46 protein-coding genes and 1 tRNA gene (1 of these 47 only partly in view) are annotated in these 53,149 nt (G+C 54.2%); 31 read left to right on the top strand and 16 right to left on the bottom strand.

The window, feature by feature from the left end; translation table 11 throughout:
- From RID21_RS12820 to RID21_RS12810, 3 genes are all read left to right on the top strand, one after another.
- On the top strand, nucleotides 1–286 hold a 286-nt coding region (locus tag RID21_RS12820; protein ID WP_350189384.1), incomplete at its 5' end, for a matrixin family metalloprotease.
- Nucleotides 287–405: 119 nt separating this feature from the next.
- Entirely contained in the window at nucleotides 406–1,398 is a 993-nt protein-coding gene (locus RID21_RS12815; RefSeq protein ID WP_350189382.1) for a beta-propeller domain-containing protein, read from the top strand.
- A gap of 52 nt (nucleotides 1,399–1,450) precedes the next feature.
- The gene (locus RID21_RS12810) at nucleotides 1,451–2,950 is read left to right on the top strand and encodes a sulfatase (RefSeq protein WP_350189388.1); all 1,500 of its coding nucleotides are present in this window, start codon (nucleotides 1,451–1,453) and stop codon (nucleotides 2,948–2,950) included.
- Nucleotides 2,951–3,022: 72 nt separating this feature from the next.
- On the opposite strand, the gene RID21_RS12805 is transcribed toward RID21_RS12810, so the two are convergent.
- From RID21_RS12805 to RID21_RS12785, 5 genes are all read right to left on the bottom strand, one after another.
- Complete coding sequence (locus tag RID21_RS12805; RefSeq protein ID WP_350189380.1) at nucleotides 3,023–3,604, bottom strand: hypothetical protein; 582 nt, start codon at nucleotides 3,602–3,604, stop codon at nucleotides 3,023–3,025.
- Complete coding sequence (locus RID21_RS12800) at nucleotides 3,597–3,827, bottom strand: hypothetical protein (RefSeq protein WP_350189378.1); 231 nt, start codon at nucleotides 3,825–3,827, stop codon at nucleotides 3,597–3,599. The genes RID21_RS12805 and RID21_RS12800 overlap by 8 nt, the downstream gene beginning before the upstream one ends.
- 274 nt (nucleotides 3,828–4,101) lie before the next feature.
- Nucleotides 4,102–5,322 (bottom strand): right-handed parallel beta-helix repeat-containing protein, encoded by a 1,221-nt coding sequence (locus RID21_RS12795; protein WP_350189376.1) that lies wholly within the window; start codon nucleotides 5,320–5,322, stop codon nucleotides 4,102–4,104.
- 249 nt (nucleotides 5,323–5,571) lie between these two features.
- Nucleotides 5,572–5,645 (bottom strand) — tRNA-Met (locus tag RID21_RS12790).
- 229 nt (nucleotides 5,646–5,874) lie between these two features.
- The gene (locus RID21_RS12785) at nucleotides 5,875–7,350 is read right to left on the bottom strand and encodes a sulfatase family protein (protein WP_350189374.1); all 1,476 of its coding nucleotides are present in this window, start codon (nucleotides 7,348–7,350) and stop codon (nucleotides 5,875–5,877) included.
- A 267-nt stretch (nucleotides 7,351–7,617) separates the two neighbouring features.
- On the opposite strand from RID21_RS12785, the gene RID21_RS12780 reads away from it, so the two are divergent.
- The 3 genes from RID21_RS12780 to RID21_RS12770 all read left to right on the top strand — a co-directional run bounded on the left by RID21_RS12780 (nucleotide 7,618) and on the right by RID21_RS12770 (nucleotide 9,700).
- Entirely contained in the window at nucleotides 7,618–8,319 is a 702-nt protein-coding gene (locus tag RID21_RS12780) for a 3-keto-disaccharide hydrolase (RefSeq protein WP_350189372.1), read from the top strand.
- 101 nt (nucleotides 8,320–8,420) lie between these two features.
- Nucleotides 8,421–9,326 carry a DUF58 domain-containing protein gene (locus RID21_RS12775; RefSeq protein ID WP_228030203.1) on the top strand — a complete coding sequence of 302 codons (906 nt, stop codon included), beginning with the start codon at nucleotides 8,421–8,423 and terminating at the stop codon, nucleotides 9,324–9,326.
- Nucleotides 9,327–9,337: 11 nt separating this feature from the next.
- Nucleotides 9,338–9,700: a hypothetical protein gene (locus RID21_RS12770; protein ID WP_145443098.1), complete on the top strand. Its 363-nt coding sequence runs from the start codon at nucleotides 9,338–9,340 to the stop codon at nucleotides 9,698–9,700.
- A 21-nt stretch (nucleotides 9,701–9,721) separates the two neighbouring features.
- On the opposite strand, the gene RID21_RS12765 is transcribed toward RID21_RS12770, so the two are convergent.
- Together RID21_RS12765 and RID21_RS12760 are read right to left on the bottom strand one after the other, a co-directional pair.
- Nucleotides 9,722–10,834, bottom strand: a complete 1,113-nt coding sequence (locus RID21_RS12765; protein WP_155365006.1) for a hypothetical protein — start codon at nucleotides 10,832–10,834, stop codon at nucleotides 9,722–9,724.
- Nucleotides 10,835–10,914: 80 nt separating this feature from the next.
- Nucleotides 10,915–11,355 (bottom strand): hypothetical protein, encoded by a 441-nt coding sequence (locus tag RID21_RS12760; protein ID WP_145192642.1) that lies wholly within the window; start codon nucleotides 11,353–11,355, stop codon nucleotides 10,915–10,917.
- 361 nt (nucleotides 11,356–11,716) lie between these two features.
- Between RID21_RS12760 and RID21_RS12755 the strand changes: the two genes are divergently transcribed.
- Nucleotides 11,717–12,967: an FG-GAP repeat domain-containing protein gene (locus tag RID21_RS12755; protein ID WP_350189370.1), complete on the top strand. Its 1,251-nt coding sequence runs from the start codon at nucleotides 11,717–11,719 to the stop codon at nucleotides 12,965–12,967.
- 10 nt (nucleotides 12,968–12,977) lie between these two features.
- On the opposite strand, the gene RID21_RS12750 is transcribed toward RID21_RS12755, so the two are convergent.
- Nucleotides 12,978–15,041, bottom strand: coding sequence for an efflux RND transporter periplasmic adaptor subunit (locus RID21_RS12750; RefSeq protein WP_350189368.1), 2,064 nt, complete (start codon nucleotides 15,039–15,041; stop codon nucleotides 12,978–12,980).
- 401 nt (nucleotides 15,042–15,442) lie between these two features.
- On the opposite strand from RID21_RS12750, the gene RID21_RS12745 reads away from it, so the two are divergent.
- Nucleotides 15,443–17,974 carry a TolC family protein gene (locus RID21_RS12745; protein WP_350189366.1) on the top strand — a complete coding sequence of 844 codons (2,532 nt, stop codon included), beginning with the start codon at nucleotides 15,443–15,445 and terminating at the stop codon, nucleotides 17,972–17,974.
- Nucleotides 17,975–18,259: 285 nt separating this feature from the next.
- The gene (infC, locus tag RID21_RS12740; protein WP_261343289.1) at nucleotides 18,260–18,793 is read left to right on the top strand and encodes a translation initiation factor IF-3; all 534 of its coding nucleotides are present in this window, start codon (nucleotides 18,260–18,262) and stop codon (nucleotides 18,791–18,793) included.
- Nucleotides 18,794–18,935: 142 nt separating this feature from the next.
- On the opposite strand, the gene RID21_RS12735 is transcribed toward infC, so the two are convergent.
- Entirely contained in the window at nucleotides 18,936–19,928 is a 993-nt protein-coding gene (locus tag RID21_RS12735; RefSeq protein WP_350189386.1) for a Gfo/Idh/MocA family protein, read from the bottom strand.
- 625 nt (nucleotides 19,929–20,553) lie between these two features.
- On the opposite strand from RID21_RS12735, the gene RID21_RS12730 reads away from it, so the two are divergent.
- The 15 genes from RID21_RS12730 (at nucleotide 20,554) to lptB (ending at nucleotide 40,029) form a co-directional block, all read left to right on the top strand.
- Nucleotides 20,554–21,237, top strand: coding sequence for a cytochrome c3 family protein (locus RID21_RS12730; protein ID WP_145192633.1), 684 nt, complete (start codon nucleotides 20,554–20,556; stop codon nucleotides 21,235–21,237).
- A gap of 11 nt (nucleotides 21,238–21,248) precedes the next feature.
- The gene (locus tag RID21_RS12725) at nucleotides 21,249–24,341 is read left to right on the top strand and encodes a TAT-variant-translocated molybdopterin oxidoreductase (protein WP_350189364.1); all 3,093 of its coding nucleotides are present in this window, start codon (nucleotides 21,249–21,251) and stop codon (nucleotides 24,339–24,341) included.
- 90 nt (nucleotides 24,342–24,431) lie between these two features.
- A complete protein-coding gene (nrfD, locus tag RID21_RS12720; protein WP_350189362.1) occupies nucleotides 24,432–25,844 on the top strand; it encodes an NrfD/PsrC family molybdoenzyme membrane anchor subunit in 1,413 nt (470 codons plus the stop codon).
- Nucleotides 25,845–25,891: 47 nt separating this feature from the next.
- The gene (locus RID21_RS12715) at nucleotides 25,892–27,289 is read left to right on the top strand and encodes a quinol:electron acceptor oxidoreductase subunit ActD (protein WP_350189360.1); all 1,398 of its coding nucleotides are present in this window, start codon (nucleotides 25,892–25,894) and stop codon (nucleotides 27,287–27,289) included.
- 57 nt (nucleotides 27,290–27,346) lie between these two features.
- Nucleotides 27,347–28,588: a quinol:cytochrome C oxidoreductase gene (locus tag RID21_RS12710; RefSeq protein WP_145192624.1), complete on the top strand. Its 1,242-nt coding sequence runs from the start codon at nucleotides 27,347–27,349 to the stop codon at nucleotides 28,586–28,588.
- A gap of 50 nt (nucleotides 28,589–28,638) precedes the next feature.
- Nucleotides 28,639–28,968, top strand: coding sequence for a hypothetical protein (locus RID21_RS12705; protein WP_145192622.1), 330 nt, complete (start codon nucleotides 28,639–28,641; stop codon nucleotides 28,966–28,968).
- Nucleotides 28,965–29,846, top strand: a complete 882-nt coding sequence (locus RID21_RS12700; protein WP_350189358.1) for an SCO family protein — start codon at nucleotides 28,965–28,967, stop codon at nucleotides 29,844–29,846. The genes RID21_RS12705 and RID21_RS12700 overlap by 4 nt, the downstream gene beginning before the upstream one ends.
- Before the next feature lie 75 nt (nucleotides 29,847–29,921).
- Nucleotides 29,922–30,890, top strand: coding sequence for a cytochrome c oxidase subunit II (gene coxB / locus RID21_RS12695; RefSeq protein WP_350189356.1), 969 nt, complete (start codon nucleotides 29,922–29,924; stop codon nucleotides 30,888–30,890).
- A 111-nt stretch (nucleotides 30,891–31,001) separates the two neighbouring features.
- Nucleotides 31,002–32,720, top strand: a complete 1,719-nt coding sequence (locus RID21_RS12690; protein ID WP_350189354.1) for a cytochrome c oxidase subunit I — start codon at nucleotides 31,002–31,004, stop codon at nucleotides 32,718–32,720.
- The gene (locus tag RID21_RS12685) at nucleotides 32,720–33,823 is read left to right on the top strand and encodes a cytochrome c oxidase subunit 3 (protein ID WP_350189352.1); all 1,104 of its coding nucleotides are present in this window, start codon (nucleotides 32,720–32,722) and stop codon (nucleotides 33,821–33,823) included. Before RID21_RS12690 ends, RID21_RS12685 begins: the two co-directional genes overlap by 1 nt.
- Nucleotides 33,824–33,905: 82 nt before the next feature.
- Entirely contained in the window at nucleotides 33,906–34,442 is a 537-nt protein-coding gene (locus tag RID21_RS12680; protein WP_350189350.1) for a cytochrome C oxidase subunit IV family protein, read from the top strand.
- A gap of 148 nt (nucleotides 34,443–34,590) precedes the next feature.
- On the top strand, nucleotides 34,591–35,193 hold the full coding sequence (locus tag RID21_RS12675) for a cytochrome c oxidase subunit 3 (RefSeq protein WP_350189348.1): 603 nt from the start codon (nucleotides 34,591–34,593) through the stop codon (nucleotides 35,191–35,193).
- 228 nt (nucleotides 35,194–35,421) lie between these two features.
- A complete protein-coding gene (gene lepB, locus RID21_RS12670; RefSeq protein ID WP_350189346.1) occupies nucleotides 35,422–37,128 on the top strand; it encodes a signal peptidase I in 1,707 nt (568 codons plus the stop codon).
- 142 nt (nucleotides 37,129–37,270) lie between these two features.
- Nucleotides 37,271–39,139 (top strand): signal peptidase I, encoded by a 1,869-nt coding sequence (gene lepB, locus RID21_RS12665; RefSeq protein WP_350189344.1) that lies wholly within the window; start codon nucleotides 37,271–37,273, stop codon nucleotides 39,137–39,139.
- 107 nt (nucleotides 39,140–39,246) lie between these two features.
- Nucleotides 39,247–40,029 carry an LPS export ABC transporter ATP-binding protein gene (gene lptB / locus RID21_RS12660; protein WP_145045079.1) on the top strand — a complete coding sequence of 261 codons (783 nt, stop codon included), beginning with the start codon at nucleotides 39,247–39,249 and terminating at the stop codon, nucleotides 40,027–40,029.
- An 18-nt stretch (nucleotides 40,030–40,047) separates the two neighbouring features.
- On the opposite strand, the gene RID21_RS12655 is transcribed toward lptB, so the two are convergent.
- The 5 genes from RID21_RS12655 to RID21_RS12635 all read right to left on the bottom strand — a co-directional run bounded on the left by RID21_RS12655 (nucleotide 40,048) and on the right by RID21_RS12635 (nucleotide 44,194).
- A complete protein-coding gene (locus tag RID21_RS12655; protein ID WP_350189342.1) occupies nucleotides 40,048–41,151 on the bottom strand; it encodes a hypothetical protein in 1,104 nt (367 codons plus the stop codon).
- Between the two features lie 180 nt (nucleotides 41,152–41,331).
- Entirely contained in the window at nucleotides 41,332–41,538 is a 207-nt protein-coding gene (locus tag RID21_RS12650; RefSeq protein WP_145115004.1) for a hypothetical protein, read from the bottom strand.
- 56 nt (nucleotides 41,539–41,594) lie between these two features.
- Nucleotides 41,595–42,485: a DUF6677 family protein gene (locus RID21_RS12645; protein WP_350189340.1), complete on the bottom strand. Its 891-nt coding sequence runs from the start codon at nucleotides 42,483–42,485 to the stop codon at nucleotides 41,595–41,597.
- A gap of 253 nt (nucleotides 42,486–42,738) precedes the next feature.
- Nucleotides 42,739–43,521 (bottom strand): SDR family NAD(P)-dependent oxidoreductase, encoded by a 783-nt coding sequence (locus RID21_RS12640; protein ID WP_350189338.1) that lies wholly within the window; start codon nucleotides 43,519–43,521, stop codon nucleotides 42,739–42,741.
- Between the two features lie 334 nt (nucleotides 43,522–43,855).
- Nucleotides 43,856–44,194 (bottom strand): HesB/IscA family protein, encoded by a 339-nt coding sequence (locus RID21_RS12635; protein WP_145045069.1) that lies wholly within the window; start codon nucleotides 44,192–44,194, stop codon nucleotides 43,856–43,858.
- Nucleotides 44,195–44,620: 426 nt separating this feature from the next.
- Between RID21_RS12635 and RID21_RS12630 the strand changes: the two genes are divergently transcribed.
- From RID21_RS12630 to RID21_RS12605, 6 genes are all read left to right on the top strand, one after another.
- Nucleotides 44,621–45,640, top strand: coding sequence for a 3'-5' exoribonuclease YhaM family protein (locus RID21_RS12630; protein ID WP_350189336.1), 1,020 nt, complete (start codon nucleotides 44,621–44,623; stop codon nucleotides 45,638–45,640).
- A gap of 89 nt (nucleotides 45,641–45,729) precedes the next feature.
- The gene (dapF, locus tag RID21_RS12625; protein ID WP_350189334.1) at nucleotides 45,730–46,569 is read left to right on the top strand and encodes a diaminopimelate epimerase; all 840 of its coding nucleotides are present in this window, start codon (nucleotides 45,730–45,732) and stop codon (nucleotides 46,567–46,569) included.
- A 95-nt stretch (nucleotides 46,570–46,664) separates the two neighbouring features.
- Nucleotides 46,665–47,156: a DUF2752 domain-containing protein gene (locus RID21_RS12620; protein ID WP_350189332.1), complete on the top strand. Its 492-nt coding sequence runs from the start codon at nucleotides 46,665–46,667 to the stop codon at nucleotides 47,154–47,156.
- Nucleotides 47,157–47,245: 89 nt separating this feature from the next.
- Nucleotides 47,246–47,944, top strand: coding sequence for a hypothetical protein (locus RID21_RS12615; RefSeq protein ID WP_145192577.1), 699 nt, complete (start codon nucleotides 47,246–47,248; stop codon nucleotides 47,942–47,944).
- Between the two features lie 68 nt (nucleotides 47,945–48,012).
- Complete coding sequence (locus RID21_RS12610; RefSeq protein WP_350189330.1) at nucleotides 48,013–48,708, top strand: hypothetical protein; 696 nt, start codon at nucleotides 48,013–48,015, stop codon at nucleotides 48,706–48,708.
- Between the two features lie 119 nt (nucleotides 48,709–48,827).
- Nucleotides 48,828–49,178, top strand: coding sequence for an amidohydrolase (locus tag RID21_RS12605; protein WP_350189328.1), 351 nt, complete (start codon nucleotides 48,828–48,830; stop codon nucleotides 49,176–49,178).
- 16 nt (nucleotides 49,179–49,194) lie between these two features.
- On the opposite strand, the gene lepA is transcribed toward RID21_RS12605, so the two are convergent.
- Nucleotides 49,195–51,003 carry a translation elongation factor 4 gene (gene lepA / locus RID21_RS12600; protein WP_145192571.1) on the bottom strand — a complete coding sequence of 603 codons (1,809 nt, stop codon included), beginning with the start codon at nucleotides 51,001–51,003 and terminating at the stop codon, nucleotides 49,195–49,197.
- 65 nt (nucleotides 51,004–51,068) lie between these two features.
- The gene (locus RID21_RS12595; protein WP_350189326.1) at nucleotides 51,069–52,082 is read right to left on the bottom strand and encodes an ROK family protein; all 1,014 of its coding nucleotides are present in this window, start codon (nucleotides 52,080–52,082) and stop codon (nucleotides 51,069–51,071) included.
- 379 nt (nucleotides 52,083–52,461) lie between these two features.
- Between RID21_RS12595 and RID21_RS12590 the strand changes: the two genes are divergently transcribed.
- On the top strand, nucleotides 52,462–53,149 hold the start of the coding sequence (locus RID21_RS12590; RefSeq protein ID WP_350189324.1) for a sulfatase family protein. It continues 788 nt past the right edge of the window; only the first 688 of its 1,476 coding nucleotides appear in the window; its start codon is at nucleotides 52,462–52,464; the stop codon falls past the right edge of the window.

Genomic DNA, 53,149 nt, shown 5'->3' with positions numbered 1-53,149 from the left:
CGGGTATGGCTGGTTCATCGATACCACTCCCGCAGAGCACAGCGAGTTCTCTCCAGCCAGCGACCTGACGTTGATTGCACTCCCTGACAGTGAAGCCGCCAGTCTGATCGATCTCCGCACCGTGATCCTGCATGAACTCGGCCATCTGCTGGGGTATGAACATGACACCAACGGTCTGATGCAGGAAACGCTGTCTCCCGGCGTTCGCTACCTTGCCGACTGGGAATCCGACACTGATGAGTTCTTCGGCTCCCTGACCGACGAAACAGCTCCCAGCATTTTCTAAAGATCGTTTCCTTTGAATTCCGGGGCCACCTCTGTGGAATGAATCGCCTGCAGGTCTGATTTGCGTTAGAATCAGGGTTCACCTTTGGCCGTTCATTTATCCCGAGGAGTTCAAAACCCATGCAACTACGGAACCGCGCTCACTCCGAACCTGGCATCGCTTTCTCTCAATTCAACCACTTCTGGCTGCTACTGCTGATGGTGGTCTGTTGTTTCACGGGCGGAATTCCTGTGGACGCCGGCGAGGAAGATTCCATCCGGCATTCATTTCTGGGAGTGGGCAAGGCAAACCGGGCGGTCATTATTGGAGAGGACGGGGCCGTAGAATGGAAGTTCGACATGCCCGCCAGCGATGGCTGGGTCCTGCCCAACGGCAATGTGTTGCTGGCCCTGTATGGGACTAAAGAATTTCCCCATGGCGGCGTCGTTGAAGTCGACCGGAAAACAAAACAGATCCTGTTTCAGTACCAGGGTCAGCAGAAAGAAATCAGTACGGTACAACCTTTAGCCGACGGTACATTCCTCGTTGCTGAACTCGGTCCCGAGCCGCGGGCCATTGTGATCAATCGCCAGGGAAAGATTGTAAAAACGACGCCCCTGCAGTGCCAGAAGAATAATACCCATATGCAGACCCGCATGCTGCGTGTTCTGCCCAACGGCCATTACATCGCCCCGCATCTGCTGGACTTTGCCGTCAAAGAATACGACCCGCAAAGCGGTGCAGTGCTGCAGGTCATCGCGACCGACGATCGGGGCCGCGAGAAACGTGACTGGCCATTTACCGCGATCCGTCTTAAGAATGGCAACACGCTCATCGCCTGCACGAACGGGAACCGCATCATTGAAACCAATCCCCAGGGCAAAATTATCTGGAGTATGACGAATGCCGATCTGGGAGAAAATCTGTTTTCCGATGCCTGTGGTGCCCAGCGATTACCCAACGGAAATACCGTGATTGCCAGCTATCGCGCCAAAGGGGACCAGGTCAAATTGTTCGAAGTGACTCCGGACAAAAAAGTAGTCTGGCGTTATGCGGGCATGAAATCCGGCTTTCACCACTTCCAGATCCTGACGACCAACGGCAAACCGGTCAAAGAGAATACCTGGAAATAATCACGAAGGGAGACGGAAGATGAATTCTCTGCGCCGCGTGCATTTCATCTTGATGACATGCTTGATTCTTATGCTGAGCGGGAATGCCTCGGCTGCCGAGCGTCCCAATGTGCTGCTGATCCTCGTCGATGACCTGAAGCCCGCACTGGGCTGTTACGGCGATCCGATCGCACAGACTCCCAATATCGATGCCCTCGCCGCACGCGGCATGCGCTTCGAGCGGGCCTACTGTAACCAGGCTGTCTGCGCACCCTCGCGGTTCACCCTGATGCTCGGCGCACATTCCACATCGACCGGCTTATACGGGCTGGGCAGTCAGCTGCGTGAGATCGTTCCCGATGCCGTCACCCTGCCGCAATACTTCGCGCAGCACGGCGGTTACCGCACCGAGTCACTCGGCAAAGTCTTTCACATCGGTCACGGCAACCATGGAGATCCTGCTTCCTTCAGCGTGCCGCATTTCCATGACAAGGTGATCGAATACCTCGACCCCGCCAGCACGCAGGGGGGAAAGCTCACCCGCGAAGAGGCCTACTTCACCAATCAGCACCTCGATCGCATTAAATCGCTCCCCCGCGGCGCCGCCTTTGAAGCACCGGATGTGGCCGACATCAAATACGCCGATGGTCGCGTCGCCGCCGAAACGGTCAAGCGACTCCAGGCCGCTCAGGATCGAGGCAAGCAGGAGGGGACGCCGTTCTTCATCGTCGCCGGCTTTGCCCGTCCGCATCTGCCCTTCAGCGCACCAAAAAAATACTGGGACCTCTACGATCCGTCCAAACTGCCGCTGCCCGAAAATGAAGAACTCCCCGCGAACGCCCCGAAAGTGGCCGGCAAGCGGGGCGGCGAGATTACCAATTACAGCCCCGTGCCAACCGACAGGAATGCCAGGTTCAGCGAAGACCTCAAACGCCAGTTGATTCACGGCTATTACGCGAGCACCAGTTTCGTCGACGCCCAGATCGGCAAGGTGCTCGACGAACTCAACCGTCTGGGACTGGCCGAGAACACGATCGTCGTCTTGTGGGGCGATCACGGTTTTCACCTGGGCGACCTGGGCATCTGGACCAAGCACACGAACTACGAACAGGCCAACCGCATCCCGATTCTCATCGCAGCTCCCGGAGTCACACAGCCCGGCTCCGCTACACAGCAGCTCGCCGAAAGCGTGGATCTCTTTCCCACCCTGGCCGAACTCGCCGGCCTCCCTGCTCTCAAAGTGCCTCAGCCCCTCGACGGCGTCAGCCTGGTCCCGGTCCTGAAGAATCCACAGGCTCGCGTGAGGAACCACGCTTATCACGCGTATCCCAAACAGAAACTGGGCCGCGCCATCCGCACCGAGCGCTACCGCCTGGTGGAGTGGAAGCCTTACAGGAATTCCAATGCCCCCGCCGAGTACGAACTCTACGACTACCAGACCGACCCGTTAGAAACACGCAACCTGGCCCAGGAGCAACCGGCGGTAGTGGAGTCACTCAAACAGATCCTCGCCAACTACCCCGAGCCCCTCCCACGCAATGGCAAACCTCTAAACAAGAAAGCAATTCCGTAGTGCAGGTGCTGTCTGTTTCACTTGCCGAACTCGTGGCCAGAAAGATTGCAGAGTGGAATTTAACGTATGTTGCTATTCCCGTTCTTCCTCTACACGGTCAACCACAATTTTCAATTCCCCAGTTATTCCCAGCTTTTCTGACCAGTTGCGGAGATATTCTTGATCTATTTCAGATCCTTGAACCAACAGGATACTTGCACAGTCACGTAAATGCTTGTCAGAACCACCTCTCTGGAAGAAAATCAGTTTCTTCAGGATAACATTTTCAGGTGAGGCAAACAGGGCGTCGAAGAATCCTTGACTTGAGATACGTTGCCCCTGACTGATATCCAACCGACCAAATTCGGTATCAGTGGTTAAAATGAGATCAGCTTTAAATCCGGAGGGAAGATGTATGATATTAAACTGTTTTCTTGCAACAATCGCCTCGCGAGCGGCCTCGGGAGATACATAATAGTCTGGTGGAGAAAACTGCTGGCAAAGCGGGTCAATCTTACTTTCAGGAAAATCAACGAGTATGTCGACATCATTCGTAAAACGAGGTTCGCCATAGATAATACTGGCCATGGAACCGACGATCCGGTATGGAACAGATTCCCTTTCCAGAAAATCGACCACTGACTGCATCAGCTCATATGGTTTGAACTCATTCATAGAGTGATCTGATGTCGCGATGACACATGCGTCTGGCGATTTCCCGGTCGAGTCTGTCTTCGCTCCATTCCGGGTGTTGCCGGATGAGTGTTCCCCGCAGCATAACACGTGCTGTTTCCCACATACCGGCAGCGATCAGCAAGCGTTGTTGCGGAGTCTGTTTTCTGAGAGCATCCACCTGTACTGGGTCGATGACTTCTACGACCGGTGGCCTGATACTCATGTTGATCACTCTCCTTAAGCTCGAGAAACATAGGAAGATTCATGCTGCCGAAAATGATAGTAGCCCAGTCTTATGTACTGATCAATAAAATAACCCCAAACGAAATATTCTAATAGGAACCTTCGAGTGATCTAGTCATTGATTACTGGCTGCCACGGGACTACCGGACTGTCGATCCGGAGATTACCGGAGCTTTTGAGTCTGTAGTGTTGCGGCATCTTTATACTAACGATTCGGTATCGCAAAAGAAAACCCCGATGCGGCGACAATGCCTCTACATCGGCGCTTCTATGTGTCGAGGCCCTGCATTCTTCACAGGACTGTCTGTCTGAAGCGAGAAATCACCACCACGAAGGTTCTTGAACTTCGGGGCCTGGCCATACGATCCGCCGGTTTCCTGTGTGGGCAACCGTATCAGTTGGCGTGTGCGCTTGGGGCGGTCCAGGCAGTACCACCAGTTGTCTGCGAACTCGAATGTTTCCGGGGCGGTCTGGGAGCCAATGTTGACGACTTCACCGATTTCGTTCGAACGCAGCACAATCAGGTTGTTGGTGAAACGGCCCTTGCGCGAAGGGACGAATGAACTCTGCCTGTTTTCCTGCAGGATTCGCAAAACCCATTTGGTCGGTCGATAAATGGTATTGTGATGCACGTGAGCTCCGTCCACACCGACAAAGGCAATCGCCGCCATGGAACCAATGAACGTACAGTCCGCGACGGTGATATCGCGGGCTTCAAATCCCGCAGGCTCAGGACGAAAGAATTCCAGACCCGTGCTGCCCCCAATGTTAATCGACCGGCCGCCCGCATTGTCAAAGCGACAACGGCTCACGGTGATGTCGCGACTGCCCCCTTTCATCTGCACCCCGTTTCCGTAGATTTTGTCTCCTTCAAGAAACGTGCACCCGGAAACCGTTCCCCGCTGACAACCCACCATGTCGATGCCGGAGCCTTTTTGTCCCCAGCGTTTTACAGTGCAGTTCTGAATCTTAAAATCAGCCAGGCCCGACAGCTTGATCCCGTCCTGGTTGCCGTTCGAGCCGATATTCTGGACGGTCAGGTTACGCAGCACAATGTGCTGTGCCGGTTTGTCTTTGGAGCCGCCATCGTCAATGTTCAGACCATTGCCGCGGGCTCCCTGGAGAATGAGATTACGCAGCTCTACATGCTCTGGTTGAATGAGATGCAGGCAGGTGTTCCCGCCCGCGATCACCGGAGGCTGACGAGCGTCTGCTGCCGAAATTACTATCGGTTGCTTCGCCGAACCCCGTAACCTCTGAAAACTCAAGCCGCCTCGATATTGACCAGGAGCGAGGAGAATTGTGCTCCCCGGTTTCGCGTTAGCGACAGCGCGTCGCAATTCATCATCGTCCGTCACACGGACTTCAATGCCAACAGCTGATGTAGCAGACACAGAATGAATCGGAATGAATGCCAGTAAAGCCGTCAGGAAGTAAGGGACCAGAGTCAGTTCAGCAGACTTCAATCGATTCATGGCGGCCTCATGATGGGTCAGCGAGATCGTTTATAAATTGAAAATGCTATGCAGATTGCAGGCAATCTCCAGACAGGTATAGGTCGGATTGAGTATATGCTGACGTAACATGTTGTCAAACAAATTGTCAGTAGCGATCAGAGCCGGCTCAATTCAACAGTGACATCCAGATTTGGAACGGCCCGCAGGTGATCAGCGCAAAAGAAAACCCCGATGCGGCGACAATGTCACTGCATCGGGGTATCTAAGTGGCGGGGACAGGATTCGAACCTGCGACCTCGAGGTTATGAGCCTCGCGAGCTACCGGGCTGCTCCACCCCGCGTTATGGGTCCTGTAAAGGACTGAAATTGCTTATTTGAGAGCAGATGAACAGACTGACTTCGCTGGTTTTCAACGGCGTCTGTCCAGTTATAAGCCCTAACTACAGTAACGGAATATCGTTACCGAGTGAGGGCATTATAGACACATCGTCTGCTGACGTCGAGTAACTTTGTTCATTTTCACAAAAAACGATGGGAAGTCCGTGAAAATCCCCGGTTTTGGCCCGGAAATTACTCGTATTCCCACTTCAATACCCAGGGATCCTTCGTCTTTTCCTGCCAGGCTTTCAGCTTTTTCTGCAGTTTTTCCAGCGTTTCCTGGTGTTCCGGCTCGAAGGCCAGGTTCTTGCCTTCGTAGGGATCGGCGACCAGATCGTACAGTTCGTGGCGGGGGCGGTTCAGGTAAGCGTAGACCGTCCGCTGCCCGTACATCTTGTCACCCCGCTTGAGCACGCCCTGCCACGTGGGGGACCGATATAAATCGGAGGCGAACGGGTAGGGCAGTTCGTGTGCGATGTTGAAGATGTACTTGTACTTGCCGCTGATGATGACCCGCATCGGGTAATACATCGTGATCTCATGGAACGTGTGTGAAGCGTAATGTTCGTCGTAGTCGGGCGCGTGTTCTTTGCTCAACGCACTGCGGAACGAGCGACCGTGGAATTTGTAAGGCACGGGTTTGCCACGACCTGTGGTCCGCTTGCCGTTGTTTTCGGTGGGACGGATCGGGGGAACCGGCTTGGGAGTGACTTCACAGTAATCCAGAATCGTCGGCACGAGGTCGGCCCAGGTGACGAGGGCATCGGTAGTGATGCCCTTTTTTTCCTGTGTCGGATCCCGCACGATCAGTGGCAGGTTCATGCCCGGCTGATAAAGGTTCGTCTTTGCGCCGGGGAACGGAGGTCCGTTATCGCTGAGGAACATGACCAGCGTGTCTTCCCAGTGGCCGGTCTCTTTGAGCGTATTGATCAGCGAGACTACGCCCTGGTCGAGACGGGAAATCGCCTGGTAGTACTCGGCCAGTTCCTCTTTGACTTCCTGGTGATTGGGCAGCCACGGTGGTACGACAATCTGTTCGGGCTTGTATGTGATCGGCGTCACGCCGGGGTAGTGATCGGGATCGTCATTGAAGTTGGAGTAACCATCGGGGCCGCCGCCACGGTGGGGATCGCTGCTGCAATAGTAGAGGAAGAAAGGACGGTCGTCGTCTTCGGTGATCCACTCTTTCGCGTTCGCGGCCATCTTTGCGGAGTTGCGATTCCCCTGGATGCCTTGGTTACGATACTCCTGGAAATGATAAACGTATTCGGGAGCCAGATGATATTTTCCGATTGAGCAGGTCCGGTAGCCGGCTTCTTCCAGAATGATGGGCAGCGACTTCACCGTAGTGTAAGTGCTGAAGTGGTTGTAGCTGTGAGCGTGTCCGTAGTGACCGGTCGCGTGGTTATACAGGCCCGTCATGATCACGGAACGACTGGCGGAACAACTGGCGGTCGTGCAGTGGGCCCGGGTGAAGCGGGTTCCTGATTCGGCCAGCATGTCGATGCCCGGCGTTTTGATGACTTTATTACCGTAACAGCCGGCCTGAAAACCCTGGTCGTCGACCACGATTACAAGCACGTTTTTCTGTTGCGGAGCAGCGGACGCTGGTGTGACTGAAACACAGACCAGCAGCAGGCAGAGCATTGCGTAAAGACAGCGATTCATGATGTTCTTTCTTCTGAGAGCGGGAAAGGCGGGAATCGGATGATTGATGTCTGGTTAGAATTCCATTTATTCTAATGGCGGTGCAGACCAATCGCAAATCGACAATTGTCCCCGCAGGGAGTTTATGCGAATGCAACGAAATCGGGGAGGACTGGCTTGCGAGCGGGGAAGTTCCTTTCGATAATTAAGAAATTCACGATTCATACCACCGGTCCTGTTCCCATATAGGACTCCCCCCTGGTTAACAACAGAATGAAGGTTACGACTATGATCACCTGGAAACGCACCACATTGCTGCTGGCTCTGCTGCTGGCCGTGACTTCGCTCAACCTGGCGGAAGCCGAAGAAGCTAAACTGAATCAGCCTCCGGAAGGTTTCAAGCAACTCTTCAATGGCAAAGACCTGACCGGCTGGAAAGGCCTGGTGGGCAACCCCAAAACTCGGGCCAAGATGAGCCCTGAAGAACTGGCCGAAGCACAGAAAAAAGCTGACGAGAGCATGAACGAGCACTGGAAGGTCGTGGATGGCATCATCGTCTTCGACGGTAAAGGCCAGAGCCTGTGCACCGCCAAAGATTACGGCGACTTTGAAATGCTGGTCGACTGGAAGATCAAGAAAGACGGCGACAGCGGTATCTACCTGCGTGGTTCGCCACAGGTGCAGATCTGGGATCCGGCTGTGAAAGCCGCAGGCGGCGTCGGTTCCGGCGGACTCTACAACAACAAAGAAAATCCCAGCAAACCACTGCTGACCGCAGATAACCCTGTGGGCGAATGGAACACCTTCCGCATTAAAATGGTCGGTGAAAAAGTCAGCGTCTGGCTCAACGGCAAACTGGTCGTCGACGACACTCCGCTGGAAAACTACTGGGAGCGGGACAAGCCGATCTACGAAACCGGTCAGATCGAGTTGCAGAACCACGGCAACACACTTTATTTTCGCAATGTGTTTATCAAAGAACTGGATTAGTGATCTGAGAGATTAATCCTGATACCATAGGAAAGCGCAGGGAGCATGCTCTCTGTGCTTTCTGTCTTCCTGCGGATTACTTTGTTACGAAACTTCACGATATGCTGTCAAAGGACGCGCCACTTTCAGACCCCACCGCGCTGGCCCGGTTTGGCAAACTCGATGTTGTCACCCGGCTCGTCGTGGAAGGTTTCATGATGGGACAGCACAAAAGTCCCTTCAAAGGAGCCAGCGTTGAATTCGTGGAGCATCGGCAGTATTACCCGGGCGACGAAATCCGTCACATCGACTGGCGGGCCTACGGCAAGACCGGGAAGTATTACGTCAAGGAATTCGAGGAAGAGACGAACCTCCGCTGTTACCTGCTGCTCGACTGTTCGGGCAGCATGGCTTATGCGGGTAAGACGCTCAGCAAGTTCGACTATGCGAAACAACTTGCGGCAGCACTGGGTTACCTGCTGCTCAGTCAGCGCGACGCGGTGGGCTTGATCACCTTCGACAGCAAACGCCGGGACTTCATTCAGCCTTCAGCCAATCCGAAGAACTTCGGTCAGATGCTGGAGATCCTGGAGAATGCGAAACCGCGACACGAAACCGCGATCTCGACCGTCCTGTCCGAAGTGCAGCCGCTGATCAAACGCCGCAGTCTGGTCGTATTGATCTCCGACTGTTTCGATGAACCCGAGGCACTGACCACCACCCTCAAACAGCTCCGCCACGATCGGCATGAAGTACTGCTCTTCCAGGTTGTTGCACCGGAAGAGGAAGAGTTCCCCTTCAGCAAGCCGACCCAGTTCCGCAGCCTCGAATTGCGGGGACATCATCAACTGGTCGACCCGCATCAGCTGCGGGCCCGCTACCTGGAGCAGTACCAGGAATTCTGTGCGACACTGGCCCGGCAGTGCGGCTCGGTGCACGTGGATTATCTCAAGTTTCGCACGACCGACCCCTATCATCTGGCGCTGGGGGCATTCCTCAATCAGCGCACCCGCCCCGGACGCAAGTAGACGAGTATTGTATGGCTGGTGAAAAAATTCCGATCAACCGCACCCTCGTAGGCATTATCGCTCTGGCCTGCCTGGGAGTCGCCGGCTACCTCTACTGGTTCGCCGCGCAGGACCTGTTTGCGCAACAGGATATTGTCACGGGCGCCTTCATGCGGGTGGGGCTGCTGATGCTGGCCTTCTGGCTGGCACTGCCGACCAGGAATCGCGATGCGGCCTGGGCGAATGTGCCTCCGTGGCTGTTCGTGGCGGTAGCGGTGACCATCGTCTTGTTCGCGACCAGGCCCAAAGTCGCGATTCCGCTGGTGCTGTTCTTCGGCATCATAGGTTTTGTACTCAGGCCCCGTAATAAAAAAAGACGTCCTCCGCGGTATTAAACACGCGGAGGACATGCTGATTTAATTCGGGCTTTGAGCTCGACTGATCGGCTGAACCTGCAGGTCGCTGGACAGCTTGCGTGGTGCCTGACCGCTGGTCTGTGAGACTGGATCGATCGGCTGTGGTCGCTGCAGACGCCGCCGCAGTGCTTCGGGGTTCTCCCGCTGTTTACCATCGATGTAGACCCGGGCTGCTACTTTGAGCAACTGCGGACGACGGATGGGCAGGACCCCTTCCAGGTTACCCGCCAGGCGTTCGACCCAGCCGGGCTGGCGTTCCATGGCCAGCGTCATCATGTGCAGGAAGATGGAGACTTCCTTGAAGTTGCGGTCCAGAATCGCATTACTGACCGGGGCCAGAATTTTGGCGGCAACTTCCACTGTTTGTGAAGGAAACGAAACATACATCGTCACCTGATGTGAGATGGAATCCCGCTTTTCATCCTTGCCCGGATAATATTCGGTCTGCAGATGGAGCAGGGCTCTGGCTGAAATTGGTTTGGCAAGCAACGGACTTTTATAGACTCCCGAGCAGACTACGATCGACTCGGCAGGGGTCTGATAAATGACATCCAGCGTACCCACTGTGCCATCGCCGGCATCGACTTCATACGAATACGGGCCGGTTTGCCACATCTTGAATTCGGAAAGCTGCATCTGTCGCCAGATACTTACGACCACATCGGGGTGGGCGATGAAATACGCGTACGCCGAGTGGTTCACGTCCAGGTGGATCTTAGGCAGTGTGCGAAACATGCTGATGTCTTTCAGCACGTATTCGGCATTTGTACGGTTGGCGGGCGTCATCTTATCCAGGGGCAGACTGGCCAGGCAGGCTTTCCGGGCACTGCGGGTCGAGGATCCCTTGGCTAATTCTTGAATCAGTTCTTCTTCGCTGGGAATGGGCAGAGGTTCGTCCTGTCTGCGGTTTTCCCGTTCGAATTCAGTCAGCTGCCGATCATCGTCCTTTAACAGATATTGATCGGCAGCTGACTTCGTCAGGGCCGGGCTCTGGCCATCGCGTTGGTTGGCGGGTGTATCCTGGGCGGAGACAAATGCAGCAGGAACTGTGATGCTGGTTGTTACGGTCAGTACCAGAATCGTCAGTCGCTGTATGAATTGTGTCTTGTCCATTTTGATCATAGTGTGACCTGTCTCTTTCCGCTGTCCGCTGATTATGGGTCTGGTTTTGCGCTGGATTCAGACTGAACATGTCAGTCAACGGGCGCACTTGCGGCGGGGGCTAACTCGGGGCCATCCTCTGCCACGGGCGTGCTGTCGATTCCATTGGGGTAGGGATCGGGGGGCACAAACGTGGCTGGCTCAGGAAGAGGGACCAGGTCATCGACCGATTCGTCACTGATGTCCTGCTGAGGACGGCTGTATTCCGTGCGGGCCTCAGCAGAGTAGTAGTATTCCGGTCGGCAGTCAGAGCAGCATTTGCACCACCAGCGGTTGAATCGCGAGCGACACCAGTCTGGCTTGCCGATGCGAGTCAGGTCCCAGGTGGGACGGTAGAATCGATCCGCATACAGCTGCGTGTCACTGACATCGTCGATCAGGTTATAATAGAGATTGCTGGCCCTGAAACACTGACAACCTGAGCAAAACAGGATTGGCTGTGCCAGGACGATGCAGACAAATGCTGCGCGCATTCGTGGTATCCTCCCCCCATTAAAGCGTGACCATCCATGGTCACCACCATTCTGATGAAGCTGTTCATCAGTCGTACAATCGCCTGTACCTAAGGATGATCGGCTGGGGCAGACGCGAAACTTTATCGATTGTTCGGAATGATTCGGTTATCGCGGTATTGCAGGTGCGCTCCGGCAGAGACTGCCTGAATGGGCAGGAAACACTGTAATAATAGAGGGAAATGCAACAAAACTGAGCAGTTTTTTCGGAGAACTCCTTGCCATACGAAGCAATCTTGAGATTTGAGCCCGCAGGCAGGATACTGGAGTGACGGTGCACCTTAATGTCGCAGTTCAACCGGAATCAAAAGGGAGAATGTACATGTACCCGCTGATACAAAAACACGCGAACCTGATCTGTCTGCTGGGTTTCTGGATTCTGGGGTATCCATTACAGGCGGAGGAGCCGGACCGCGGTACTCCCTGGCAGATCCATATCATAGACGACTCTTCCCGCGGTGCGGACGGCGTCAAACTCCATGATATCGACGGCGATGGTCTATTGGACCTGACCACCGGTTGGGAAGAGGGGGGCATCACTCGCCTCTACCGCAATCCGGGACCTGATAAGGTGAAAGCGACCTGGCCTGCGTTGACCGTCGGTAAAACACCCCAGGTGGAAGACGCTGCCTGGATCGATCTCGAACACAAAGGCACCAGCCGGGCGATCGTCAGTTGTTGTGAAGGGAAATCGCGGTCTGTCTTCGTGCATTGGACGCCTGAAGATAAACCGTTTGAGAACTCCTGGGAGCAGGCTGTGATCCCCGCCTCGAAAAATCGCATGATGTGGATGTTCGCCATTCCCGCGAAACTCAGCCAGGATGCAAGCGGAGGGGAAGTCCTGGTCGCAGCCGGTAAAGGACCGGGAGCCGAGATTGGCTGGTTTGAATGTACCGGCCAACCGCGGGATCTCTCGTCCTATCAATGGCATCCACTTTCCCCGGCGGGCTGGATCATGTCTCTCTATGCCGTCGACATGGACGGCGATGGTGACCAGGACCTGTTAACCACGGATCGCAAAGGGAAGCACCGCGGATGCCGCTGGCTCGAGAATCCAGGTTCCGACAGTTCTAAAGGGAAGCCGTGGAAAAATCACTGGGTCGGCGGTCAGGATCGCGAAGTGATGTTTGCCCATCTGGCGGACCTCGACCAGGATGGCCTGCAGGATATTCTGTTGGTTTCGCGGGCTCCCGATGAAGTGCACTGGTACCGTCGCCTGGATCAGAGTGGCCTGAAATGGGATCACCGCGTTATTCCTTATCCCAAAAACACGGGAGGCGGAAAGGGAGTTGCCGCGGGGGATCTGGACAGGGACGGTCAACTGGACCTGGTCCTCAGCTGTGAACATTCAGAGCCGCCGAAGTCCGGGATGTTCTGGCTCCGCGGTTCTCGCGACGGAGATCAGTTCAACTGGGAGCCACGGGAAATCAGTGGTCCCCAAGGAATTAAGTATGACCGCATCGAACTGTTGGACCTCGACGCCGACGGCGATCTGGATGTGCTCTGCTGTGAAGAACGTCACAAGAAACGCGGGCTCGGTTTGTTCTGGTATGAAAACCCGGGCCAGAAATAAGGAACGCAACTCAGAACAGGAAGGCTTCCCGCTGAACGGTTTCCCATAACCGCCTGAGCCAGACATAGCCCAATGTACGTTGACCGCAGTCGATCTGGGGAAGTACCGATGCCCCCGGCCGCAGCCCTTTGATGGTTTCACGATCCAGCTTGACCGTGATCTGCACGGCGGGGGTACCTTCCTGGTCAGGTTCCGCAGTGGCTGCGATGGACTGAATAGTGCCGGTATAAGTCTGGTCCGGATCTGTCAGTAATAAGAAGGAGACATTGAGGGGCGTCTCGCTTTGATGTTGCGCTTCCAGAACGTGTCCTATTTCAGAGTCAGGCACCTGCATTTTCAGTTCCCAGGGGCCGGCCAGGTGGGCCACGGTGAGCAGTCGCTGTCCCCGTTGGACCGGGCGGGCCAGCAGTTTCTCCTGCAGATCCCAGGTCAGGACCTCTCCGGCGATAGGGCTTTTGAGCAGCAGGGCATCCTGTTGATTCTTCAGCAGTGTCCGCTGTTCGGTCAGACTTTTGAGTCGTTCGTTGAGTTCTTCCTGTTCCGCAGTCAGACGGTTGGCCCGTTGCAGGGCATCGGCGTCGGTCGGATTGAGTTCGAGGCGTGCCGCCTGAATTACGGCGAGACGTTTCTGGACCGTCTGGATCTCGCCTCGCACGCGGCTGGATTCGAGTTCCAGTTCCGAGTCACGCAGCGTGAGCAGTGTCTGATCTTGAGTGACTTCGTCTCCCTGTTGAACGAGGATCTGATCGACGATGCCATCTGCGGTCGCGAAGATGTTCTGTTGATCGACGGGTTGTAGAGTGCCGGTTCCTTCAATCGTGAAGTCAGCAGGGATCAGGATCAGCAGGGCCGCGATCACGGCTAGTACCACGCCGGCGGTCGCCAGTTTTCGCCAGGTCAATTGTCGTTTGCGGACCGGCGAATGCGACCAGAATTTAAGTACGGGAAAGAAAGGAAAGCTTTCATACTGTAGCGCATTATAGAGGGCCGTTCCCCCGTGCCTCGCCACCGCCAGGGAACGATCGAGAGAGGTCTGGCTGGCGTTCGCTTCGTGAAACTGCTCAACAACGATCGCGCCAATCGTCTGTTCCGCGGGGCTGCTCTGGTCATGCAGTCGGGTGTTATTAACCGGTTCTGTTGATTCCTGGGTGATGTGTTTCAACGGGAAAATCATCAGCGAACGGGACGCCGCCAGGTCAAGATAAGCGTGCAGCGGTTCGGTGATCTGCGGAGGATAGTTCTGATCCGCTTCCCAGTTCCAGTAAGGTCGATTCAAAGCCTGAATACGATTGACAAGGGTTTCCAGTCGCTGTACCGATTCGGAACGGCGTTCAATACTCTCAACTCCACTGGCGGCCAGCAGGCGATAGGCAGAACCACTCCGTTGCAGTACCGAGACCCGGTCACAGTTGATGAGCAGCCGCCCTTCATTGGCAATGATGTAGGCCGTCTGCTGTGTATCCAGGTGCAGATGCACGTGTTCGGAGAAACGTTCGAATTCTTCCCAGAGGGTTTCCAGTTCCTGCAGTTTGAGCAACTGCTGATGCTGACAGAAGTCTTCTGAGATTTCACACAGCGCGCTGATGAACCGCAGGTAACCTTCCTGCGCCTCGTAAGAGCGGGGCGCGGAATGGATGATTTCCAGGATTCCGATACTGGCAACCGAATCGCGCATGATGCGGACGGGACAGAGAATCAGATTTTCCGAGAGCGGATTCTTACCCTGGTGCTCTGCCGATAATCCAGTCCCGGCGGCGATACTGGCAGGTTCGTTTTCAAGCAGGACTTCGTTGAGCAGCATCCGGTGACGATGGACCTGCTCCTGGCTGAGGCCCAGAATCGGATCGGTTTCGGGATTCAGCCCCTGTTGTTCAATGAGTTCGAAGTCCCTGTGGGAATCCGGAATCCAGAGTAGGGCACCTCGCGCGCCCAGCCCCTGGATGGCTCGCTCCACCAGTTCAGAATAGAACCTCTGACTGGAAATCTCGGTACGTGAGATTTGCGCCAGCCCCATTACGAGCTCTTCGATCTCCTGCCAGACATTTTCGATAGAAGAGGATTCGTCTGTTGTCATCAGTTTGTCGAGTCAAAGGTTTCAGATTGCCGCTGATACCAGCAGGCAGGGGGCTCCAGGAATGGTCCCTGTTTCCTACATCCTAACACGGCTGCCTCGCCGGCGCGGGGATCGAGCACGAAAAAGCAGACCGTGCTGCCAAAGTATTTGGTGTACAACTTTAAATCATTGCGCAGCTTCGCTGATCGATGCAGGCTGCTGGACTCAGGAACATTCACAGAGTGTGTGAATGGTGCGAATGCAAAAGATGGGGTGTATGGGGCAGGGCTTACGGTTATCCGATTATATGGAATAATTCGGATATGACGAAAATTCGCTTTGGGTCAGCCCGGTTTCGAGCCGATGAGAGGAGAGAGTGTAAAGCTTTTTGGTACGTGGTCCAGACTGACCAGGGTTATTCAATGAACCATTTCCTGACACGAATGATGCTTCTGCTGGCGGTAGCTCCTACGCTACTGGGGCCAGGCTGCAGCAGTTTCATGAACAAGTCCCTCCAGGACGAGTTTGTGGACAGTGAGGAAGTGTACCAGCAGGTGGCTCACGAAATCGAGTATCCCAATGTGGATACCATTGATGAAGGCGACACGCTCGGCACAGTAGCGCCTTCAAGTGTCGCCAGCTCTGCAACCCCCGATTACTGGGATCTTTCGTTGCAGGAAGCAGTCCGGATGGCACTGGAGAGTTCCAAAGTGCTGGGTGATGTCGGTGGTGTTTCATTAAATACGCCGGCTGCAGTGACCACGAAATACGATCCTGCCATTACCGAGTCGGATCCCCGATATGGCGTGCCTGCGGCACTAAGCGCCTATGATGCCACGCTGTCAGCGAGTACGTTTTTTGAGAAGAATGACAAGGCGTTGAACAACGTCTTCTTCGGCGGTGGTACCCGTCTGTTGCGACAGGATGCAATGGTAATCCAGGCGCAGCTGACTAAGCGTGCCATGACCGGTACTGAATTCACCTTACGGGATTACATCGACTACGATGCCAATAACTCGCCCGGTAACCAGTTCCCTCACGCCTACCAGAACAATATCGAAATGGAATTCCGTCATCCGCTGTTGCGGGGAGGCGGAATCGATTTCAACCAGCTGGCCGGACCGAGTAACACGCCGGGAGTGATCAATGGTGTGATCATTGCCCGCATGAATACTGACATCAGTCTCGGCGAATTTGAGATTGCCGTCCGTAACCTGGTGAGCGACGTTGAGAACGCTTACTGGGATCTGTATTTCGGGTATCGCGATCTCGATGCGAAAATCATGGCCCGGGATTCTGCACTGGAAACCTGGCGGCGGATTCACGCGTTGTATGAAAATGGTCGTCGTGGCGGCGAAGCCGAAAAAGAAGCGCAGGCCCGCGAACAGTATTTTCGTTATCAGGCCGAAGTGGAAAATGCACTCAGCGGTCGACTGCTGAATGGCACACATACCAACAACGGCAGCCAGGGCGGAACCTTCCAGAGCAATCACGGTGTGTATGTTGCGGAACGACGCCTGCGTAAGCTGATGGGCATTCCGATCAATGACGGCCGACTGATTCGTCCGGCAGATGAACCCTCGCTGGCTCGTGTTGACTTCGACTGGGAAGAGACTCTGGTGGAATCGCTGGACCGTCGCCCCGAAATTCGTCGTCAACGCTGGGCGATCAAAAAATATGAACTGGAGCTGCAGGCCAACGAAAACTTCCTGCTGCCCGAACTCGACCTGATTGGCCGGTATCGCTGGCGTGGCTTTGGTAAGAACTTCCTGGCCGAAGGCTCTAATCCCGGACCTTACGAAGGCGCTCTGAATACCCTGTTTGACGGAAACCTGCAGGAATGGCAACTGGGGCTGGAATTCTCCGTGCCCCTGGGGCGTCGGCAGGCGCATGCAGCCATGCGAAACGCAGAACTGCAACTGGCACGCAGCCGGGCGATCCTGCATGAACAGGAACGGACCGTGGTACAGAGTCTGAGTAACGCCATCGCTGATGTCGATCGGGCGTACTCTGTGATGCAGACCACTTTCAACCGTCGTCATGCGGCCCGACAGGAAGTGGCTGCGGTGCAGGCGGCTTATGAATCGGACAATGCGACCCTGGACCTGCTGCTGGAAGCACAGCGTCGTCAGGCGGAAGCAGACAGCAGTTACTATCGTTCGCTGGTCGAGTATGCTCTCGCGGTTAAGAACGTGCAGTTTGAGAAGGGTTCGCTGCTGTCGTATAACAATATTTTCCTGGCTGAAGGGGGCTGGCCTCAGCAAGCCTACATGGATGCTGCAGAGCGGGATCGTCTGAAAGGGCGTGTCCGGAACATCGCGGCAGCACCACTCTATACGGGTGAGATTTCGCGGGGCGTTTATCCCCAACTGTTGACCCCGGGCGAAGCACCACCCGAGCCGGTAGCTCCTGCTCCGGAAGCAATGCCTCAGACACCAGCACCGCCGGTACCTGGCGTAAAGAGTGAATCTGCGGCTGCACCCGTGAATGAAAAAATTCAGTCGATCGATTTCAGCGAACCAGCGGAATCCGCGGCTGCCATCCAGAATCTGCAGGGAACACAACCAGGTCCCGGTGGCACTCCTTTCATTCCTCCGGCACCCTCTCAACGTGAAGCATCTGCGACACTGAGGGCCGCCTTCCTGGGAACGGAAGCTGATTCGGCCGCAGCGACGCTTCCGTTGTCGGAACCGGCTCCTCAGCCGGGAGCGAACATTAACTCCTCGCCAGGTGTCGAGTTCGAACCGAGCCTGCGTGCAGCCCGACAGCATCAGATTCCGGAATTCCCGGTACGTGGCCGTGCGGGAGAACAGGATCCCTTTAAAAATTACCGGAACTCCGGCCCCCGCTGGGAGCCCGTGGCGATTCCCGCTGAGCAACAGCGGAATTTGAAGGATTTTTCGGGCGAAGCAAAGCGATTTCCCCTGAAAGAGGCAGATTCATCAGACAGATGAACAGATCCTGCTTTAGGGAAATACCGCTGAAACTGAGGGCGGAACCGGTTCAAAGTTCAGCCCCTGTGAAGCGATTTCGGATAAAATAGTGTATCAATGTTACTTGCCACTTTTTGCCGATTGATATAACTTAAGATGTAATAGTATATTTTAGCCAGAGTGTATAACTGGAATCTGGTATGCGGCAAAGGCATCTCCTGCAGAGATGTTCTTTTTTCATATCAGTAGTCAGAGAGTGTGTTTCCCGACTTTTGAAAGTACTAAGCGGGACACAAAACCAATTTCTTGATTCGATACAAGGAGAAACAAGCAATCGAAACAACGCAGAGACTTAATGACCAGATCCGGATCAGTCCGGTGCGGGTCATTGATCAAGACGGGGAACAACTCGGAGTGATCCCCACAGCGGAAGCATTGAAGTTAGCGATGGAGGCCAACCTGGATCTGGTGGAAGTGGCCTCAGACGCAAAGCCCCCCGTCTGTCGTATCATGGACTACGGGAAGCTGAAGTACGAGCGTAAAAAGAAGACCAGCAAAAACACCAAACAGCATCAGGTGCATCTGAAAGAAATCCGGATGCGTCCGAAAATCGGCAAACATGACATTGAGTTCAAGCTGAAAAGCGCCCGGAAGTTTCTGGAGCAGAAAGACAAGGTCAAATTCAATATCATGTTCCGTGGTCGTGAAAACGCGCACCATGAACTCGGCCGAACTATCCTCGGAGAAATCCAGGAAAAGCTTTCCGATCTGGCAAAAGTGGAGCAGGCTCCCTCAATGGCCAGCGGTCGGAATATGATCATGGTGCTGGCTCCCAGGTAGAACTGTCTGGCAGACCGTACTTCTCCGGTAAAATTCGAACCTCGACCTCCTCGTCGCTGATCGTGCGCGCTCAGTACGCAACCTGCCTGAATCTGCAGGCAGGCTGGTTGCTCTCGGTGTCAAGCGTACGGTAGCTCAGAAATCAGGGTTTCACCCAGGCGCCGCTACGGTTGCTCTCGACAATCGCCTCGATCACTCTCATGTTGGCGACAGCATCGGTGAGTGGTGTGGGCACCGCGGTATTGTTGAGAATGGCCAGCGAGAACAGATCGCCCTGGATACTGTATTGATTGCACAGATCCAGTTTGACCTCGGCGATGTCAGTGCCCGTCTGGTGCCAGACACGACAGGGGCGGTCGATCGGCGCATTGAAGGGGATTTCAATCTCCACGCGTCCCTGGGTGCCATGAATCTGCACTCTTTGATAGGGGTTGAGCTGTGTTGAGCAGGTGAAAGTAGAGGTCCCTCTGCCGAAGTCCAATGTGGCCGAGGCCAGTCGATCGGTCCCCAGCTCGCTGTCGTATTCCACGATCCCCGAGACGCGCTGCGGTTCCTCGTCAAAGATAAATCGTGAGAGTGAGATAGGATAGCAGCCGATGTCCATCAGTCCGCCACCACCGATTTCACTCTGGTTGCGAATGTTCTGCGGATCGTCGTTGAAGTAGGCAAAGAAGGACTGAATCGTGCGCAGCTCGCCGATCGTACCGTCTGTCACCAGCTTCTTAGCCAGCTGCCACTGGGGGTGATGGCGATACATGAAGGCTTCCATCACTTTCAGTTCGGGATGCGCTGCAGCGCAGTCGACCAGCTGCTGGCCTTCGTTGGAGGAGAGCCCGATCGGCTTTTCGCACAACACATGTTTGCCCGCTTCGATGGCCTTGATGGACCAGGGGACATGTAGATGGTTGGGCAGGGGATTGTAGATCGCATCGATGTCCGGGTCAGCCAGCAGTTCTTCGTAAGAACCGTAGGCACGGGGGATTCCCAGCTCGGCAGCAGCCTGCTCAGCCTGGTCGAGCGTCCGGGAAGCGATCGCGCTGATTTCACAATGTTCTCCCTGCTGCATGGCTGGGATGACCTGTACGGTGCCGATTTTTGCGGTGCTTAAGATGCCCCAGCGAATGCGATTGCTCATAAACGAAGCCGCCTCTGTCCAGGTGTGAGTGGATGTGATGTGTTCGAGTTGCTGAATCTGCATTCATCATGCAGCATTGCTGGCGGAGTGTAAAGGCACTGGAGATGCAACGGAATCGAATGTCTTCTGCACAGAAACTCTACATTGAAACTGTTGGGGAGGAGAACACCGTAAACAGATGCTGTGGTCGGGTTCCGTCTACTGTGTGATGCGTTCACTTTCGCCGGGATTTTCTGATTCTCGACAATGAGACTGTCATCTGTCCGGGCTGTAAGAAGGGGAGTTGTCTTAGTAATTGGATGATAAAGTCCTTTATAAGGGCTTGTACTGCGATTTTGCAGGGAGAATGGCAGAATCGCCAGAAGTACAGCAGTCGTGGCTTGTCCCCAATAATGAGAATTTCAAAACCGGCGACTCCCGACTCCAAGAAACTTTCCTTAACCTGACGCTGAATGGATTGCTTACATCTCCCCTTACATCTATTGTGCGAAAATAGATGGGGTATCATCTCTCCAAACCGGTTGAAAAGTCCGCCGCGACCATCGATTGACTCATCAATCTCCAAGACACGTTCTGTCTGTTTCAGGTTGGTCCGGCTCGAAAGGTCTTGTCAGGTATATCAAAAATGGATCGTTTTCTGTTTCCAAAATGGACAAATACGATTGTTCCAGTGCTAGGTGCGCTGGGGGCGATTGGTGTCCTGTATGTTGTTGGTATGGTTGCATTTGGGGCGAGTCCGGAGACGACGGACGTCGGTTATCAGCCCGAGCAGCCACTCCCCTTCAGTCATGCTCTGCACGCAGGTAAGCTGAAACTGGACTGTCGCTACTGTCATAACACAGTTGAAGTGGCCGGCCACGCTGCTGTGCCTCCCACCGCGACCTGTCTGAACTGCCACTCTGGTGCAGACGCCAACGGGGTGGTTAACACTGTTGCCATTCACTCGACCAGTCCCAAGCTGGCTCCCATCCGGGAAAGCCAGGCGACCGGAAAGTCGATGCAGTGGCGTCGTGTGCATGACCTGCCGGACTACGTGTACTTCAACCATAGTGCTCACGTTCGTCGTGGTGTGAGCTGTGTTTCCTGCCATGGTCGCGTTGACAAAATGGAAAAGGTTACACAGGTTAAGCCGTTGAGCATGGGCTGGTGTCTGGAGTGTCATCGGCACCCTGAGCCGAATCTGCGTCCACCTGAGCTGGTAACGAAGCTCGACTGGAAGCCCGAAGGGGATCCGGAAGAAGTGGGTGCAAAGATTCGGAAAGAATTGAATTTGAATCCTTCTACTAATTGTTCTACGTGTCACCGCTAAGGGGTTCGGTTGTGGATAAAAAGTATTGGCGAAGTCTGGGTGAGTTGCATTCCACGCCGGAATTTGAAGAGATCTTGCATCGCGAGTTTCCCGTGGCCGCTTCGGAGTATCCGGAAGGTGTTTCGCGGCGTCGCTGGATGCAGATCATGGGTGCTTCCGTTGCTCTGGCCAGTGTGTCAGGGTGTCGCTGGGAAGATGAGAAGATTTCACCGAGCGTGTCTCGTCCCGAAGGGATGATTCCCGGTGAGCCTCAGAAATACGCGACCTTTGTTGAACTGGGTGGGCAGGCTCAAAGTCTGCTGGTCACCAGCTACGACGGGCGCCCGATCAAAGTCGAAGGGAATCCCGATTCGGCTCAAAACCGTGGTTCTTCCACGGCGCAGGCACAGTCAGAAACTCTGTCCCTGTACGATCCCGATCGTGCGGTCGGCGTGATTGAGCGTCAGGACGGAAATCGCTATGTCCGTGACTGGCAGGCGTTTCTGGCATATTCAGATAAAGTGCTGGGTCAGGCACGCGAGAACGGTGGGGCCAGGCTGCGAGTGCTCGCCGATCTCAGTACTTCTGTAACCCGAAAGGGGTTGCAGGACAAATTCGCAGCCATGTATCCCCAGGCGCGCTGGTTCGATTACGGAGCCGGTAACCGGGATAATGCTTACGCCGGTTCCCGTCTGGCGTTCGGCGAAGTTGTTCGGCCTCACTTCGATCTGAAAAAGGCGAATATCATTGTCTGTCTGGATGAAGATCTGCTGTCAGAGCATCCCGCCGGCATGCTGCACACCCGCGAGTGGGCCGCCCGTCGTGATCCCGCCGCTGGTCCGATGAACCGTCTCTACGTGGTTGAAAGCCGTTACACCACAACTGGTGTGGCAGCCGACCATCGTCTCCCAACTCGTTCGGTCGATCTGGGAGCGTTTCTGTCGAAGCTGGAATCTCAGGTTCAGGCACGTGTCGATGGGAAGAAGCCGGAAGCAGCCAGCGAAGAATACGCTGACAAAGTTCTCGCTGCGATGGCGGAAGACCTGGTGGCCAATCAGGGTTCCAGCCTGGTCGCGATCGGCGAGAATCAGCCCGCTGAATTGCACGCCCGCGTCCATAAGCTGAATGAGCAGTTGGGCAACGTTGGCGAGACGGTCAAGTACACGCAGGAGCCGCTGGCAACGGAACTTCCTTCTGTTGAAGCACTGCGGACGCTGACGGAAGAAATGCAGTCTGGTGCCGTCGAAACCCTGGTCATTCTGGGCGGAAATCCCGCTTACAATGCTCCTGGCGACATCGACTTTGTCTCTGCTCTCTCCAAGGTGCCGAACGCGATTCACCTGGGTGAGTACGAAGACGAAACTTCACTGCTCTGTCACTGGCACCTGCCCAAAACGCATCCGTTCGAACAGTGGGGTGATTCCCGGGCTTACGACGGAACTCTGTGCGTGGGGCAGCCACTGATTGAGCCTCTGCACGACGGGAAGTCAGAAGTCGAACTGCTGGCAATTCTGTGCGGCGACAAGCATCCGGTTGCTCTGGATCTGGTGAAAGAAGCCGTTAAGGGCTCGCTGGATTCCATGGCTGTCAACGCTTCCTGGCGTCGCTCGGTGCACGATGGTTTCGTGAAAGGCACATCGCTGCCTGCAGTCTCTCCCAAAGTGAAAGACCTGCCCGCTGCCAAGGCTGTTGAAACTTCCGACGAAGATCTGGAGCTGGTCTTCTATCTCAGCCCGAAACTGTATGACGGTCGCTTCGCCAACAGTGGCTGGTTGCAGGAAACTCCCGACAGCCTGAGCAAGATTACCTGGGACAACGCAGCCCTGATTGCTCCGAAGACCGCCGATGACCTGGGCGTCAAATTCGGTTCTGTCGTCAAGCTGATCCTGGATGGAAAGTCACTGGAGCTGCCCGTTTACGTGATGCCTGGTCAGGCTCCGAATTCGGTTGCCGTCGCTCTGGGCTACGGTCGTACCGCCGCCGGTCTGGTTGGCGGAGATGTCGCTCGCGATGTGAAACCTGTTGGTGAGAACGTGGCTGCACTGCAGGCTAAGGGCGCGATGAACTTCAAGACCGGTCTGAAAGTCGAAGACACCGGTAAGGAGTACGAGCTCGCTGTCACCCAGGATCACCATGCCATCGACACCGTTGGCGGCAACGAAGTCCTGGGCCGCGTCGGTCAGTTGGTCCGGGAAGGTACTCTGGGCGAGTGGGAAAAATATCCCGACTTCGCCGAACATCGGACACACCATCCGCCTCTCAAGTCACCCTGGGAAGAACTGTCTTACGACGGTCACGCCTGGGGGATGTCGATCGACCTCTCCAAGTGCGTGGGCTGTAATGCCTGTACCGTCGCCTGTCAGGCAGAGAACAACGTTCCGGTCGTCGGTCGTGAACAGGTCATCAACAGCCGCGAAATGCACTGGATGCGAATCGATCGCTACTTCACCGGTGACGACGTCAACAATCCCGGCGTAGCGACTCAGCCGATGCTCTGTCAGCAGTGCGAACTGGCACCCTGTGAGCAGGTTTGTCCGGTCGCTGCGACCGTGCACACCGACGAAGGTCTGAACGACATGGTTTACAACCGCTGTGTCGGTACCCGTTACTGTGCGAACAACTGTCCTTACAAAGTACGTCGCTTCAACTACTTCAACTTCAACAAGGTTTACGAAGAGCCACGCGGCAAGCTGCAGGCCCTGGTGCTGAATCCGGAAGTCACGGTACGTCATCGTGGTGTAATGGAAAAATGTACTTACTGTGTGCAGCGAATCAAAGCCGTTCAGATCGAAGCCAAGAACGAACAGCGGCCGATCAAAGATGGCGAAATCGTCACCGCCTGCCAGCAGGCCTGTTCTGCCAAGGCGATTGAGTTTGGCGACCTGAATAACGAAAACAGCCGCGTTGCCAAGGCCCATGCAAATCCGCGGACCTACACGGCACTCTCGGAACTGAATGTCAAACCTCGTACTTCTTACATGGCCCGGATTTCGAATCCACATCCGTCACTGGCACCTCCGGTTCCGGAACCTCATGGTCACGGTCATGGCGAACAGCATGCTGAAGCCGACGGTCACGGCGATCATGAACATGATGAGAAGCACGAAAAGAGTGAGAAACATTAAGGGTGGAGCAGGGCGGCAGAAACTCTCTGCTGCTGTGTGACAAAACGAATTACCAATCCGTTTGATTTTATAAAGTAAAGAACTGGAACTATGGCTTCAGTAGCATCCGAGCCAATTGACACAACAACGGAAGTTCCCGGCAAACGTACTCCGCTCGTCACCGGTGCACATGATTACGGAACCATCACGGATGCCGTCTGTCGGCTGGCCGAGTGTAAGGCTCCCCTCAGCTGGTACGTGGCACTGGCCGCTTCCGCCGCGCTGATGGGTATGCTGTTTGGGCTGGTGGGATACCTGATCATCACCGGTGTTGGTGTCTGGGGTAACCGCAGTCCTGTCTTCTGGGGCTGGCCGATCGTGAACTTCGTGTTCTGGGTCGGTATTGGTCACGCTGGTACGCTGATTTCCGCGATTCTGTTCCTCTTCCGGCAGGACTGGCGTACCGGGATCAACCGTGCTGCCGAAGCGATGACGATTTTCGCTGTGGTCTGTGCGGGTCTGTTCCCCGGGATTCACATCGGTCGTGTCTGGCTGGCTTACTGGCTCTTCCCGATTCCGAACCAGATGGCCATGTGGCCGAACTTCCGCAGCCCGCTGCTGTGGGACGTGTTCGCGGTTTCTACTTACGCTACCGTGTCGCTGCTGTTCTGGTACATGGGGATGATCCCCGACCTGGCCACCCTGCGTGACCGGGCCAAAAATAAAATTGCTCAGTTCGGTTACGGACTGTTTTCTCTCGGCTGGAACGGTTCTTCCCGTCACTGGCACCGCTACGAGCGGGCTTACCTGCTCCTGGCTGCTCTGGCAACGCCGCTGGTGCTCAGTGTGCATACCATCGTGAGTTTCGACTTTGCCGTTTCGCAGTTGCCCGGTTGGCATACCACGATCTTCCCGCCTTACTTCGTCGCGGGTGCGGTCTTCAGTGGTTTCGCCATGGTGCTGACACTGATGATTCCCGTACGATCCATCTGCGGAATCAAAGACTTGCTGACCGACCGTCACCTGGAAAACATGACCAAGGTGATCATCGCCACCGGAACCATGGTCGGTTATGCCTACGCCATGGAATTCTTCATCGCCTGGTACGGCGGTAACCGCTATGAAACATTCGCTTTCATCAACCGTGCATTCGGTCCCTACGCCTGGGCTTACTGGATCATGGTTTCCTGTAACGTAATCAGCCCGCAGCTGTTCTGGATTAAGAAAATCCGTACAACGCCGTGGATGATTTTTGTGGTCTGTATTTTTGTGAATATCGGTATGTGGTTCGAACGTTTCGTGATTACCGTCACCTCACTGAGCCGCGACTTCCTGCCTTCCAGCTGGGGTTACTTCAAACCGACTATTGTTGACGTGTTAATGTTGATCGGAAGTTTCGGTCTGTTCATGACGCTGTTCCTGCTCTTCTGTAAATTCCTGCCGATGGTGGCGATGGCAGAAGTCAAAAGTGTTTATCATGAACCCCACGGTCATGGCGATTATCAGCCAGAGATCAAAGACTAGAGGCAATCAGAACGGCTGTCAGACTGTATTTTGATACGGTATAAAACATGAGTATGAATAAAGAAATTATGGCGACCACGATCGAACATCCAGCTGAGAACAAAGTAGAACCCGAACTCCTGGGGTTGCTGGCCGAGTTCAATGATCCGGAATCCTTGATGGAAGCATCCCGGAAGGTGCGCGATGCCGGCTACAATCGCTGGGATACCCATACCCCGTTCCCGGTTCACGGGATCGACGAAGCCATGGGCATCAAATACACGATTCTGCCCTGGATCGTGGCTGCCTGTGGTCTGACCGGCGGTACCATTGCGATCAGCATGCAGTACTGGATGAACGCCGTTGATTACCCGTTCCTGATCAGTGGTAAGCCGCTCTTCAGTATTCCGGCCTGTATTCCGATCATGTTCGAACTCTCGGTTCTGCTGGCTGCCTTCGGTGCCTTCTTCGGTATGCTCGGCCTGAACCAGCTGCCCAAACTCTACAACCCGATTTTCAAATCGGATGCCTTCCGTCGTGCAACCAACGACCGCTTCTTCCTGAGTATGGATGCCAGCGATCCCAAGTTCTCCGAAATCGATACCGGGGAATTCGTGAAGTCGCTCAATCCTAACCATATGGAAGAATTCTGGTCAGATGTCGAATCACCGAAACTGCCGCGGAATTTGAAACTGGGCCTGAGCCTGTTTGGCGTCCTGATGCTGATGCCGATCGCCCTGGTTGCCTACAAACGGTCCACTGTGACCGATAATCCGCGGATCCATATCATCCCCGATATGGACTTCCAGCCCAAACTGAAAACACAGAATACCACGAATATCTTCGGCGACGGACGTGAAATGCGTCCGCACATCCCCGGTACGATTCCCCGTGGTCAGTATAAAGATGACAATATTCCCTTCTTCTACGGTCTGAAAGTTCTGCCGGAAGATCAGGATGTGATTACAATCGCCGCCCAGGACGAAGCGAAAGCCGATGAAGAGAAACCGGCTGAAGCAAAACCAGCAGAAGGAGCTAATGCAGACGCTCAGGCAGCAGCAGAAGACAAACTGGCTAACCTGCCATGGGTTACCGAGTTTCCGATCCCCGTCACCGATAAGATGATGGCTCGGGGTAAAGAACGCTACCAGATTTACTGTTCAGTCTGTCACGGTCTGGGTGGGGAAGGTGATGGTCTGGTGACCCTGCGAGCCATGGATCTGCAGCAGGGAACCTGGGTACGCCCGGCTTCTTACCATACCGACAATGTTCGTAAACAGCCTGTGGGACGCCTGTTCCACACGATCACCAACGGTGTTCGCAAAATGCCTGCCTACGGGCCGCAGATTCCGCCGGAAGATCGCTGGGCGATTGTGCTCTATCTGAAGGCCCTGCAGAAGAGCCATCAGGTCGACGCAGATACCCTGACAAATGATGAAAAACGAAAACTTCGGGACACCAAATAACAGGTTTCCTCTATAATTCACTGTTGAATATTATCTCGTTGTAAAACAAGAAACGTTATGCAAACCTCACACGACGCTGACAAAAAGATTACTGTGCAAACCCTGGATGAACTGGGGCCGCTTCCATTGAAGATCGCTCTGGGCTGCTCTGTCCTGCTGCCGGTAGCGTTCGTATTGGGGCTGGTCTTCAATCACGGTTGGGATCTGTTTGCTTTCTCTTACCTGCAGAGCACATTCTTTTGCCTGAGTATTTCACTGGGCGCGCTGTTCTTCGTGATGATTCAGCAGCTGACCCGGGCCGGTTGGAGTGTGGTCCTGCGGCGTATTTCGGAATTTCTCTCCCTGGGTGTGATTCCGATGGCTGTTCTGGTCCTGCCGATCGTGCTGCTGTCTCTGACTGGCAACGATACGCTTTACAAGTGGGCCAGTGCAGAGAACGTAGCTCAAGATACTCTACTACAGCATAAAGCGCCTTACCTGAATAACGGCTTCTTTGCGATTCGCTATGTGATTTACTTCGCTTCCTGGATTTTTCTGGCCCGGTTCTTCCTGAACAAATCGCTGGCACAGGATGAATCTGGTGATCCGGAACTGACGCTGCTCATGGAGCGTCGCAGTGGTCCCGCAATCCTGCTGTATGCGTTCACGCTGACCTTTGCCGCCTTCGACTTCATCATGTCGCTGGACGCTCACTGGTTCAGTACGATCTTCGGCGTCTACTACTTCGCCGCTGGTCTGGTCGGGTTCTTCAGTGTGCTGGCCATCAGTCTGGTCTTCCTGCGTAGCAAAGGGTTACTCAACGAACTTGTGACCGTCGAACACCTGCACGATGTTGGTAAGCTGCTGTTTGCCTTCAACTGCTTCTGGGCTTACATCGCGATTTCCCAGTACCTGTTGATCTGGTATGCGAATATTCCTGAAGAAACCACCTTCTTCCTGCCCCGTCAGACAAATGGCTGGGGAACTGTATCGCTGATGCTGGTCATCGGACACTTTGCAATTCCTTTTGTCTTCTTCATGTCACGCTGGATGAAGCGAAACCCCAAGACTCTCTGTTTCTGGGCCGTTTACCTGCTGATCATGAACTGGGTTGATATCTTCTGGCTCGTGATGCCTAACCTGGCCTTTGATGGAATGGATCCGGCAGTCTCGTTCCCGATGATCCTGATCAACGTCTGTTGTACAATTGGAGTCGGCGGAATCTTTGTGGCGACCATTCTGAAGCTGTCCGCTGGCAAATCAATCATGCCGGTTCGTGACCCGCGTCTGGAAGAATCGCTCGAGTTTCATAACATTTAAACATAGCCTGGTTACTCAGATCAGCCACTTTTAGGATAAGAGATAAAATTATGTCGAGTCATAAAGCAGCCTATGATGACCTCGATACGACGATGATCGCATTTGTCGGCGTCGTTGGAACCATCATTACCTTTTTCACGGTATTCGCTGTCGCCGCTTTGAGCTACTCGTTCGAGAAATCGGAAACGGAAGTCAAAGTCATCGAGGTGCCGGAAGTGACTTCGGACAGCGTCCTGGCAAACCAGGCCGCTGCCTTGTCGGAATACCGCTGGATTGATCAGGATAAGAATATTGCAGCCGTGCCCATTGATCGGGCTATGGAGTTCGTGGTTCAGGAGGAACAAGAGAAACAAAAGAAAAACAAAAACAAATCGCCATGAAACCGTTGCACACCTCCATCCTGACCCTGTTTGTCTGGGGACTGAGTGTCCTGCCAGTGCAGGCGGACCGGATGGAAAAAGCTCCTAAAAGTATCGAGAAACTGGACGTCATTGAGCACCTGGATACTCAATTGCCTCTGGATCTCAAATTTCAGGATAGTTCCGGGAAACCGGTAACCCTGGGCGACTACTTTAAAAAAGACCGTCCGGTTATCCTCTCGCTGAATTATTCCAACTGTCCCATGTTGTGTTCTCTGCAACTGACGGCACTGGTTCGGGGACTGAAGGATCTGGAGTGGTCTGCGGATGAGCAATATGATTTTGTTTCGGTGAGTATCGATCCTAAAGAGACTTACCAGAGAGCCAACCTGACCAGACAGAAATACTTTAAAGAATACGATCGTGCGGGAACTGCCGGAGGCTGGCATTTTCTGTGTGGTCGGCAAGAGTCCATCGATAAATTAGCGGATGCGATGGGAGTCCAATATCAGTATGTGGCGGAACGCCAGGAATATGCCCATCCGGCAGTCCTGCTGGTCTGCACTCCCGATGGACGCGTTTCCCGTTACTTATACGGAATTAATTTTCCGAAACAGACCCTGAAACTGGCGCTGGTGGAAGCGTCAGAAGGTAAAATCGGTTCCACCGTTGATCGTTTTTTACTGTTCTGTTTTCACTACGATGCAGACAGTGGTCGGTATGCTCCGACCGCACGGAATATCATGAAAATCGGCGGCTTTGCCACCGTCTTCATTCTGACTGTCGTTCTGATTCCCTACTGGAGGGGACGTAAGGGCAGGCAGGTTCTGGAGACAGGCGATGCCCAGACTCATGAGGTTCCACAGGAGACGAGGCACTTCTCGGCTCCCGAAAATTAGCGATATTGTGATTTAATCAGTTCTGGTTAATACCTGAAATTATTTAACACTCAACAGTTGATTGTGTGAATGCAGATGAAACTATTCATCCCTAACATGTTAGCAAATGCCGATGCCGGGTTCTGGTTCCCGCCGCAAGGTTCAACAGTGGCAGAACACAGCGATTCTGTCTACTTCTTCATTCTGTATGTCTGTACGTTTTTCTTCGTACTGATTGTCAGTCTGATGGTGCTGTTTATGGTCAAATACCGCCATCGACCTGGTGTCGAAGCCGAAAAGACCAGCACACACAATCTGACGCTGGAACTTTCCTGGTCCGTGATCCCGACACTGCTCACGATTGTGATGTTCTGGGTTGGCTTCACCGGCTACATCGATATGCGGACGCCTCCCAGTGACTCTTACGATATCAACGTGATTGCCAAGAAGTGGTCCTGGGCCTTTCAGTATCCCAACGGCTGGATCGAAAGCGAACTGCACATTCCCAAAGGGGAAAACGTCACGCTGACCATGGCTTCCGACGACGTGATCCACAGTCTGTGGGTTCCCGCATTCCGGACTAAAATGGACGTCGTTCCCGGGCGTTACACCCAGGAATGGTTCAAAGCCACACGAGCCGGTGAATACCCGCTGATGTGTGCCGAATACTGTGGTCAGAAACACTCTAACATGATCAGTAAAGTGATCGTACATGAAACCCGTGGCGACTTCGACAAGTGGCTGCAGCAGGCTTCTGACATTCACAAAAATAAAACACCGGTCGAAGCGGGTGAATATTTCTACAAAAGTCGTGGTTGCATCCAGTGTCACTCACTGGACGGCACACCCAAAAACGGACCGACCTTCAAAGGTCTGTTTGGTAGTGAGCGTAAGTTTGCAGACGGAAGTACCGGGGTGGCTGATAAGAATTACATCCGTCAGTCCATTCTGGAACCCCAGTCCCAGGTGGTGGCCGGATTCCGACCGATTATGCCGACCTTTAAAGGTCAGTTGACCGATCAGGACATTACGGCGATTATCGCCTTTATCGAAGCTCAGAAGTAAAACGGGCGACTGACGTCGCTGATACAATAAATCAAAGTGAGAACCTGGTTCTCGATCGTGTTTCCGGATCGCCGATCCGACATTATTTGAAATCATTCAGGAGGCTGGAAGATGGCAACTGTAGTTGACTCCTCCGATCCAAAATCAAATTTCCCGATTCAATACCGTGAATTGAATTACCTGAACTGTTCCAGTGGCTGGAAGAGCTGGTTCTTCACACTCGATCATAAACGCATTGGTATCATGTACCTGATCGGGGTGACCTGCTCATTCTTCCTGGGGGGCCTGTTCGCAGTCCTGCTGCGTACGGAACTGCTCTCACCTGACCGAGTTCTGATGGGACCCGATTCCTACAACCAGATGTTTACCCTGCACGGGGCGATCATGACCTTCCTGGTGATCATCCCCGGGGTTCCGGCAGCGATCGGGAATATCATCCTGCCGGTGATGCTGGGGGCCAAAGATGTGGCCTTCCCCCGCATGAACCTGGGCAGCTTTTACCTCTGGATGTTCGGGGCCGCCTTCTTCCTCGCAGCGATCGTGCTGGGTGGACTGGATACCGGCTGGACCTTCTACACACCTTACAGTGTCACCACCAGCACCGCGGTGATCACGGCCCTGCTGGGGGTCTTCATTCTGGGTTTCAGTTCGATCTTTACCGGGCTGAACTTCATCGTGACAATCCACACGATGCGTCCTCCCGGAATGACCTGGTTCAAAATGCCCCTGTTCCTCTGGGCTCTGTATGCAACCGCACTGATTCAGATTCTGGCAACTCCCGTTTTGGGGATCACCGGTCTCCTGCTGATCGTCGAACGGGCTTTCCACATCGGGATCTTCGATCCGGCACTCGGGGGTGACCCTGTGCTGTTCCAGCACTTCTTCTGGTTCTACTCACACCCTGCTGTGTACGTGATGATTCTGCCGGCCATGGGTGTGGTTAGTGAAGTGATCGCCGTCCACAGCCGCAAGCACATCTTCGGATATCGGTTCATCGCCTACAGTAGTATCGCGATCGCCATGTTCGGCTTCCTCGTCTGGGGACACCATATGTTTGTCTCCGGTCAGTCTCGGGTTGTGGCTGTGATCTTCAGTGCGATTACCTTCAGTGTGTCGATTCCCTCGGCGATCAAGGTCTTCAACTGGCTGACCACGATGTATAAAGGTTCGATTCGCTTTACCACCGCGATGTGCTACGGTCTGGCGTTTATCTTTATCTTCTCTATCGGTGGTCTGACCGGGCTCTTCCTGGCAACACTCGCCACCGACGTCCACCTGCACGATACCTACTTCGTAGTGGCTCACTTCCACTACGTGATGATGGGGTCTTCGCTGGTCGGTCTGTTCGCCGCAGTTCACCACTGGTGGCCTAAGATCAGCGGTAAGATGTTCAGCGAGACCTGGGGACGGATCGCCTGCCTGGGGGTCTTCCTGGGCTTCAACCTGACCTTCTTCCCACAGTTCCTGCTGGGAACCCGGGGTATGCCTCGCCGGTACTACACTTACCTGGAAGAATTCCAGGGTCTGCACATCATGTCTACCTGTGGTGCCTACCTGCTGGGACTGAGTTCGGCCCTGATGGCTGGTGTCCTGATTTACTCGGTATACCGTGGCAAGAAAGCACCTGCGAATCCCTGGGGAGGAGCTTCCCTGGAATGGCAGTGCTCTTCACCACCACCACATAATAACTTCGATCATCCTCCCCTGGCCGGCGATCCCTACATCATGGAATCGGTGGTTTACAACGAGGAAATCGGAGGATACGTTCCCGTTGAATGTCAGGGGGATAACAAGCAATCTGTGACCGCATCAGGAGATAAAGAAGCTTAATGAATACCGCGGCCACCACCACAACAGACGAACATTCAGACGCCCACGATCATGAGCACCATGATCCCCGGCTGGCGCATCACTTCGACTCGCATCAGCAGCAGTTCGATACCGGTAAACTGGGTATCTGGCTGTTCCTGGTCACTGAAGTGCTGTTCTTCAGCGGTCTGTTCGGCTTCTATGCCGTCTATCGTTCACTGCACCCTGAGGTCTTTGTCTATGCCAGCCAGTTCCTGGATACGACCCTCGGGGCAGCTAATACCATCGTACTGCTCTTCAGCAGTCTGACCATGGCCTGGGGCGTCCGTTGTGCCCAGCTGGGACAGACACGCGGATTGCTGACCTGTCTGGTGATCACCTTGGGTTGTGCAGCGATCTTCCTGGGTGTCAAATCCTTTGAATACACCGAGAAAGCACACCACGGTCTGCTCTGGGCTGGTGCTTATGTCAGCCCGGAACACCACGGTGAAGAGCATGTCGATCCGGAAAAGGCTCCCGGAGCCGCAGCGGCAGCTGCCCTCGAAGCCGAAGCCATCGAAGCTGAAAAAGAGGAAGCACACGCTGAAGAAAGTCACAACGAAGGTGACACGCTCTTCGAAAAAACCAAGGCCACACTGTCTTACATGACCCTCGTTCTCTGGGTGGTTATCGTACTCTCTGGTGTTGCCTTCGGAGCACTCATTAAAAATCCGAATAAGAAAAATCTGGCGACCATCGCCGGTTGTTTCCTGGTCTCCGCGGTCGGAATGCAGCTCGGTGCTTATGCCAGCATCGGCTATCATGCCTTCGGTCATCATGAAGAGCCCACCAAACAGGAAATCCAGATGGCAGAAACTGCTCCCATTGAATATGCCGAGCAGACTGAGAAAGTGCCTGAGCCCAAACTGGCCGGTACCTTCTTCAGTGTTTACTTCTGCATGACCGGCTTGCACGCCATCCATATTATCGGTGGTATGATCGCCATCAGCTGGTTGATTGTGCGGACGGTCAACGGTGCCTTCACAACTTACTATTTTGGTGCAGTCGATTTCGTCGGTCTGTACTGGCACCTGGTTGACCTCATCTGGATCTACCTGTTCCCGCTGTTGTACCTGATCAACTAGCGTCATTGATATTCCAAGTAATTCCTCAAGGAGTGGTTCGCCACTTCGAAGTGAAACAGATAAAGAGACGAAAGAATTCATCATGTCAGATCATGTTGAAAGTGATGCTCACGCAGAAGAAGCTCAGAGCTGCCACGTACACATCGTTCCGGTAAAAGTGCTGGTCGGTGTCTTCCTGGCCCTGGTGTTTCTGACCATCGTGACCGTGGAAGCTGCCAAGTACGATACCGGCAGCCTGGATGTGATTGTCTCCATGGCGATCGCGACAGCGAAGGCATCCCTGGTGGTCTTCATCTTTATGCACCTCTGGTACGACAAACCATTGAACCGCATCACCTTCTTCTTCTCGATCTGTTTTGCGGCCTTCTTCCTCTGTATGATCCTCCTCGATTCGCATGCTTACGATAATTACGTCAAGGGATTCCAGGAAGATAACGCACCAGTAGAAGCTGCACCAACCGCTGCACCCGCGCCCGCTGCCCCGGCTGGCGAGCAGGCTGCACCAGCGGCAGCCCCTGAAGCAGCCGAAAAAAAGGCCGCTCCCGAGGCGAAGGCTGAGAAAGCTCCTGAAGCAGAGTCGAAGCCGGCTCCTGAAAAGCCAGCCGCTGATAAGAAGTAATCTTGAATTTGCCCGGGCTGTGACAGAAAATAGAACTGAGCCACAGGAGGCTCAGTTCTGATATTCCACGTTTCGTTTTTCGCTTTCAGTGCGATGGCAGGTCAGCATGCCTACTTACCGGAGCCGCTCAATTCGTGATCGTTGCGCGATGTTGTTCACATCCCGCGACCGACTCAGTCAGCGGGATTTCGGGCTGGCCATCTTCCTCTTCAGCATCGCGGTTCTGTTCGTCGGAGGACTGCTGGCCTACGTGGTTGTACGCACCAGCATGGCCCAGGCATCCCAGCCCATTAACCTGGTGATCCCTCCGATTCTCTGGTTGAGCACCGCGCTGCTGATCCTGGGCAGTATTACCATTCACCGCTCACTGTATTACGTCCGGCTGGAAAAGCAGCAACAGTTTCGCAACTGCCTGAACCTCACCTTCCTGCTCGGCGGCGCTTTCTTTGTGATCCAGACCCTGGGACTGATGAACGTCTTAAGCCAGCACGGCGAACTGCTGCTCTCACTCGACCCGGCCCAGGATTCGTATCGCTACCTCAGCAGCTACGGCATGCTGTTTGCCTTCGTGCTGCTGCACGCGGTGCATTTCATCGTGGCCTTTGGTGTACTCGGTTATGTGATTTACAAAGCCTATCTCTACGAGTACGACCATGAGTATCACTGGGGCGTCCATGCCTGCTCGGTTGTCTGGCATTTCCTGGGCGTGATCTGGATCTGCATGCTGCTGCTGTTCTGCTTTGTGGGCTAAGTGGTTTCAATTCCATGTTTTAAAGTCAGATCAGAGCTGAATTGCTCGTCTCACTGGCTGCTGGTGATCATCACTGTTGTTTCTACGAAAGAAATGCAGCGATCTGTGCAGGGAGACAGTGAACCGCTATTTCCAGAGCCCTGCAGGATCTATTAAAATGAGACCCCTGATTACCGCTGGCTGGATCTCGGGTTCAGCTGAATTCACTGTCTTCTGTTGTAAGTTGCGATGCACCAATCATCCCTTCAAACCGATTCCAGCACAGAAGAAGTTCCCGAGCGAACCAGCCTGATGCGGATGGTGGTGGAGTCTGTGGTCGCACTCGCAATCGCCGTGATTCTCTTTCGGACCTTCGAAGCGGAAGGTTATATGATCTCAACGGGCTCGATGGCCCCATCACTGTTGGGTTATCACAAACAGGTTACCTGTCCCCGCTGTCATTATTCGTTTACTTACGGAGTCGCCTACGACGAATCGGTTTCCGCAAACCGTTTCCAGGGAGCCTCCGGAGAGGCTGATCTCAACGCGGGTGTGGGCGAGTACGCGACCTGTCCCAACTGCAATACGAATTCCATTGATCTGACCCACGTGCCCCGCAACGAAGGTGATCAGCTGCTGGTCTTCAAACACGCCTACTATCTGAAACCACCCCGCCGCTGGGAGGTCGTCGTGTTTCAGAATCCGATCAAACCTACCCAGGCTTATGTCAAACGGGTTGTGGGACTGCCCGGAGAAAAGGTGCAGGTCAAGCAGGGGGATCTCTACGTCAACGGTGAGATACAGCGGAAAGAATTGAAAACGCAACGCGCGGTGCGGCAACTCGTGTATGACAATCGCTATCAGCCCCAGGACGACGATTTTTTCCAGCCCCGTTTCATGCCCGTGGAAGTAGATGACGACGCAGGCGGGGCGAGCAACCGCTGGTCGCCTCGTGAGCACGGCTTTGTGCATACCGCCGATCAGGACAATCCTCTGGCGGAATCACACTGGTCGTGGGTAAAATACCAGCACTGGATCCGACAGGGGGGACACCACGAAACAAGCGTCCCACTGGAAGCCTGGCCCGCAGAAGTGGATCTGCCGGAACCGGTAATCGGCGCAGTGCACTACGATGAACAGAAACAGCAGCTCACCTGTCATGGGGCACTCTCCCCCGATGACTGCCAGCGGTGGTTAAACCAGTCCGAGGATGAAGAGTTCCGTTATGCGCTGGCACTGTTGTATGAGAAATCGCATGTGGCTCCGGTCGTCGATGATTACGCTTATAATTCGGGCGTGGAGAATCAGAAAGCGATTCCCGTGCATGACTTTATGTTTGAGTGTCAGCTGCAGGTCTCCGGGAGGGAAGGGGCCTTCGCGGTCGAAATGCAGAATGGACAGCATCAGTTTCGTACGCTGATCGACTTCGCCCAGCAGCAGGTGTCACTCTGGGTCGACGACCAGCAGCAGCCACTCCGCAGCGAACCCCTGCATGACGCGTTCCGTTCCGACCCCGTGCGGCTCGAGATGTCCGTCATGGATCGCCAGGTTCTGTGTGCCGTCGATGGAAAGCTGCTCTATCAGCCGCTGCTCTTCTCTGAGAGTACCACCCCGCGGAAGGAGATCCGCGAGCCGGTTCGCTTTGGCTGTCAGGGGGCACGAGTCCAGGTAGCCGATCTGAAGTTATATCGCGATATTCACTACACCCGCGGCAAGGGATTGCACGGCGTGGAAGAGCCCTACGAGCTCGACGAACGCAGCTATTTCGTACTGGGAGATAACAGCCCGGTATCGCTGGACAGTCGGAGCTGGGCGGATGGCAAGGTGGATCGCAAGTACCTGCTGGGTAAGCCTTTTCTGGTGCATCTCCCCTCCCGGCAGGGGGAAGTCAAATTCGGGAATCATATCGGACACATACGCATTCCAGATTTCTCCCGGATTCGCTATATTCACTGATCAGGGGTTGGTTTTCTTTATGATCATTTTTCGTCTCATTTGAAGAAAAACGCCCATAAACCAGCGCGAACGGCGAATAATGGGAACGGGCGAACAAAGCTGGTTCCGCTTTCGCATGCGATAAATTGACAGGTTGGCATTGATGACCAAAAAAATCGAGAAATCAAAGCTGAAAACATTTCTGGCAGAACGGGCTGAGAAAAAACAGGCTGAGTCCGAAACTCCTCGTTCCCGCCATAATGAAGTCCGCGATACGATCGAATCGATCATTATTGCGCTGGTGTTCGCATTTGTGTTCCGGGCTTATTCGGCTGAAGCGTTCGTCATTCCCACCGGTTCCATGGCCCCCACACTCTACGGTCGGCACAAGGAGCTGACCTGTCCTTCATGTGGCGTCAAATATGCCGTCGGTGCCAGTGATGAACTGATTGAGAAGACAGAGTATTACCGACCCGATTTAAAAGTGACCGGTGCGCTCTGTCCCAACTGTCGCTACTATGCTGACCTGCGGGAAGCGATGCCGTTTACCGGGGATCGGATAATCGTCAATAAATTCCCCTTTGAGTTCGGCGATCCTGATCGCTGGGATGTGATTGTCTTCAAATATCCGGAGGCGTCGCAGACCAATTACATCAAACGCCTGGTCGGACTGCCTGGCGAGGAAATCCAGATTTCCCGCGGCGATGTTTACGCCCGCAAAAGCGATCAGGAACCGTTTCAGATTCTCCGCAAAGACAACCTGGAAAAACAGCTGACGGTTCAGCAACTGGTCTATGATGATGATTATCCACCCCGCGAAATTCTGCAGTATGGCTGGCCCGAACGCTGGTCTCCCATGCAGCAGGTAGCCGCCGGCGAGACGAAGTTCCAGAGGCTGAGCAAGTCCAACTGGGTGATCGATCAGGAATCGCGGGCCTATCAATATCAGGGGGAATCCCTCAAGCAGGCTGACGCGAAACTGGAATGGCTGCGCTATCAGCATGTGGTGCCTCAGACATCAGAGTGGGCTCTGCTCCAGGAAAACCCGGAACTGTTTCAGCAGTCGATCCTGTCCTCTCCTCCCCGGCCCCGACTGATCAGTGATTTTACCGCCTATAACAGCTACACCGGGGGTACCACCGAGGGATATTACATCTACGACGCTGCCTTCTGGGTCGGGGATCTCACACTCAGTTTCGATGTAGAGATCGAGAATGCCGAAGGAGAACTGTTCGTGGAACTGATGCGCGGCGATCGGCATTACCGCGTCAAGTTTGACGTAAAGACCGGCAAAGCGACCCTCTACTACGTGGAAGATTATCCCAACCCCGAACCGGTGGAGACCGAATTAACGACCGTCGAAACCTCATTGCAGGGAGCGGGCGCTCATCAGATCATGTTTGCGAACGTCGATCAGCGGCTCTGTCTCTGGATTGACGGGGATCTGGTGGAACTGCAGGGCAAGTCAGAGTACAAGCCGACAGCGACACACGATCCACGGGAAGGCGACCTGGCACCAGCGGGAATCGCGGGCCGGGGACTCAATTTCAACGTCTCCCATCTGCTGCTGCAAAGAGACATCTACTACCGTGCGGACGAGTATTATCAGAAGCTGGAAATTCCAGGCGAGCATAAACATCTCTGGGAGCTCCTCTACGATCCGGCTGCCTGGAGTCGTGAGTATGAAGATCATCACCAGAAAGTCACGTTTGCACAAATGTCTGATGAAGAATTCTTCGTGCTCGGCGATAACTCCGCCCGCAGTGCCGACAGTCGTTTGTGGGGCAATGACCGGGGGGCAGAACGTCGTCACGCCGTCCCGCGTACAGCCCTGGTCGGGAAAGCCTTCATGATCTACTGGCCGCATGGAATTCCGTTTATGAATGATGGTCGCGGCTACTCACCCGATGTGGGACCGCTCAAACGGTTTTTCTACCATCAGACGGCTCCCGGATCTTATCCCAAGGACCCCTATGCCAAGCTGTCGTTCCCCTTTTACCCCAATTTTACCCGCATGAAACGCATTCGCTAAAGCCGGGGAATTCCGCTGAAAATCACTATTCAGCCAGATCCTCGAATGTAGTAAAATCCGTGTTCGTTAATTTTCGAGTTGCAGTTTCGTCAAGGAGGACGGCTACGATGCCATTGCTGGAATGCGTCGGTCTGGTCAAGGATTATCCGGGTAAACGGGCCGTCGACGGCGTCGATTTTTTCGTGGAACGGGGCGAGATCGTCGGTCTGCTGGGACCCAACGGGGCCGGTAAGACGACCACCTTCCGCATGGCCTGTGGAATGGTTGCTCCCACGAAGGGCCGTGTCTACCTGGAAGATACCGATGTCACCTCCTGGCCCATGTACAAACGGGCGCGTAAGGGCATGGGGTACCTGCCTCAGGATGAGAGTGTCTTTGTCAAACTCTCGATTGAAGACAACATCTACGCCATCCTGGAGTTCCTCGACCTGAATCGCCGTCAGCGACGCGAGACCGTCGATCGACTGCTGGATCAGTTCGGATTGACCGCCAAGCGGAAGCAGATTGCTTCGACCCTCTCCGGGGGGGAACGTCGGCGTCTGGAAATTGCCCGCTGCCTGGCCAGCTCTCCGGAACTGATTCTGCTGGACGAACCTTTCACCGGGATTGACCCGGTTACGATTCATGATATTCAGGATATCATTGCCGACCTGCGTGACAGTGGGATCTCGATTCTGTTGACGGACCACCGTGAACGTGAGACACTGACCATTACGGACCGCAGCTATATCATCAGTGCGGGGCAGGTACTCGTCAGTGGGGACGCGGAAACCGTGCTCAGCGACGAATCAGCCCAGGCGCTGTACTTCGGAAAGCGGTTCGACAAGGGCTCGATCATCGAAGGTCGCGAAGCCTTTGGAACCCGCGGATTTGAACGAGACGCTGCCTGAGAGCCTCTCAGAGAGGCTTCAGGCTTCTTCGTGATAGCGACCCGGCTGCCAGCGGATGGCGGCACGACCAATGCACATGGCGTCTGTCAGGCGATCCATACAAATCCCTGCTGCGGGCAACAGAATCAGATCGCCGGGTGTGGCCGGTTCATATCCGTTCTGGCTGACAACCTGCTCCAGACGTGCCAGGATCGTGGGGATTGTCGACGAGATGGAATTGCCGTAGTTGGGCAGATTATTCAGGAAGTCGGCTTCGATGGGTACCTGCTTCGCGGCTGCAATCATCGCTTTGAGCAGCTTGCCACTGGGCTGATGCGGGGCAATCAGGATGCGGCCGGGTTCGTCGGCAACTTCGTGATATGATTTCAGGCAGGCATTCAACATGAAATCAACGCCATTCAGGAATACCGATTCCCCATCCATGTGCATCACAAGCTTATGCTCGGGCTGACCACGGAAATCGAACATGTCGCCTTGTTCGGTCCAGAACAGAGGGACGTCGGGTTTACGACGTTCTTCAGGAATGATCTCGACAGCGGTCTCTACGTGCAGCAGTTCGTGTCCCGGTCCACGCCAGAGGGTGGTGCCGGTGGCGCCGGCGGAAACTATGCCGCAGAACGCTTTGTCAGACGAATCGTGCCAGTGCTCGGGGGTTTCGACCGTGAGCAGCGGGATATGTACCCGTTCGGGGAGTTCCTGCAGCAGTTGTGCGGCCCGGTTCAGGAGTTGTACAAAGCCGACACAGCCATAATTGAAGGGGATGAAGCGTTCTGTCGGTACGCCCAGCTTTTCGGAAAGCTGATCGCAGAGCTGACGGGCTGACTGGTTATTGGTGTGTGAATGACAGAGCAGAATTGCCGGACACTCGTTCCAGTCAAAGCCGACGCGAAACTGGAGTTTCTCCGCAATCGCGACCGCAATGTCCAGTGGACAGAGATCGGGCTGCAGCAGGCGGCGTGTCTCAATACCCGTAGAACGACTAATGGCTTTCACGCTGGAAAACCCGGCCGTTACGCCCTGGTGAGAAAGGGTGTAGACACTTTCATTATCCAGTAATTCAAACAGATCCGCGTGATCTGCCAGATCTACAATATCTGTAAGTGCTAGTCCATTAATCTGCATAAAGTAATCCCAACCTAACTATTGCAGAAAGGGAATCCATAACCCCGCAATCGTCTGAGTATGCTCAACAATAGTTGAAAGTGCAATTGTATCTGTAGAATTGAAGATGTTTTTTTATGAAGTCGAAATCGCTTTTTGGCGGGTCAACCTGACTCGATATGTCACTCAGTGCCTGAGTGTTCACAGATTCCAGGAAAGTACTGCCAGCAACGTCATCAAGGCCCCCATGATGATGATTGCTGTAAAGAAAAAACGTATCGAACGTTTGATAATAATTTCAGGAATCTCGTAACGGGTCGCATTATAAACCAGACTGATCACCGCCAACAGGGGAATCAGGTAAACTATCGCATTAACCTGGTTCGCGAATAGAAGTGAAACAGACATGTTGATGTGCCTTTTCTGGCTTATGTTAAAATGGAGAGAGTGGTGTGAATAGGTGTCTACGTTGTGGCGGGTGAAGGCTCTTTGTCGGAGGATGGCTTTTCTTCCTCCTCGTCTCCCCGGCCGTAGGCAGGGCCTTCAAACGCGTCCCAGATCGCCAGCAGGTTCAGGAGACCCGCGATCCAGGTAAACACGACGGCAAACTCATACCGTTTTCCCAGCTCTTTATTGATGTCATCCAGCTCACTTTCACTGAGTGGCATCTCGAACCAGTTCAGGAAAGGCCGTGGAATACTCCCTTCAATGTGTCCGGTGTCGGTTCGCTGTCCCCCCTCTTTGCGGATGACCGCACACTCCAGGGCTCTGCGCTGATTTCCTCCCAGAGGCAGCCCGATTCCGATCGGATCCGCCAGTTCCAGGGGGTCAATCGGTTTTCCGTCCAGGGTGCCCTCGAAGGCACCTCTGACCTCAGGTCCGAACTCACCATCGATGGATTTCAACCGGATGGTGCCCTCCAGCACACCGCTGATGGTTTTTCCGTCATTGCCTCGATCCAGCAGCGTTCCTTCAAAAGAAGCTTCCAGTGGCAGATCCATCTGGTAAGGCTGCGACTGAAAATAGCCTGCATCCAGATCGTTGCGGGCCAGGTTGCCTGGCGCCGCCTGTTTATGGAACCGGGAGTTCTGTACCAGTGCGGGCAGGGCCGGCAGACCGACTCCAACCTGGGCAAAGTAACCCAGATTCCGCTTCCCCTGCCAGGACTGATAATAGACCGTTTTCCAGTCGCCCAGTGCCATTCCACAGAAGAACGTGCTCAGAATACAGAAGCAGTAAATCGCTCCTTTAAAGGTGCGGCCCTGGTAAAAGTGACCTGCTCCTGGAATCAGGAACCCGAGCACTGCAGCGACAGCCGGATTTTTTAATTCAATTTGATTTTGACTGTCAGCCATTCTGGGGTCCTCGGGCAGTTCCCTGGTCAAATCTGGGTTCGGGCAATTCGTTTCCGGATAGAGAATCTTAGTCTTATCTTCAGGAAATCAGAAGAGCGCTCTGAATGCATCCTGGTCTTGATTCTGTCTCAGGCGGGACTATGTAGTGTATCTGATCCGGATAAACAGGACCAGAGCAACCTCAAGTCATTATTTTTAAATGAGTTGAGGCATCTGGTCCTGACTGGGTTCTGGCCCGGAATCCCTGCCGGATTTACTGTGCACCCTCGGCCCGATTGGACCACCAGGGCAGGCTGATTCCACCATCAATCGTGGTAGTACCGCCGGTCATGTAATCGGCATCGGGACTGGAGAGGAAAGTCACCAGTTTGCCGACTTCATTCGGGGTTCCCAGTCGTTTCCAGGGGATGTTTTCCGCACCTGCCTGCAACTGCTCATCAGTAAAGAACTTCCGCTCACCGGGAGTGTCAATCCAGCCGGGATGGACGGTATTCACACGGATGCGATGTTGAGCGAATTCGATGGCAGCGGTACGTGCCATATGGTCGATGGCGGCTTTCGCCATGTTGTAAGCGGCTGAGGTCGGAATCGCGATGACCGCATGCGGAGAGCTGATGACGACAATGGAGCCTCCTGAACCCTGTTTGGTCATCTGGGCGGCAGCCGCCCGAACGCCAAAAAAGGCACCCCACATGGTCACATCGATGGTCCGTTTGAAACCTTCCATATCGGCTTCCAGGATCAGTTCCCGATCGCTGTAGGCAGAGTTGGAAACGAATAGCTCAAGACTGCCAAACTCTTCAACAGTCTTGGCCACAGCGGCTTCGACTGAGGCCTGATCAGAGACATCAGCCTGGACAGTGATGGCTTTCACGCCGTAAGAGCGGGCTTCTTCAGCTGCTTCTTCCGCTTCTTCGGGATGGGAGCGATAATTGATCGCCACATTGGCGCCTGCTTTGGCCATTTCAATCGCACATCCTCGACCGATGCCCCGGGAGGCGCCCGTCACGAGCGCATTTCGCCCTTCCAGTTTCATTGTGATCGTTTCCTTCGTGTTGATTGTCTCTAACAGGTTAAAGATGCCGGTAAACTGTTTCAGCAGCACCGACAATCTGAGTTATAGCGACCGGGGACTCCGGTGGGAAGCCGCAGACTGGCTCTGAGAATGCCCCCGTAAATGGTGATTTTCGGGAGCCTTTCACCGGAATTCGCTTAACCGGTCAATGCGAGCCGCAGGTTGCTGTACTATCAATGTAAACGAGCGGCGTCCTAAAACAAAGAAAACCGAGGAGCAATCTCTGCTCCTCGGCAAAATCTTTATCCGGAATACTCTGGATTGAGGCGGGGGGTCAGCCCGGTTAGAGACTCAATCAGGCAGAGAAGCTGCTGCCGCATCCGCAGGATTTGACAGCATTGGGGTTATCGAATGTGAAACCGCGTTTGTCGAGGCCTTCGTAGTAGTCTACGGTGGTACCGTCGAGGAACAGGCTGCTCTTCTTGTCGACAACGACTTTCACTCCGTGTTGTTCGGAAATGGTATCGTTTTCTTCGTTGTATTCAGCTGGTTCAACGAATTTAAAGTCGTACGAGAAACCACTGCAACCACCGGAAACGATCCCGATACGTAAGAGAGAATCTTCACTGTAATTGGAATTCTCTTTGAAACGCTTCAGTTCGTTGGAAGCATTTTCAGTAATTGTGACAGCCATGGAAAATAATCTCCAATTGAAAAAAGTCTGGTTGCTTGACCCGCGCATTGAGTTTATCGGCAAAAACAGGTCAAAAATCTGAAATTCACCACGGGTAGGAGCGAGCCTGTTTGCCGTTATTGAGCTCCTGTTATTATAGCAGGGTTTCAATCTTTTCCGAGATGCATTTTGCTCAGATCTGATCAAACAGGCGAGATTCGTCTTAAATATATTTATCGCAAAGCGGGACTCCTTTCAAGTGCTGAAATGAAAGGGTTTTGGGCTTCCAGGCCAGGTTCGGACAGAGGGACTCCTATTCGTATATGTGGAGCAATAAGTCTGGTATTGTGTGAGGGACACTGAACATCCTCTTTTGCACTTACGGCACTTCGGCCCTAAAATGCGAAGAGAAATTATCTTCTGAAACACATACTGAGGGCAGACGATATGAACACCGCAAAAGAAGTGATGCTGTTGAGTGAAATGGAACCCGGACAGATGGCGGACAGTTTTGTCCTGCTTGTTTCCCGGCAGCGTTCCAACACGCGGGACGGGAAACCTTATTTTCGGGTCCAGTTCCGCGACCATGCGACAGTGGCCACCGCGATGATCTGGAGCGACACTACCTGGTTTGAAGACTGTGAGACCAACTGGAGCGAGGGGGAGTTCTACAAAGTCCGTGCCCGCTATGACGAAAGTAAGTACGGTCCGCAACTGGACATTGACCGCATTCGTCCAGTGAATGACGAAGACGCCGAGGATGGATTCGACTCCGGCCTGTATTTTAAACGTTCTCGTTACTCCAGTGTTGAGATGTTTGCAGAGCTGACGGACATTGCCCGCGAACAGATTACCGAGGAACCCTTGCGCGATCTGGTGCTGGACATCCTGGATGAATATGCAGACCAGATCAAAGTGATCGCTGCGGCCAGCAGAAATCATCATGCGTTCACCGGAGGCTTTCTGGAACATGTACTTTCAGTTACACGGACCGCCTGTTATCTGGCCGACAAATACAGCGACTATTACCGGGAGATGCAACCGCCGCTGAACAAATCTCTGGTGGTAGCAGGGGCCATCCTGCACGACATCGGCAAGCTGATCGAACTCGATTACAAACCGCATGCCTCCAGCTATACACCAGCGGGACGATTGATCGGCCATATCCTGCTGGGCCGCGATCTCGTACGGGAGCACGCCCGAAAATTTGAGGAACTCAGCCCTGAGACACTGCTGCGACTGGAACATATGATTGTCTCGCATCAGAATCTGCCCGAATGGGGCTCGCCCATCGCCCCGCATACCCCGGAAGCACTGCTGGTGCATTATGCAGATGATGTGGATGCGAAGTTCCACATGATGGCCACCACGCTGGAAAATATCCTGCCCGGAAACGAAGATGCGTTTTCCGGACGCGATAATGCCCTGCGGCGGAGTATCTTTCTGGGGCTGAAAACGCCAGAATAATAGAGAATACATTCCAGGGCTGACGGGAATTGTCCAGAGCCTGTATAAGATCAGAGAAAAGAATAAGATCAGAGAAAAGAAAAGCGACGATGAAATTTACCAAGATGCACGGAGCCGGCAACGACTACGTCTATGTCAACTGTTTTGAAGAGTCCCTCCCAGAGGACATTGCCAGCCTGGCGATGGCGGTCAGCGACCGGCACAAAGGCATCGGATCGGACGGACTGATTCTGATTTGCCCGTCGGAAAAAGCCGACGCCCGCATGCGGATGTTCAATGCAGATGGCAGTGAGTCGGAAATGTGCGGGAACGGCGTGCGTTGTGTCGCGAAGTACGTTTACGATCATGGGATCGCGAAACAGCAGACATTGAAGATCGAAACCGGTGCTGGTGTACTGCATCTGGACCTGGAACTGGCGGGAAGCCGCGTCAGTCAGGTGCGGGTCAACATGGGACAGCCGATTCTCAAAAGCGCCGAGATTCCCACGCTGCTCCCCGGCGATCCCCCGGTCGATGCCGATCTGGATCTGGGTGATCAGAGCCTGAAAGTGACCTGTGTATCCATGGGGAACCCGCACTGTATTACCTTCGTTGACGAACTCAATGATCACTGGGTGCATGGCATCGGACCGAAAGTAGAAGTGCATCCGATGTTCCCCAATCGGGTCAACGCGGAATTCATCGAAGTCGTTTCTCCTTCTGAACTGAAGATGCGCGTCTGGGAGCGAGGTTCCGGCGAAACCCAGGCTTGTGGCACCGGAGCCTGTGCTTCTGCGGTGGCCGGTGTTTTGACGGGTCGGTCTGAACGAAATGTGCTTATCCACTTGCCCGGCGGTGATTTACGGCTCGAGTGGGCCGAGGCGGGAGAAGTCTATATGACCGGTCCTGCTGTCGAAGTCTACGAGGGAATCTGGACGGGGCCTCAATAAATGGTAGCCTGTGAGGAGCAGACGGACATTTTCCGGATCTGGTCTTGCAGTAAAATTATAGAACTGATAAACCTCGGCTTCTCTCATTCTCAACAATGAATTTCAATTCCAAACCCACTGCCAGAACATCAGACAATCGGCTGTTGTCGGCGCTGCGTGAATTACATCCGGGCATGCCCATTGGATGGAAACTGCGGCTGCTGTTGATTTGCTGGAGTCTGTTTCTGATCGGCGGATTTTGGGTTGCGATTCGAATTCAGCCGGATCCGCGAGGCTTCGGTTCACATCAACAACTCGGTTTTGCACCCTGCGTCATCAAAAATCAATTCTCAATTCCCTGTCCCAGTTGTGGGATGACAACTTCCTTTTCACATTTTGTTCGAGGTCAGTTAAGTCAGTCTGCCCAGGCCAATACGTCCGGGTTGATTCTGGCACTGGTCTGTCTGGCTATGATTCCCTGGTCCTGGATCAGTGTGTATCACAGACGGCTCTGGCTGATCTCCAATCCTGAACTCTGTCTGCTCTGGCTGATCTGTGGTCTGACTTCGATCACCGTGATGGAGTGGGCTTTCAGGATGACATGTTAATACTTACGCCACATCAGCGCGTGAGAACCCGCCTTTCAAATCAAATCTATCACAACAAATCTTAGCGGTTCATGCCAAGGATGGCTGAAATGATGCGACTGAAACAACAGATCGAAAGCAGACTCTCCACTCCCCGACGCTATTGCGTCGTGGTGCTGCTGGCGCTGGTCTGTCTGGAGGCCAGCGGATGTTCTCTGGGCGTAATGGCCGGAAAATTATTCTTTGGCGATCCCCTGGTCACCTGCGAATTTACCAGGCGGACCAACATCGATCTGTCGGAAGAACATAAAAAGGTCCTGGTGATCTGTTCGACTCCCGAATCGATCCGTTCCGATTATCCGTCCCTGAATTACGATCTGCTGGAACAGATTACTTACGATCTGAAGCGTCGGGAAATCGTGGTTCAGGATACCGGTGAAGTCGCGACCTGGCTCGATGACAACGGTGGCGTCTGGAACGACGTGGATCAACTGGCGGAAAACTTCGAGGTCGATTACATCATTCACGTCGACATCGACGAGTTCGATTACCGCGAGCCCAACAGCCCGAACCTGCTTCGCGGAAAAGCATACGGTACCGTCTCTGCCTATGAAGTGCAGGATGTCGACGGGTATCGCCGGGCACTGTCTGTCTTCGAGACCAACTACACCTCAGAGTTTCCGAGCCATATGCCGGTCTCAATTGAACAGGAATCTCCCAAAGTCTTCAGAAAGAAATACCTTGATCGCATCGCCGATCAGATTGGTCGCTTCTTCTATAACTACCATTCCAGTGAAGAAATTTACTAATCGTCACTTTCAGTTTGGTGCAGGACAGCAGACCAGAACATCAATTCGGAGTTGTGAAGGATCACACGATGAACAGTTTTTCGTTGAAACAACGTATTCATAAACGGTTTTTGCAGGCAGTCAGCAAGCTGGCACTGGTGCTGATATTGTGTACGACGCTGTCGGGCTGCAACTATTTCATCCTGCTGGGTTACCTGATCGGGGGGCCGCCTTCGATTGAGCCGGACTTCGATGCCCAGACTTCAAAGTCACTGACCGACAAGGATGTAACCGTCGCGATCGTCTGTTATGCACCACTGGAACTGCAGTACAACTTCGATGGCATTCACAACGACCTGGCGAAGTACACCACCTTCCAGTTGCATCAGCATGGAGTGAAGATGGTCAATCCTGATCGGATTCGTGCCTGGATGGATGAGAACCCGGACTGGGACAAGCCGGAAGAAATCGGCGAAGCCTTCGATGTGACATACGTGATTCATATCGAACTGCATAAATACAGTCTCTACGAAGAAAACAGTTCTGACCTCTACCGTGGTCGCGCCGAAGGGATGGTCACGGTCTATGAAATGGATGAAAACGGCGAAGGCGATAAACTCTACAGCAAAGAGATCACGTCCTTCTATCCGCTCAGGGCTCCGCGGGCGACCTCGGAAGTCACGTTCTCCAAGTTCAAGAAAGAGTACCTCTCGCGACTCAGCGATGAAATCGGCCGTCTGTTCTATGAGTACTACCGCGGCGACGACTTCACTCATGCCATCTGATTCGAGCTGAGCCCACTCTTGCATGTCTGCTTCTGAAGCGTTACTTTCAGAGCGATGAAGTGCGGGACCATCGAGGTGCCCGCCGGTGAAAGACGTTGAGTTTCAATCAGAGTGACGTCATGTCGATCAGCAAACAGGAACTGGTAGAGCGCAGTCAGGTGGTCCTGGCGCATGCCTGGATGGTGCGCACGTTTATCAAGCACTGCGATGAAGTCGACGATTACCCGGAGCTCATGGGAATCACGCGGGCTGTCTTTGATGCTTCGCGGGCACTGGAAACCCGCGTGGATGATCCGGACGCGTATCTCAAGATGCTCCGCAAAAAAATCAGTCGGCTCCGCAAAGCCACTGATCAGTTTGCACTGGATGCGCCGGAAGCATCACTGCACACCAACTTTGAGCAGGCTGTGATCTCAATGAAAGGCTGCACCCAGGCGCTCGAAGCATTACTGGCAGACGTCGAAGAGTAGTTCCGCTCGAGTCGAATTACTCTTCTTTGGTCGCATCCAGTACCGCCAGGAACGCCTTCTGGGGAATCTCGACCTGGCCGAACTGCTTGAGGCGTTTCTTGCCCTCTTTCTGTTTTTCCCACAGCTTGCGCTTACGGGTGATGTCACCACCGTAACACTTGGCGGTCACATTTTTGCGGAGGGCTTTGATCGTCTCGCGGGCGATGATCTTTCCGCCAATCGCGGCCTGAATCGGGATTTCAAACTGGTGCTTCGAGATTTCCTCTTTGAGCCGCTTCGCCAGACCGCGCCCACGACGCTCGGACTGTGAGCGGTGCACGATCGTGGAGAGGGCATCGACGCGTTCCCCTTTGACGAGGATGTCCATCTTGACCAGATCGGCTGCACGGTAGCCGATGATATCGTAGTCCATCGTACCGTAACCCTTGGTCGCGCTTTTCAGGCGGTCGTACATGTCGTAGACGATTTCCGCCAGTGGCAGTTCGTAAACCAACTGTGCCCGGTTGGTTCCCAGGTACTCGGTATTCTTGTAGATCCCGCGGCGGTCGGAACAGAGCTGCATGATGGTGCCGATGTTCTCTGCAGGCAGGATGAAATTCACCAGCGCGATCGGTTCGCGAAATTCTTCGATGCGGCTTGCATCGGGAACATCCTGCGGGTTATCGAGGTGTAAAACTTCGCCGCTGCGCTCCAGGATTTCGTAAGTCACGTTGGGCGCGGTCTGTAACAGGTCGATATTGAATTCCTGTTCCAGACGCTGCTGAATGATTTCCATGTGCAGCATGCCCAGGAAGCCGCAACGGAAGCCGAAGCCCAGAGCGTCACTGGTTTCTGGTACGAAACTGAAACTGGCGTCGTTGAGGCTCAGCTTCTGCAGCTCTTCACGCAACTTTTCAAAGTCGGTGGCTTCGATGGGATACATCCCGCAGAACACCATCTGTTGTGGAGTCTGGTAACCGGGCAGAGGGGCAGCCGGCAGCTTTTTGGGGTCGGCGATGGTATCCCCCACGTGAACCTGGCTGAGTTCTTTCGCACCACTGACCAGGTAACCTACCTGTCCGGGCCCCAGCGACTTGACGGCTTTCATGTGCGGAGTGAACTGGCCGATCTCGATAATGTCCAGCTTGGTACCGCCCCGCATCAGGACGACTGTCTGGCCTTTCTCTACCGTTCCCTGGACCACGCGGACGTAGGTAACAACGCCGCGGTAATGATCGTACTTGCTGTCGAAGACCAGTGCCTGCAGTGGTGCACTGGGATCGCCACTCGGAGGGGGGATGCGTTCGACGATGGCATCGAGCACGTCTTCAATGCCGATCCCGCTCTTGGCGCTGACTTTGAGTGCTTCTTCGGGGTCGAGACCGACGACCGATTCAACTTCTTCCAGCACTTCGTCGATCCGGGTGACAGGCAGGTCGATTTTATTGACGACCGGAATGATCGACAGGTCGGCGTTGATGCAGGCGTAGGCGTTTGCGACGGTCTGGGCCTGCACACCCTGAAAGGCGTCGACGAGCAGCAGCGCGCCTTCACAGGCAGCCAGGCTGCGGGAGACTTCGTAATGGAAGTCGACGTGACCGGGGGTGTCGATCAGGTTCAGCTCGTATGTTTCACCTTTGTATTTGTGGTGAATCACTACCGTGCGGGCTTTGACCGTAATTCCGCGTTCCTGCTCAATCTGCAGGTCATCCAGAATCTGGTTTTTGAATTCCCGCTCCGTGATGGCGCCGGTTTTCAGGAGCAGCTGGTCAGCCAGCGTACTTTTCCCGTGGTCAATGTGTGCTACGATCGAAAAATTTCGAATCAGACGGGGCTCAGTTGCCATAAAGGTATCTCGGTTTCCTGTCGTTCAGACCGCCCGGCGTTTATTCTACCGGGCACGTTTTAATTTTATTCTGCTTTGAGGCAGGCCAGTCGCGCACAGCCGGCGACGCCAATGTATCCGGCGTCTGCTCCGAGTTCTGCGTAGTCGATGATCGTGTTCTCGTAGGGAACCGAGAACGCGCGTTGTTGGACCTCTTCCTTGATGCGCTGCAGGAAACGATCTCCCTGGGCAGTACCCTTGCCTCCGAATGTCACTGCACCGCCGAACAGAACCATGTCCGGATCGATGGTGTGCATCAGGTTTGTCGTGCCGACTCCCAGGCAGCGGGCGGATTCCATAATCAGCTCTGTTGCCAGTTCGTCGTTTTGTTCTCCGGCCTCGGAGATCAGCAGGGGAGTCAGTTCCTGGCCCTGCTGCAGCATGTCATTCAGGACGGACTCGCGACCGGCGTCCAGCTGTTCCTGGCAGCGCTTTACCAGGGACGTGCCACCCGCGTAAGCTTCGAGTGTACCATATTGTCCTGAATCACATAACCGTCCTTCATCCATCTGGATGACGATGTGTCCACATTCGCCTCCGTGTGAGTGACGACCTTCGATGATCATTTCGTCTATAATAATACCACATCCAATGCCCGTGCCCAGTGTCCAGAACACCAGACTATGAGCCTCGCGGGCACCGCCGATCCAGTATTCTCCATAGGCGGCCGCGTTGGCATCGTTCTGGTAGATCGTCGGTTTGCCGCCGTAATGATCACAGACGGTCTGGCGGATCGGAAAACCTTTCCAGGTCGGAAGGTTCGGCGGATCGACCAGTTTGCCCCCGGGAATATCCATCGTGCCGGGAGTGGCGATACCGATGGCTTTGATGTCATCCATCGTCAGCCGACAGTTAGCCAGGGCATCGTCGATGGCCTGGTAGATGTTTTTCAGGCCCGCCTCAACGCCTGAAGGGACGTCGGTGCTCGTTTTACAGAAGGCAAGTGTCTGGCCGGCATCATCAACGATACCGACCTTGACGTTCGTACCACCGATATCAATGCCGACAAAATAAGGTTCTTGAGGCTTTGTCGGATTCATGTTGCCTGGGGTTCCTCTGTATTTCTCTGGAATTCTGGAACGACTCTCAAACGTGCCCCGAATGAGGCTGGGGCAGTCTCAATCATTGCCTTGAAGACGTAAGTTGATTGTGGCAGGGGAAAACAGCAATCGACGTCAGTTCAGAGGGAGGTCCGGATACACGTGAGAAGTATAGCCGAGCAGGCAGGGGGGATGCAATCATCAGCACGGCAATTCAGGCTCCCGAACCCGGCATTTCAGGCATGAGAGCGTGCTCAGAAGAACTTTGCAGAAAATCAGTGCCGGCCCGGGAAAGAACCTTGGCGCCCTGTCTGATTTGGGACAGGATGAAATATCGACTCGCTTACCTGCCTCCCCGATTCAACCCCGAGGTCACAATATGATACGTCGCTTCGTCTGCTCCGCTTTGCTCCTTCTCTGTGGATTCTGTTTCTCCAGTACCCTTGTCAGCCTGCACGCCGCTGAAAAAGCAGCACGGCCGAATATCGTGCTCTGCATGACCGACGACCAGGGCTGGGGCGAAACTTCCTTTAACGGACATCCCGTAATCAAGACGCCGCATCTGGATGATATGGCTGCCTCTGGTCTGCGGCTGGACCGCTTTTATGCAGCAGCGCCCGTCTGTTCGCCTACTCGAGGCAGTTTTCTGACCGGACGACACCCGAACCGCTTCGCCTGCTTCAGCTGGGGACATACCTTGCGTCCGCAGGAAGTCACAGTCGCTGAGGCGGTCAAGTCTGCCGGTTACACAACCGGTCACTTCGGGAAATGGCACCTCGGTTCGGTGCAGGCTAACAGTCCTGTCTCTCCGGGGAACAGCGGCTTTGACGAATGGGTTTCGAGTCCGAACTTCTATGAAAACGATCCTTACATGAGCCATAACGGAATGGTCGAGCAGCTCAAGGGAGAAAGTTCTCGCGTCACCGTCGATGCGGCGCTCGACTTCATGAAGGGAGCTCAGAAAAAAGAGCAGCCCTTCCTGGCAGTCATCTGGTTTGGTAATCCGCATCTGCCCCACGAGGCGGTGGACGAACTCAAATCCCTGTATCCCAATCAGAATTCTGCTT

This window comes from Gimesia sp., assembly GCF_040219335.1.
In the GTDB taxonomy this organism is placed as follows: Bacteria; Planctomycetota; Planctomycetia; order Planctomycetales; family Planctomycetaceae; genus Gimesia.
This window is presented reverse-complemented; position numbering and strand designations above follow the sequence as displayed.

Coding starts and splice junctions, on each gene's coding strand:
- RID21_RS12815 (WP_350189382.1), top strand. CDS start 406: ATGCAACTACGGAACCGCGCTCACTCCGAACCTGGCATCGCTTTCTCT.
- RID21_RS12810 (WP_350189388.1), top strand. CDS start 1,451: ATGACATGCTTGATTCTTATGCTGAGCGGGAATGCCTCGGCTGCCGAG.
- RID21_RS12805 (WP_350189380.1), bottom strand. CDS start 3,604: ATGAATGAGTTCAAACCATATGAGCTGATGCAGTCAGTGGTCGATTTT.
- RID21_RS12800 (WP_350189378.1), bottom strand. CDS start 3,827: ATGAGTATCAGGCCACCGGTCGTAGAAGTCATCGACCCAGTACAGGTG.
- RID21_RS12795 (WP_350189376.1), bottom strand. CDS start 5,322: ATGAATCGATTGAAGTCTGCTGAACTGACTCTGGTCCCTTACTTCCTG.
- RID21_RS12785 (WP_350189374.1), bottom strand. CDS start 7,350: ATGAATCGCTGTCTTTACGCAATGCTCTGCCTGCTGCTGGTCTGTGTT.
- RID21_RS12780 (WP_350189372.1), top strand. CDS start 7,618: ATGATCACCTGGAAACGCACCACATTGCTGCTGGCTCTGCTGCTGGCC.
- RID21_RS12775 (WP_228030203.1), top strand. CDS start 8,421: ATGCTGTCAAAGGACGCGCCACTTTCAGACCCCACCGCGCTGGCCCGG.
- RID21_RS12770 (WP_145443098.1), top strand. CDS start 9,338: ATGGCTGGTGAAAAAATTCCGATCAACCGCACCCTCGTAGGCATTATC.
- RID21_RS12765 (WP_155365006.1), bottom strand. CDS start 10,834: ATGGACAAGACACAATTCATACAGCGACTGACGATTCTGGTACTGACC.
- RID21_RS12760 (WP_145192642.1), bottom strand. CDS start 11,355: ATGCGCGCAGCATTTGTCTGCATCGTCCTGGCACAGCCAATCCTGTTT.
- RID21_RS12755 (WP_350189370.1), top strand. CDS start 11,717: ATGTACCCGCTGATACAAAAACACGCGAACCTGATCTGTCTGCTGGGT.
- RID21_RS12750 (WP_350189368.1), bottom strand. CDS start 15,041: ATGACAACAGACGAATCCTCTTCTATCGAAAATGTCTGGCAGGAGATC.
- RID21_RS12745 (WP_350189366.1), top strand. CDS start 15,443: ATGAACCATTTCCTGACACGAATGATGCTTCTGCTGGCGGTAGCTCCT.
- RID21_RS12735 (WP_350189386.1), bottom strand. CDS start 19,928: ATGAGCAATCGCATTCGCTGGGGCATCTTAAGCACCGCAAAAATCGGC.
- RID21_RS12730 (WP_145192633.1), top strand. CDS start 20,554: ATGGATCGTTTTCTGTTTCCAAAATGGACAAATACGATTGTTCCAGTG.
- nrfD (WP_350189362.1), top strand. CDS start 24,432: ATGGCTTCAGTAGCATCCGAGCCAATTGACACAACAACGGAAGTTCCC.
- RID21_RS12715 (WP_350189360.1), top strand. CDS start 25,892: ATGAGTATGAATAAAGAAATTATGGCGACCACGATCGAACATCCAGCT.
- RID21_RS12710 (WP_145192624.1), top strand. CDS start 27,347: ATGCAAACCTCACACGACGCTGACAAAAAGATTACTGTGCAAACCCTG.
- RID21_RS12705 (WP_145192622.1), top strand. CDS start 28,639: ATGTCGAGTCATAAAGCAGCCTATGATGACCTCGATACGACGATGATC.
- RID21_RS12700 (WP_350189358.1), top strand. CDS start 28,965: ATGAAACCGTTGCACACCTCCATCCTGACCCTGTTTGTCTGGGGACTG.
- coxB (WP_350189356.1), top strand. CDS start 29,922: ATGAAACTATTCATCCCTAACATGTTAGCAAATGCCGATGCCGGGTTC.
- RID21_RS12690 (WP_350189354.1), top strand. CDS start 31,002: ATGGCAACTGTAGTTGACTCCTCCGATCCAAAATCAAATTTCCCGATT.
- RID21_RS12685 (WP_350189352.1), top strand. CDS start 32,720: ATGAATACCGCGGCCACCACCACAACAGACGAACATTCAGACGCCCAC.
- RID21_RS12680 (WP_350189350.1), top strand. CDS start 33,906: ATGTCAGATCATGTTGAAAGTGATGCTCACGCAGAAGAAGCTCAGAGC.
- RID21_RS12675 (WP_350189348.1), top strand. CDS start 34,591: ATGTTGTTCACATCCCGCGACCGACTCAGTCAGCGGGATTTCGGGCTG.
- lepB (WP_350189346.1), top strand. CDS start 35,422: ATGCACCAATCATCCCTTCAAACCGATTCCAGCACAGAAGAAGTTCCC.
- lepB (WP_350189344.1), top strand. CDS start 37,271: ATGACCAAAAAAATCGAGAAATCAAAGCTGAAAACATTTCTGGCAGAA.
- lptB (WP_145045079.1), top strand. CDS start 39,247: ATGCCATTGCTGGAATGCGTCGGTCTGGTCAAGGATTATCCGGGTAAA.
- RID21_RS12655 (WP_350189342.1), bottom strand. CDS start 41,151: ATGCAGATTAATGGACTAGCACTTACAGATATTGTAGATCTGGCAGAT.
- RID21_RS12650 (WP_145115004.1), bottom strand. CDS start 41,538: ATGTCTGTTTCACTTCTATTCGCGAACCAGGTTAATGCGATAGTTTAC.
- RID21_RS12645 (WP_350189340.1), bottom strand. CDS start 42,485: ATGGCTGACAGTCAAAATCAAATTGAATTAAAAAATCCGGCTGTCGCT.
- RID21_RS12640 (WP_350189338.1), bottom strand. CDS start 43,521: ATGAAACTGGAAGGGCGAAATGCGCTCGTGACGGGCGCCTCCCGGGGC.
- RID21_RS12635 (WP_145045069.1), bottom strand. CDS start 44,194: ATGGCTGTCACAATTACTGAAAATGCTTCCAACGAACTGAAGCGTTTC.
- RID21_RS12630 (WP_350189336.1), top strand. CDS start 44,621: ATGAACACCGCAAAAGAAGTGATGCTGTTGAGTGAAATGGAACCCGGA.
- dapF (WP_350189334.1), top strand. CDS start 45,730: ATGAAATTTACCAAGATGCACGGAGCCGGCAACGACTACGTCTATGTC.
- RID21_RS12620 (WP_350189332.1), top strand. CDS start 46,665: ATGAATTTCAATTCCAAACCCACTGCCAGAACATCAGACAATCGGCTG.
- RID21_RS12615 (WP_145192577.1), top strand. CDS start 47,246: ATGATGCGACTGAAACAACAGATCGAAAGCAGACTCTCCACTCCCCGA.
- RID21_RS12610 (WP_350189330.1), top strand. CDS start 48,013: ATGAACAGTTTTTCGTTGAAACAACGTATTCATAAACGGTTTTTGCAG.
- RID21_RS12605 (WP_350189328.1), top strand. CDS start 48,828: ATGTCGATCAGCAAACAGGAACTGGTAGAGCGCAGTCAGGTGGTCCTG.
- lepA (WP_145192571.1), bottom strand. CDS start 51,003: ATGGCAACTGAGCCCCGTCTGATTCGAAATTTTTCGATCGTAGCACAC.
- RID21_RS12595 (WP_350189326.1), bottom strand. CDS start 52,082: ATGAATCCGACAAAGCCTCAAGAACCTTATTTTGTCGGCATTGATATC.